46 protein-coding genes (2 of these 46 cut by a window edge) are annotated in these 57,671 nt (G+C 60.0%); 29 read left to right on the forward strand and 17 right to left on the reverse strand.

Annotated features, from left to right (window positions below; translation table 11 throughout):
* Both H1B37_RS11450 and H1B37_RS11455 read right to left on the reverse strand, forming a co-directional pair.
* Nucleotides 1-405, reverse strand: partial view of a universal stress protein gene (locus H1B37_RS11450; protein ID WP_182866794.1) — the beginning only. The gene continues 558 nt to the left of window position 1, outside the view; the window shows 405 of its 963 coding nt (coding positions 1-405); its start codon is at nt 403-405; its stop codon lies beyond the left edge, outside the window.
* A 28-nt stretch (nt 406-433) separates the two neighbouring features.
* Nucleotides 434-1,327, reverse strand: coding sequence for a universal stress protein (locus H1B37_RS11455; RefSeq protein ID WP_182866795.1), 894 nt, complete (start codon nt 1,325-1,327; stop codon nt 434-436).
* 297 nt (nt 1,328-1,624) lie between these two features.
* Between H1B37_RS11455 and H1B37_RS11460 the strand changes: the two genes are divergently transcribed.
* Nucleotides 1,625-2,200: a hypothetical protein gene (locus tag H1B37_RS11460; protein WP_182866796.1), complete on the forward strand. Its 576-nt coding sequence runs from the start codon at nt 1,625-1,627 to the stop codon at nt 2,198-2,200.
* Between the two features lie 1,169 nt (nt 2,201-3,369).
* On the opposite strand, the gene H1B37_RS11465 is transcribed toward H1B37_RS11460, so the two are convergent.
* Nucleotides 3,370-3,873, reverse strand: a complete 504-nt coding sequence (locus tag H1B37_RS11465; protein WP_182866797.1) for a hypothetical protein — start codon at nt 3,871-3,873, stop codon at nt 3,370-3,372.
* 13 nt (nt 3,874-3,886) lie between these two features.
* Here H1B37_RS11465 and H1B37_RS11470 point away from each other — a divergent pair, with 13 nt between their 5' ends.
* Nucleotides 3,887-4,393, forward strand: a complete 507-nt coding sequence (locus H1B37_RS11470) for a hypothetical protein (RefSeq protein ID WP_182866798.1) — start codon at nt 3,887-3,889, stop codon at nt 4,391-4,393.
* 210 nt (nt 4,394-4,603) lie between these two features.
* Entirely contained in the window at nt 4,604-5,749 is a 1,146-nt protein-coding gene (locus tag H1B37_RS11475) for a serine hydrolase domain-containing protein (RefSeq protein WP_353620820.1), read from the forward strand.
* 430 nt (nt 5,750-6,179) lie between these two features.
* Here the strand turns inward: H1B37_RS11475 and H1B37_RS11480 are convergent, their stop codons facing one another.
* The 3 genes from H1B37_RS11480 to pdxA all read right to left on the reverse strand — a co-directional run bounded on the left by H1B37_RS11480 (nt 6,180) and on the right by pdxA (nt 10,361).
* Nucleotides 6,180-7,379, reverse strand: a complete 1,200-nt coding sequence (locus tag H1B37_RS11480) for a hypothetical protein (protein WP_182866799.1) — start codon at nt 7,377-7,379, stop codon at nt 6,180-6,182.
* 171 nt (nt 7,380-7,550) lie between these two features.
* A complete protein-coding gene (locus H1B37_RS11485; protein WP_286177640.1) occupies nt 7,551-9,194 on the reverse strand; it encodes a DUF6798 domain-containing protein in 1,644 nt (547 codons plus the stop codon).
* A 123-nt stretch (nt 9,195-9,317) separates the two neighbouring features.
* A complete protein-coding gene (gene pdxA, locus H1B37_RS11490; protein ID WP_182866800.1) occupies nt 9,318-10,361 on the reverse strand; it encodes a 4-hydroxythreonine-4-phosphate dehydrogenase PdxA in 1,044 nt (347 codons plus the stop codon).
* A gap of 149 nt (nt 10,362-10,510) precedes the next feature.
* Between pdxA and H1B37_RS11495 the strand changes: the two genes are divergently transcribed.
* Nucleotides 10,511-12,229 (forward strand): C25 family cysteine peptidase, encoded by a 1,719-nt coding sequence (locus H1B37_RS11495; RefSeq protein WP_182866801.1) that lies wholly within the window; start codon nt 10,511-10,513, stop codon nt 12,227-12,229.
* A gap of 234 nt (nt 12,230-12,463) precedes the next feature.
* Entirely contained in the window at nt 12,464-13,021 is a 558-nt protein-coding gene (locus H1B37_RS11500) for a hypothetical protein (protein ID WP_182866802.1), read from the forward strand.
* A gap of 163 nt (nt 13,022-13,184) precedes the next feature.
* Here the strand turns inward: H1B37_RS11500 and H1B37_RS11505 are convergent, their stop codons facing one another.
* From H1B37_RS11505 to H1B37_RS11525, 5 genes are all read right to left on the reverse strand, one after another.
* Nucleotides 13,185-13,580 carry a hypothetical protein gene (locus tag H1B37_RS11505; protein ID WP_182866803.1) on the reverse strand — a complete coding sequence of 132 codons (396 nt, stop codon included), beginning with the start codon at nt 13,578-13,580 and terminating at the stop codon, nt 13,185-13,187.
* A gap of 18 nt (nt 13,581-13,598) precedes the next feature.
* Nucleotides 13,599-16,721 (reverse strand): protein kinase domain-containing protein, encoded by a 3,123-nt coding sequence (locus H1B37_RS11510; protein WP_182866804.1) that lies wholly within the window; start codon nt 16,719-16,721, stop codon nt 13,599-13,601.
* A gap of 96 nt (nt 16,722-16,817) precedes the next feature.
* Entirely contained in the window at nt 16,818-17,546 is a 729-nt protein-coding gene (locus tag H1B37_RS11515; RefSeq protein WP_182866805.1) for an RNA polymerase sigma factor, read from the reverse strand.
* Entirely contained in the window at nt 17,543-18,349 is an 807-nt protein-coding gene (locus H1B37_RS11520; RefSeq protein ID WP_182866806.1) for an ABC transporter permease, read from the reverse strand. The genes H1B37_RS11515 and H1B37_RS11520 overlap by 4 nt, the downstream gene beginning before the upstream one ends.
* A gap of 13 nt (nt 18,350-18,362) precedes the next feature.
* Nucleotides 18,363-19,049, reverse strand: coding sequence for an ABC transporter ATP-binding protein (locus H1B37_RS11525; RefSeq protein WP_182866807.1), 687 nt, complete (start codon nt 19,047-19,049; stop codon nt 18,363-18,365).
* A 445-nt stretch (nt 19,050-19,494) separates the two neighbouring features.
* Between H1B37_RS11525 and H1B37_RS11530 the strand changes: the two genes are divergently transcribed.
* A complete protein-coding gene (locus H1B37_RS11530; RefSeq protein ID WP_182866808.1) occupies nt 19,495-20,268 on the forward strand; it encodes a hypothetical protein in 774 nt (257 codons plus the stop codon).
* A gap of 84 nt (nt 20,269-20,352) precedes the next feature.
* Entirely contained in the window at nt 20,353-20,760 is a 408-nt protein-coding gene (locus H1B37_RS11535; protein WP_182866892.1) for a hypothetical protein, read from the forward strand.
* A 178-nt stretch (nt 20,761-20,938) separates the two neighbouring features.
* On the opposite strand, the gene H1B37_RS11540 is transcribed toward H1B37_RS11535, so the two are convergent.
* Entirely contained in the window at nt 20,939-22,120 is a 1,182-nt protein-coding gene (locus H1B37_RS11540) for a S1 family peptidase (protein WP_182866809.1), read from the reverse strand.
* Between the two features lie 543 nt (nt 22,121-22,663).
* Complete coding sequence (proB, locus tag H1B37_RS11545) at nt 22,664-23,815, reverse strand: glutamate 5-kinase (protein WP_182866810.1); 1,152 nt, start codon at nt 23,813-23,815, stop codon at nt 22,664-22,666.
* A gap of 308 nt (nt 23,816-24,123) precedes the next feature.
* Between proB and H1B37_RS11550 the strand changes: the two genes are divergently transcribed.
* Nucleotides 24,124-25,737, forward strand: a complete 1,614-nt coding sequence (locus H1B37_RS11550) for an amidophosphoribosyltransferase (protein WP_182866811.1) — start codon at nt 24,124-24,126, stop codon at nt 25,735-25,737.
* Nucleotides 25,738-25,819: 82 nt separating this feature from the next.
* Here the strand turns inward: H1B37_RS11550 and H1B37_RS11555 are convergent, their stop codons facing one another.
* The 3 genes from H1B37_RS11555 to H1B37_RS11565 form a co-directional block, all read right to left on the reverse strand.
* The gene (locus tag H1B37_RS11555) at nt 25,820-26,920 is read right to left on the reverse strand and encodes an acyltransferase family protein (RefSeq protein ID WP_286177642.1); all 1,101 of its coding nucleotides are present in this window, start codon (nt 26,918-26,920) and stop codon (nt 25,820-25,822) included.
* 288 nt (nt 26,921-27,208) lie between these two features.
* Nucleotides 27,209-28,159 carry a ribose-phosphate diphosphokinase gene (locus tag H1B37_RS11560; RefSeq protein WP_182866813.1) on the reverse strand — a complete coding sequence of 317 codons (951 nt, stop codon included), beginning with the start codon at nt 28,157-28,159 and terminating at the stop codon, nt 27,209-27,211.
* Nucleotides 28,152-28,952, reverse strand: coding sequence for a sugar phosphate nucleotidyltransferase (locus H1B37_RS11565; protein WP_182866814.1), 801 nt, complete (start codon nt 28,950-28,952; stop codon nt 28,152-28,154). The genes H1B37_RS11560 and H1B37_RS11565 overlap by 8 nt, the downstream gene beginning before the upstream one ends.
* Before the next feature lie 888 nt (nt 28,953-29,840).
* On the opposite strand from H1B37_RS11565, the gene H1B37_RS11570 reads away from it, so the two are divergent.
* The 4 genes from H1B37_RS11570 (at nt 29,841) to H1B37_RS11585 (ending at nt 35,362) form a co-directional block, all read left to right on the forward strand.
* Nucleotides 29,841-30,824: a lysophospholipid acyltransferase family protein gene (locus H1B37_RS11570; RefSeq protein WP_182866815.1), complete on the forward strand. Its 984-nt coding sequence runs from the start codon at nt 29,841-29,843 to the stop codon at nt 30,822-30,824.
* Between the two features lie 185 nt (nt 30,825-31,009).
* Nucleotides 31,010-33,544, forward strand: coding sequence for an excinuclease ABC subunit UvrA (gene uvrA, locus H1B37_RS11575; protein ID WP_182866816.1), 2,535 nt, complete (start codon nt 31,010-31,012; stop codon nt 33,542-33,544).
* 250 nt (nt 33,545-33,794) lie between these two features.
* On the forward strand, nt 33,795-34,058 hold the full coding sequence (locus H1B37_RS11580) for a hypothetical protein (protein WP_182866817.1): 264 nt from the start codon (nt 33,795-33,797) through the stop codon (nt 34,056-34,058).
* A 35-nt stretch (nt 34,059-34,093) separates the two neighbouring features.
* Entirely contained in the window at nt 34,094-35,362 is a 1,269-nt protein-coding gene (locus H1B37_RS11585) for a DUF1559 domain-containing protein (RefSeq protein ID WP_182866818.1), read from the forward strand.
* A gap of 152 nt (nt 35,363-35,514) precedes the next feature.
* On the opposite strand, the gene H1B37_RS11590 is transcribed toward H1B37_RS11585, so the two are convergent.
* A complete protein-coding gene (locus tag H1B37_RS11590; RefSeq protein WP_220498164.1) occupies nt 35,515-35,994 on the reverse strand; it encodes an acyl-CoA thioesterase in 480 nt (159 codons plus the stop codon).
* Between the two features lie 109 nt (nt 35,995-36,103).
* Here H1B37_RS11590 and msrA point away from each other — a divergent pair, with 109 nt between their 5' ends.
* The 17 genes from msrA to H1B37_RS11675 all read left to right on the forward strand — a co-directional run.
* Nucleotides 36,104-36,796 (forward strand): peptide-methionine (S)-S-oxide reductase MsrA, encoded by a 693-nt coding sequence (gene msrA, locus H1B37_RS11595; RefSeq protein WP_182866819.1) that lies wholly within the window; start codon nt 36,104-36,106, stop codon nt 36,794-36,796.
* 31 nt (nt 36,797-36,827) lie between these two features.
* On the forward strand, nt 36,828-37,454 hold the full coding sequence (locus H1B37_RS11600) for a hypothetical protein (protein ID WP_182866820.1): 627 nt from the start codon (nt 36,828-36,830) through the stop codon (nt 37,452-37,454).
* Nucleotides 37,455-37,972: 518 nt separating this feature from the next.
* On the forward strand, nt 37,973-38,929 hold the full coding sequence (locus H1B37_RS11605; RefSeq protein ID WP_182866821.1) for a sugar phosphate isomerase/epimerase family protein: 957 nt from the start codon (nt 37,973-37,975) through the stop codon (nt 38,927-38,929).
* On the forward strand, nt 38,926-39,645 hold the full coding sequence (locus H1B37_RS11610; protein ID WP_286177643.1) for a hypothetical protein: 720 nt from the start codon (nt 38,926-38,928) through the stop codon (nt 39,643-39,645). The genes H1B37_RS11605 and H1B37_RS11610 overlap by 4 nt, the downstream gene beginning before the upstream one ends.
* Nucleotides 39,646-39,873: 228 nt before the next feature.
* Entirely contained in the window at nt 39,874-41,307 is a 1,434-nt protein-coding gene (locus H1B37_RS11615) for a phytoene desaturase family protein (RefSeq protein ID WP_182866822.1), read from the forward strand.
* Nucleotides 41,308-41,930: 623 nt separating this feature from the next.
* Nucleotides 41,931-43,904 carry a YXWGXW repeat-containing protein gene (locus H1B37_RS11620; RefSeq protein WP_182866823.1) on the forward strand — a complete coding sequence of 658 codons (1,974 nt, stop codon included), beginning with the start codon at nt 41,931-41,933 and terminating at the stop codon, nt 43,902-43,904.
* 78 nt (nt 43,905-43,982) lie between these two features.
* Nucleotides 43,983-46,184 (forward strand): propionyl-CoA synthetase, encoded by a 2,202-nt coding sequence (locus H1B37_RS11625; RefSeq protein ID WP_286177644.1) that lies wholly within the window; start codon nt 43,983-43,985, stop codon nt 46,182-46,184.
* 176 nt (nt 46,185-46,360) lie between these two features.
* Nucleotides 46,361-47,647: a V-type ATP synthase subunit B gene (locus H1B37_RS11630; RefSeq protein ID WP_182866824.1), complete on the forward strand. Its 1,287-nt coding sequence runs from the start codon at nt 46,361-46,363 to the stop codon at nt 47,645-47,647.
* On the forward strand, nt 47,644-48,234 hold the full coding sequence (locus tag H1B37_RS11635; protein WP_182866825.1) for a V-type ATP synthase subunit D: 591 nt from the start codon (nt 47,644-47,646) through the stop codon (nt 48,232-48,234). Before H1B37_RS11630 ends, H1B37_RS11635 begins: the two co-directional genes overlap by 4 nt.
* 17 nt (nt 48,235-48,251) lie before the next feature.
* Nucleotides 48,252-50,150, forward strand: coding sequence for a V-type ATP synthase subunit I (locus tag H1B37_RS11640; protein ID WP_182866826.1), 1,899 nt, complete (start codon nt 48,252-48,254; stop codon nt 50,148-50,150).
* A complete protein-coding gene (locus H1B37_RS11645) occupies nt 50,150-50,614 on the forward strand; it encodes an ATP synthase subunit C (RefSeq protein ID WP_182866827.1) in 465 nt (154 codons plus the stop codon). The genes H1B37_RS11640 and H1B37_RS11645 overlap by 1 nt, the downstream gene beginning before the upstream one ends.
* A 4-nt stretch (nt 50,615-50,618) precedes the next feature.
* Nucleotides 50,619-51,341, forward strand: coding sequence for a hypothetical protein (locus H1B37_RS11650; protein ID WP_182866828.1), 723 nt, complete (start codon nt 50,619-50,621; stop codon nt 51,339-51,341).
* A 6-nt stretch (nt 51,342-51,347) separates the two neighbouring features.
* Nucleotides 51,348-51,998, forward strand: coding sequence for a DUF2764 family protein (locus H1B37_RS11655; protein WP_182866829.1), 651 nt, complete (start codon nt 51,348-51,350; stop codon nt 51,996-51,998).
* A gap of 26 nt (nt 51,999-52,024) precedes the next feature.
* On the forward strand, nt 52,025-53,836 hold the full coding sequence (locus tag H1B37_RS11660) for a V-type ATP synthase subunit A (RefSeq protein WP_182866830.1): 1,812 nt from the start codon (nt 52,025-52,027) through the stop codon (nt 53,834-53,836).
* 548 nt (nt 53,837-54,384) lie between these two features.
* Nucleotides 54,385-55,998, forward strand: coding sequence for an outer membrane protein assembly factor BamB family protein (locus tag H1B37_RS11665; protein WP_182866831.1), 1,614 nt, complete (start codon nt 54,385-54,387; stop codon nt 55,996-55,998).
* 74 nt (nt 55,999-56,072) lie between these two features.
* Entirely contained in the window at nt 56,073-57,008 is a 936-nt protein-coding gene (locus H1B37_RS11670; protein ID WP_182866832.1) for a hypothetical protein, read from the forward strand.
* Between the two features lie 521 nt (nt 57,009-57,529).
* Nucleotides 57,530-57,671, forward strand: the 5' end (the start) of a protein-coding gene (locus H1B37_RS11675) for a CAP domain-containing protein (protein ID WP_182866833.1). The gene runs 410 nt beyond the window's last position; the window shows 142 of its 552 coding nt (coding positions 1-142); the start codon lies at nt 57,530-57,532; its stop codon lies off the right edge, out of view.

Consider the following 57,671-nt stretch of genomic DNA (forward strand, 5'->3'; position numbering starts at 1 on the left):
CGAGCACTTGGCATGCGTGGCAATGCTGTCGCTCACACTGCCGATCAACAAGCGTCCCAGGAAGGAGTGCCCGCGGGCGCCGATCACGATCAGGTCACAATCCAGATCGGCGGCTTCGCCCAAGACGATCTTGACCGGATGCCCCGGACGACAGATCGTGTCGATGCGCGTGCAACGGTCCCGCAACTGCTTGGCCAGATCCGCCTGATGCGTTTCGGCACGGGCACGCTCCTGACGCAGCAGTTCCGGGAACCAATGCTGCGTCGACTCGGGGCTGGAACCATACGGATCACCGAGTGCGGTGATGATCGTCAAACTGATCGGCGCGGTGAATTTCAGCGATCGCAGAAACCCCGCCGCGGCATCGGCCTGCTGCGAACAATCGGTCGCGAGTAAAACTTTCATCGTCGCACGCTCCAGAAAAAAATTGTGATTAGGAATCCATGTTGCGGACCGCTCGATTCCGTGTGACCCAAACGCTGCAAGGGGCGTGTCGCAAGACGTACCGGGACGTGCTGCCGAGCAAAAAACGGTTCACCGCACTGCGCGGCGTTTCACCCACGATCAACAAATCGATGGCGTTGTCTTCGGCGAACGTGACGATGCTTTCCCCCACATGATCCCCTTTGACCAAATGCGTCTTCGCATGCGGCGCCACGTCGGCCAAACCGGCCTTTGCCTGGGCCAGCCCCTCTTGGTAATGCGACGAAATCTCAATGCCTTCGTCGGCAATCCGCTGGCCGATGAAATCCGACAGGTATGTCTCAACGGTCAGCAGATGGAAATCCGTTCCCGTCTTCCACGGGACCTCGGCGATTTCTTCCAACGCCGCCACCGCCGATTCGCTGCTCTCATAGGCCAAGCAGACTCGGATCGGACGCACCGTGTCATGGAGTCCCGTCGGCCGGACCACCAATGTGCTGCAAGGCGCGTGGGTTGCAACGTGATCGCTGACGCTGCCCAACAACAGACGCGTGATTTGTGAGTGGCCTTTTGCACCGACAACCACCAGATCCCGCTTCAGCGATTCGGCGACTTCGACCACCGATTCTCCGACCGGCCCTTCTCGCATCACGTGTTTGATCTTCACGTTCGCGCCGTCGAACATTTCCGCCACACGCCGAAACGTTTCGTTGGCAAACGCCTTGTCACGCTCAAACGCTTTTTCCAACAACTCCCCCGTCGCGTAACTGCTGTGAATGAACGGTCGCTGAACCACACTCAACACCGCCAGATCCAAACTGTCCGGATGCGGCAGGTGGGCCAGCAACTTCGCTGCTTCGATGGAGGGATTCGATCCGTCGACGGCAAGTAAAACATTGTGCATAGCAAGAATTCTCCAGGGTGGTGATGGACATCAAGTCAAGCAAATCAAGTGCCAGATGCCGCGGCCTGAATCAGATCGCAGCTCTCTTTCTGATTGCGGGATGTGGGCGCGCGTAATCGCCCACGGTGTGCTGATTGTCTCAAATGATAGTGTGCAACAGTGTGACACTGTGACGTCCCATCCGGACGGACCGGGATGAAGTGGATTTGCGTTCGGCTTTGGCCCTTCAGTTGCACTTTGGGTCAGGTTCCGGTCAGAGTGTCCGTTTCTTCATCGCGAATCGATCTCGGAGTGACCATGACTGACGATCCATCCACACCGACGCATGAAACCGCGCGGTACTTTGCCGAACTGGAAGCCCGAATCGTTCAGCGGCTGCACGCCGAAGCCGGCTCGGCGGAAGCACGTGCCGCGTTGGTTCGCAGCACCGGCGTCGAAGATCCCCGGTTGATCGACGAGCTTTGCAAATTGGGAATCACGGCCGACGAATTGATCTGCTTGCGATTCATTCCGTTGGTGTTGGTGGCCTGGGCGGAGGACAGCGCGGACGCCGAGGAGCGGGAGGCGATTCACGCCGAGGCAAAAAAGCTGGGGATCGGCGAAGATTCCACGGCCTGGCTGGTGCTGGAAACATGGTTGCAAAAGCGTCCGCCGGGTCTGGGGGTGGACGCCTGGAAACGTTACACCCGCGGGATCATGAAAAAGTTGACCCTCAACGCCGCCAATCGCCTGATCCACTTGACCGAGAAACAGATGATCGCCGTGGCCAAAGCCTCCGGCGAGGGGGCGGACCTGGGCAAGGTGTCCCACAAAGAGAGCCTGATGATCGACCGCTTGTTGACGATCATGCACGAACAAGCCGAACGACCGTAGGTTCGTTGATTGCGCAATCGACGTGAGTGGATTCGCAGTCGGCTGGAGTGATATCGAGGTCGGTCGGCGTCGTAAACAAAGTGGATGGATGTGTCCAGTCGCTGGTGTTGTTTGATGCGCAGACGGTGGCCCCATTTGCCCAGAAGTAACGGACCACGCAGCATGAGCCGAGCGTGATTGGGTCAGGAGCCTCTTGGGCAGTTTGGGAGGGACCTGAGTGGTCGGCCGCGTTCGCGCAGGGGCGACTTGAGGCGGTGTTGCCGGGCAAACGGGAGTCGTATCAATTGAGCCGGTTGATTCGGCCTCAACGCATGGTCGGCCCGGAGCGATCATTCGACAAGGACTTGCTGTTCGGGGTCATCCGAATGGATCGGCGGATTGGATTCACCCTGTTTGCCGAGGTGTAGGGAGGGGATGAATGTGCAGTGCTTCTGAATGTCCGTTTTCCCCACACCGCGGCAAGCTCGCTGTCCGATCACCTTGTCTTAGACGAGGAGCCTTCGCTCGAACGCATCGTTGCCATCACCTCTTTCAGCTCACAACGCGGGTTTCGCAGGTGACTGTCAGAATGATGAGCCGATCGCGCCGAACGAAGCACCTCACCGGTCACGCGAGTCAACTTGGATCTCCCCGACTCCTCTCACCAGACGTGACCGTGGCATTTCGTTGTTTCCGAAACCTCCCAAAGGAATTCAAGGATGAATCGTTCCCTGTGTTTTGTCGTTGCTGGATTGCTACTCAGTTCACAAGTCGGATGCCTACACCGCAGCACGCGGAATCGGTCGGCACACAGCCACTGCCATTGCGCGAATCAATATCGTTTGGCAAGCAACCGAATGACCCGATTGCCGACCCCTCCACCGCCAATCGATGCCGCCGTCGATCACCACGATCAGCAAGATCAGCAAGATCAGCACGATCAATCGGAGGTCAAAGTCCGCACGTTCGATTCCATTCTGGTGCCAACGGACCTCAGCACTCTCGTGCCAACGGACCGTAGCGTTCGGATCGCTGAACGGCTCCCGGATCCTGTGACGCTAGGCCGCTCGATCGACCTTCCGGTGATCAACGCGCCGAAGAACAAGCGTTAGACCAGAACGGGATCAAGCTGCCAGGCAACTGATACGGTCGTCTGATTCAACGACCTGATCGATGTGACGTGATGCGGTTCATTCCGACCGGGCCAGTTCCACCGTCCGCTCCCAACGCGACCGCAGCACATCCATTTGATCGCGACTCCAGCCCTGGCCGATCAGACTGGCCCCGTGCAATCCGGCGATCACCAACAGCGAAATCGGTACGGCGACCAGCGACCATGGCGGGTTGCCCATCGACCACTGCACGAACCCGAAGATCAACGCGGCGAAGAAGCAGCATGCGGCGACCATGTAAATGGCCATCACCATCGTCCAAATCTCAGGACGCGGCGAAAATCGACAAAACGCCTCGGTAGACGTCGGTTCGTCCATGCGGTTCAATTGGACGGACAGGTGGGGGGACCAAAACCGTTGGTCCGCCGATTCGATTCGGTAGTCGATCACCCAGCCGGCCGAAGCGGCGTGGGACGCGAGTTCGTCGGATTGGATCGCGCGTCGTAGGCGGCCCTTGGCTTCTTCACGTTCCCAGGGAAGCTGAACACGAAACGTCGGCTGCATCTGAATCTGATTCGTCATTCTCTCGCTCCTGATGGCAAAGCAAACCGAAGACCGTGAAGACCTACTCCGCGACGGCACCGCCATGACCGTGCGTGGCCGGTTGTCGGTGGGTGACGCCGAAGTCGTGATCGGATTCCGCTCGCGTGGTCAGTTGAGCCTGTACTGGAATCAAGATCCGGTGTTCCAATTTGATGAGTCGGGTCGACTGCGGCGAGTGTTTTTCGATGCCTGCCGTTTGAAAGCCCAAAACGGACGGCTGGTTCGATTGCGGCAACCGCGCCCATCGGAGGATCCGCCCGTCAGCCGTTTGCAATTGGTGACCGAGCCGGTTTCCGATGCCGACCAGGCGGCCATTCTACAGCGGCTCGCTGAAGCGTTGCAACAAATCGATGCGGTGTTGGAACAGGCGGAGAGCGGGGACGGCAGGATTGATTTGCGAATCGTCGGGACGTCCGCCGCTGACTTCGCCGGGCGTGTGCGGCAGTGGATTGAACAGTGGAAGGAGGCCGGGGGCGTGGCGGGGGATCCGTCGGCGTAAGGGGGCGGATGGAGAGGAGGCAGAATGATACGGGGCAGAATGATACGGGGCAGAATGATGGACGGGGGCAAGACGATGGGGGCAAAACGATAGAGGCGGAGAGAGAGCGGGATGATGGGAGGGCTGGATGATGGTGATGGGTGGGCGGTTGGACTAAATTGGTCGGCTTGACGTCGGATTGTTACTTTCCCCCTGCCCCATGGATGCCTTGTGATACGTCTTGATTACTGGCTGTTGTTTGTCTGCGTGTTGCTCGCGCCCTCGGTCGCCCCTGCCGACGACACGGCACCACCGCTGGAGCATCATGCTCAGATCACTCGGTGGATCGATGCCGCGATCAAGGACGGCGACCTTCCCGGTGCGGTGGTTTGTCTCGCCGATGGGAAACAGATTCGGTATCTCGAGACGTTCGGGAACCGTCAGGTCGAACCGGTCGAATTGCCGATGACGACCGACACCGTGTTTGACCTCGCGTCGATCACCAAACCGGTGGCGACGGCAACCTCCATCGCGTTATTGGCCCAGCGTGGCCAGATCGATCTGGACGCGCTGGTTTCCAAATACCTGCCCGAGTTTACCGGGCACCAAAAGGAAACGATCACCGTCAAACAGTGCCTGTTGCACGTCAGTGGTTTGACGCCGGACAATGCGTTGTCGGATTATCAAGACGGTGCGCAGACCGCGTGGCGGCGGATCTGTGACTTGAAACTGCGTTCGGACCCGGGAACGAAGTTCGCCTATAGCGACGTCGGGTTCATCGTGCTGGGTAAACTGGTCGAAGCGGTCAGCGGCAAGCCGTTGGACGTGTTTGCCAAGGAAGAAATCTTCCAGCCAATGGGGATGCACGAGACGATGTTCAACCCGCCGGAAGAACTGAAACCTCGCGCCGCACCGACCGAAAAGCAGGCCGACGGTTGGCTGAAAGGGGACGTGCACGATCCGCGGGCGTCTCGTCTGGGCGGTGTCGCCGGGCATGCGGGACTGTTTTCGACCGTAAAAGATTTGGTGCTCTATGGCCAGAATCTGTTGGCCGCGGCCAAGGGAAACTCGACCGTTATCGGGCAAGCGACCTTTCGGCGCATGACCGCGCCCCACAATGTCCCTCAAGAATCTCCCCGCGGAACACGGACCTTGGGCTGGGACCACCAATCACCGTATTCCAGCAACCGCGGCACGGCGTTGTCCGACCAGGCGTTCGGGCACGGCGGGTTCACCGGAACGGTGCTTTGGATTGACCCGGAAAAGGACCTGATCTTCATCTTCCTCAGCTCACGATTGCATCCCGACGGCAAAGGCAGCGTGAACCGCTTGGCCGGCAAGATCATCACGTTGCTTGCCGACACCACAAGCCTCTAGCAATGCCAGCCCGACGCGTGAGCGAGGGGCATCGGCACCAAGTTAAGGACTTCACCCTTCCTGCCAGCGAGGGGAGGGGCGGGTGGGTTAGGCGTCTGGGAGTCTAACGCCACTGCAATTGCGGACTCGTCTCGTAGCGGAAGCCGCCAAGGCTTTCGGCTCCCCCAGCGGCGTCGCCGCGTCAGTGCGAAACTCCTGGCGAGTTCCGCTACCCGAAACGAGCGTCAGTGCGAAACTCTTGGCGAGTTCCGCTACCCGAAACGAGCGCCAGTGCGAAACTCTTGGCGAGTTCCGCTACCCGAAACGAGCGCCAGTGCGAAACTCTTGGCGAGTTCCGCTACCCGAAACGAGTCGGCGGTAGACGTCTAGCCGGTCTTTGCGGTGATGAGGATAACCAGGGCTGGTGCTGTCCCACTTGGCAACCGCACGATCACTGCGATCCCGCCAGCCACTGTTGATAGACCGGTGAGGCGGCAAAGCTTTTAAAATCTTCGACCGTCGTCAGGTCGGTGAATTCATAGCCGTATTGATCACGGAGCGCCGTCAAATGATGCAGCGTCGATTGGTGATCGTCGCGGGCCAGGGAGACGGTCAAGGCGAAATCGTGAGCACCGGCAAGCTCCAATGCGTCGACGTCAACGGTCTCCAGCATCTCGGCCGCTTGTTCGGCCGCCCCGAACGTCGCCCGCACGCCGGCCACAAGCGTTGTCAGGTAGGGATCGCCGCCGGTCCATTTTTGGATCGAATCGTACGACTTCATCAACAACGCCTCGTCTTGGTTGATGCCCGCCGCGTCCAACGTGATCAGTCCCAAACAGGCATCGTTGGGAAACCGCTGGGAGTATTCATTGATCGCTTCGACATACGCGTCATAATCCCCTTCGGCCAGCGACATCACGCGAAACAGCATCGGCAACTTCATCTGTTTCGTCTTGGCGGGCAGCGCTTCGTAAATTTCTAACGCCCGCGGGTAGTTCCCCTGCTGGACCGCGGTCGACATCTCTTGTTGCTTGTTCAGGTTATCCATTTCGGTCTTCGCCGTTCCCGATAACCGGGCGAGCACCGAGTTCTGGCTTTGAATCACCGCGGCGACGTTGGTCCGCAGTGAATCGCCAAAGGACTCCCCCGTCATCGCGATAAACAGGTGATCGCCGACGACCTTGCCGTCCTTGCGTGTCAATTGAATGTCGTGGTAATTGGTACCGCCATCGCTGGTCAGCAATCGCATCACAACGTGCTGCGATTGACCTCGCTGAACCGTGTGGACCAAGCGGTACGATCCACTCTGTTGAATTCCCTGGTGGATCACGCCGACCAGATTTTTTACCGCTTGCGATGCGCCCTGATGAAACCCGGATCGAAAGCGGGGGTCCACATCGAATCCGACCAACGCGCGATCAAAAATCGCTTTCCAATCGATCATTTCTCGGGCCGTGGCGGCATCGTTTTGCTCAATCGCTTGCTGCCACCGCACGGCAAACTCATTCGCTTCATCGGTACTGACATCGGAAACCACCGAATCGTCGCCCGTCGTGATCTCCTCCAGTCGCGTCGGTTCGATTTCGGCGGGCGTTTGTGTCGTCGATTGATTGCATCCGACAAACAGGGCCAGCAACAACACGGTCGGCATGAACTGTAATGGACCTTTCGCGCACACGGCGAACTCCTAAAAGACTTGATCGATGGATTGCAATCGTCAGCGTGACCGGGCTCTGACGGGAACGTCATCGGTGACGGCACACAGCATACCCGATCGCGATCGCGCGGGAGGGGCGACGTCTAAAAATGGGCCGGCCGCCCGCTAGTCGTAGGGCAGTTCGTAGACGCTGTAGGTTTCGTTCTGCTGTCCGGCGGCCGGATAGACTTTGACAAGCGGCACGCGTTTGGTCGCGATGCGATTGTCAACGATCATGAAACGCACACCGTAACGTTCGCGGTACTCCCGCAGCCGCGAGTAACGGATCGGGACCCGCATCGAATTGAATGACACGACGCCCATCCGTTTGGGAAAGATGTCATCAAACCGCTTCTGCCATCGCAGCAACGACGTTGCGTCTTGGGGCACGTCTTTCCAATTGGCAACCTCGGCGCGCGACGAATACCATTTGAAGGTTTGTTGGTGTCGCGGCGTCAAAAAGATCTCTTCAGGGGGCATCGCGATGCGCACCCAATCACAGACCGCCACCCAGTCGCGGTGCGAGCGCTGCTGTTGTTCGGCATCGGCATCCAACGCAACGCCCAACAGACGGTGGCTGGTCGAAGGCGGGACGCCGATCCGGTTTCGCTGCGTCGCCGAATGAATGAACATGCCGGCGGCGGCCAGCAGCGTCACAGTCGCCAGGACGCGACCGACGCCGGCACGTCCGGCGGGTTGCGTTGTCACGACCAGCCGCATCAACCACAGTGCCAACACCAGGGGGACGATCGCATCGCTGAGCCGGAACCAATAGTAACGCAGCAGTTTGGCCGCCAGATCGGGCATCACCGCGGGCAGTGCGCCGACGATCAGTCCGCATCCGGCGATCATCAACGCTCCCGCACCGATCCAAATCACCCGCCGCTCGTTGGCTGTCGGTCGGCCACGCCACACCAACATCACCAACGCACCGGCCAACACCCCATGTCGAACGAACCAGTGAAGCGGAAAATCACCGGGCAGCAAATGATGCCGGATTCTCATGTAGCTGTAGATCTTGGCCGCCAGCACGCTCTCTTCCGCCGTCGCCCCCAGCGTTAATTGGATCGCCGGCAGCAAACCGAACAAGGCGAGCGCGCCGCCGATGAATAGCCCGACGCTGAAAAACCGTGCCGGTGGCTGATCGGGGCTGCGGAACCACTTTTCGGTCACGCCAAAGGCGATGGCCCCGGCGACCACCGCCCAGCCACCGGTCAACACATGAAACGCCGATGCCCCGCCGAACCAGATCCAGCCGCGCGACCAATTTCGACGGGCGATCTCCGCAATGCCCATCAACACCATCGCATAGGCCGGCACTTTGGCTTCAATCCCGCCGACCACCCATTCGCCGGCCAAGTTCCCGTGTTCGATCCCGACCAGCCACAGCGTCGCGACGCCCAGTGATGAAAACGCGGGCAACGACAGGCTGCGGCAACACCGGACCAAGCCGATCGCCAGCATCGACCAGCCGATCAAACGCCCGACCCATGCGGTCGCTTCCAGCGAGACGACTTGGGTCAGCGCACCGAACGTCCAGTAAAACGTCGTGTGAGCCTTTCCCGAGGACGCAAACAGATCCTGCGAGCAGAACGTGGGGTCCCAAAAGTTCTTTGCCTTGACCAAATAATGCGCTTCGTTGACCGCCGGCGGAGGGTCCGCGGCATAGACGAAAAACAACGCCAACAGCGCAATGATCTCCACCCCCGTGATCCAAACGGAACGGCGGTCGCGCGACGGCGATTCGCTGATCGATGTCTCTGCAGTCAACGGTTCCTACGATGCTTCAAATGTGGGATAGGCTTCCAGCCTGTCGGATTTTGATTGTGGGATAGGCTTCCAGCCTGTCAATTCAGCAATCACAACGAAGGTTAACGTCGCGAATCAACCGCACTACCGACACAACTCGATCGCGCGGTCGATCGCCGAACGCATGCTATTGGCACTGGCCGTCCCTTTCCAGGCGAGATCCATCGCCGTTCCGTGGTCGACGCTGGTGCGAACGATCGGCAACCCGAGGGTGATGTTGACTGCATCGTCGAACGAAAGTGCCTTCAGCGGAATCAGCCCCTGATCATGATACATGCAGATGTGCACGTCGGTTTGGTCACGCATCGCCGGTGTGAATGCGGTGTCGGGAGGAACGGGACCGACCAGATGCCAATCGCGGTTTTCCGCTTCGCATTCCTGCTCGATCAGGTCCATCGCCGGGCGGATCAAGTTTTCTTCTTCGCCATGGCTGAGCAATCCGTTTTCACCGGCGTGTGGATTCAACCCCAGTACGGTGATCCGTGGCGGTCGGCCGAATCGTTTCTCCATCGCCGATCCGCCCAACCGGATCGCACGCGCGATTTGGTCGACCGAGAGCGACGCGATCACATCGGCAAGCGGCACGTGGATGGTCGCCAGCACGGTCGAGCAGGCTTGGCCGGAAAGCATCATGCAAAAGTCCCTGGTCTGCGTCCGATCGGCCAACAATTCGGTGTGTCCCAAGTACCCCGTGCCGGCAGCGTGCCAGGCTTCTTTCTGAATCGGGCCGGTCACGATGGCGTCGAAGTTTCCCGATATCGTTTCGGCGATCGCCAAGTCGACCGCCGAAAATGAGGCTTGGCCGGTCGCGGCCGAGAACTTGCCGGGGGTGAAGGTGTCCAACGCGACGTCACCACAATCGATCAAACCCGCCGGCGGCTGATTTGGTCCCGCAGGCCGAGCGATCGTGGTCGTCGGGGGAATTGCCAGACCGAGCGATGCGGCGGCCTTGCGCAGGATCGCGGCCGGACCGACTAGAATGGGTTGGCAACGGCGGAGGACCGATTCGTCTGCCGCACAGACCAACGCTAATTCGGGTCCGACCCCGGCAGCGTCACCGACGGTGATCGCCAAGCGGGGTTTGTCGCGATAGGCCGGGGCGACATCGGAGGCTGGCGGGACAGACATTGGACTGGCGTTTTCCAGGTGAATCGGTTGAGATAGGGAATCGGCGAGCTCGTGGGATAGGCTTCCAGCCTGTCGTAGTCGAACCGCGCTGATTTGACAGGCTGGAAGCCTAGCCCACCCGCGTTTCGGAAGGAATGGCAGGACCCTTAATGCAACGAACCGTTCAATCAGCCGGCGCGATCATGACCGACATGAAGGTAGCGACACTCACCAGTGCGTGGAAGGCACGGGGACTGCGCTACCTGGCGATGATCATGCCCCCGGGCAGTTCTACCATGGCATTGCGTTTGTTCCTGTCAATTGTCGCCGCCTGCATGACGATCATCCCTGCCACGGCGGAGGAAAACGCCCCGGCCGTGAACGTTCCCCAACCGACGGCGTTGGTGGTTTGCCCGAGCGAGTTTCGCGCGACTCTTGGGGACTGGATCGACTATCGCCGCAAGCAAGGCATCGCGGTTCGCGTGATCGATTCCTCCGCCACGGCTGGTGAGCTGTCGACTGCGATTCGAAAAAATGCCCTCCCATCGGACCGATTCTTATTGCTGGTCGGCGACGCCCCGGTGATCGGTGCGGCGGCCGACACCCGCACGCAGGTGCCGATGCACTACTTGGCCACAACCGTCACCGCGAAATTCGGCAGCACGCCGACGATGGCGACCGATTATCCCTACAGCGACATCGATTCGGACGGGCGATCCGATCTGGCGGTCGGGCGATTGCCGGTCGATTCGGCGGACCAATTGCGTGACCTGATTCGGCGGATCAAAGCGTATGAAACCAGCCGCAATTTTTCGCTGTGGCGCGAGCGTGTTCAACTGGTCGGCGGAGTCGGCGGGTTCGGGATGCTGGCCGATTCTGCGATCGAATCGGTCACGCGGATGATGGTGACCGCCTCGTTGCCGATGTCCGTCCGCACCAGTGTCGCCTACGGCAGCCCCGGCCATCTGTTTTACCCCAGCAAACGATTCACCGAGTCGGTTTCCGAACGTTACACCCAGGGCTGTCGGTTCTGGGTTTACGCCGGTCACGGGATGGTCGATCGGCTGGACAGTGTCCCACGCGGTCCGACCGGCGTGCCGGTGCTGGATGGTGATACGATCAGCAATCTGAAATGTGATCCGGCCAACGCCCCGATCGCCGTGTTGCTGTGTTGTTTCACCGGGGCCATCGACGCGGGCGTTGACAGTTTTGCCGAACGTTTGCTGTTGCACGAATGTGGCCCGATTGCGGTGATCGCCGGAAATCGAGTGACAATGCCCTACGGCAACGCGTCTTTGACACTGGGGTTGATCGATTCCATTTACGGACAGGGCGCCGATGAAGCTCCGGCCGATCGCTTGGGGACCGCATGGTTGTCGTCGATCCGGCGGCTGGAATCCGAAGACGAATCGACCGAGAAAGGACAATTGCGGATGATGGTCGATGCCGTCGCAACCTTGGTCAGCCCGGCAGGGACGAAACTTGCCGATGAACGCAGCGAGCACGCGGCGCTGTACGGTTTGCTGGGTGACCCGATGTTGAAACTGCACCCACCGGCGGCGGTGAAAATCGAAACGGCGACGGGCTTTGATTTCGGTGCTCCGATCAAAGTCACCGTGACCAGTCCGATCGACGGTGAGTGCGTAGTGATGCTTGATCATCCGCTGGGGGAAACTCGCAAGACACAGCCCGGCCGGCCCAAACCGGATCCGAATGAAATCACGCTGGCCCGAGCGGCCGAACCCATTTCGGCCGGCCAGCCCAAGACGTTTGTCATCAATCTGGACGATCAACGCAGCGGGTTGATCGCGATTCGGGTGCACGTCGCCGGCACCGACACCTGGGCCGCCGGCGGCGGAAAAACGATCGTCCGCCCGGCGGGGCGCTAAATCCATGTCACCGTGGGGGTGACGTAGCTACGCTCGCCAGAGCGTGGAAAGCGTCGGGATCCACCTTCTGGCGAAGGTAGCTACGTTCGCACAGTCGCCGTCCTCTCCGAGGTCGGCTCCGGGCGAAGCTTCGCTTTTCGAGGCGCCGAGTTCGGAGAACACGGCGACTCTAACGACACACTGTCAGGCGGGATTTCGTAGAATGTTTCGACACCAATCTCATATGAATGCTCCATGAAAGTCATCTCGCTCAATTGCAATCACTGCGGCGCTCCGTTGGACGTTCCGGCGAAGGCTCGTTTCGCGACCTGCGGGTTCTGCCAGGCGAAGCTGGCGGTTGAACACGTCGGCAACAGCTACTCGACGTCGGTCTTGAACGAGCTGAAGGAAACGACTGAAAGAATCGCCCGCGACGTGGCGGAGATGAAATCCTCCAGCGAGATCAAGGATTTGGATGACCGCTGGCAGCGAGAGCGGTTGTCCCACATGGTGACCGGCAAACACGGCCAGCAGAGTCTGCCGACCAAGAGCGGAGCGGTTGTCGGTGGCATCATGATTGCCGCGTTCGGTCTGTTTTGGACGATCATGGCGACCGGCATCACCAGTGCGGGGGCCCGCGTCGGTGCGCCGGGCGTGGTTCGCATCTTTCCCCTGTTCGGTGTCCTGTTCATCGGTTTCGGCATCTTCATCGCCTTTCGGATCTACTCCCGCGCCGATGCCTATGAACAAGCCAACAAGAAGTATCTCGACCAGCGGAGGAAACTCGCGAGGGAACAGTCACGGCGTGATTGATGCACCGCGCGTCTCTCTATGGCGTTGATTGCGGAGCCAGCCAGATTTCGAACATGTCACACAGCTTGTCATCCTTTGATGGTAGCGGTATCCCAAAAATCGTCCAAGATGCTCAACGGGTTCGTTTCGTCATCAAATCAGCCCACGTTTGTTTGTTCCCTTCTCAATCATCCAGTGTCACCAAATAGGCGATCAAGTCGCGAAACTCGTCGACCGACATCAATTGCTCCAATCCATCGGGCATCAGTGATGTTGGCAGTGCCTGATACGCTTCCACCTCGTCGCCCTTGAAATAGCGGTCGTCGATCGCCATTCCGATCGGAGTCACGATCTGGGGATCTTCAGCGAACAGAGTCAACTGCAGGCGGTCGTCGGTCAGGATCGGCTCGGCCGCAACCGTTTTCATGCAGGCGCTGACCACTGCAATGACAAAAAAAACAGAGGCGAATCTGGTGAATCGAAATGGCAAGTGATTGAATCGATCGGGATTGATGGACGGCATTTCGTTGGTGAACCGGATGCGTGTTACGTCGGTCAGGCTGGCAGGATGACGAAGCATTGTACCGGTTTGCCCGGCCTATCTGACCATAAAATAGGTCCCTGAAAAACGATCGCTGAAGCATTGGTTGCCGCGAACAAACGGGACAACGACCATCGTTACGGCGACCAGACAAAGACCAGCGACAACAGCGGACAGCAGAAACGATTGACTCCAATAGCCCCCGTACGTTTTGCTGATCACCAGCGGTGTGCCGAAGACGACGATCACCAGCACGGGAATCCCGCCGATCAACATGCGGATGAAAACGCGCAGCCCTGACGCCCGCTTCCCACGACGGTTGACCAGCACCAGACCGAACAGCCGCATCAACAATCCGCCCCGAAACAGCAAACCGGTCAATAGACTCGGCAGCCAGATGAATTCCAGCCACGTGTAGGCCGGCCCAAGTGGCGTCCAAAACGAAAATTGGATTTCGACCCGATTCCCCGGGTTCTCGATCCAGTTTTGCCGCAAGCCGTCATACCGCGCGGTTGCGACACGCAGTTCCTCTGCCGTGGGCTGCTGGGCATCGATCGCCTGGCGAAGCGCAATTCGATCTGCGATTGAAAGCCGCACCGTGGCGTAGATCGAATTCATCACGTCCTTGTCGTCGAACACCTGTTCGAAGTTTCCCGCGACGTAACGCTGCACCGCCACCAAACGATCGACTCGCTCGGCGGTCAATCGTTCCTCCTCACGTCGCAGGACCTGGACGACTTCGTGAAGTTGGTCGACTTCCGGATACCGCTGTTTCTGAATCTCGTACAGGAACGCTGCGAACAGCCCGAACAACACGGTCAGCAGGGGAATGCTGAGTGAGACGGCCACCATGGCAAGAACGCGAGCCCGCAATTTGATCGCTCGATCGATGTCCACGCCGTGAAGGATCTGCATCGCTTCGGCAGGACTTTGGGCTACTGAGACTTGGGTCATCGCATCACGTTGTTCGAGCGACCACGATTGACTGTGATTCGTCGGCGCGAGTTCTTCCCGCAACGCAAACGACGCGGCGCGACGGACCATTGAAAGCGATGGATTTTCCGATGGTGGATTGGCCGTTGCTTCATCCCCGTCTGCTGCGCCGACGTCCGCGTTGTCATCGACGAAATCAAACGGCAACCATTTAAGATCATCCCGGTCGGTGGCCCACCAGCGTTCCAGTCGGAAGCGTATCGAATCTTTTTCACCACCGGAAATGTTTTCGCCCGAATCGACTGACAAATCGATCAGACGTCGCATGAGCCGGATCGCGTGTGCACCGCTGATGGACGTCAGCCGTCTGATCAAGGGACGTCCGGGCGGAGCTTCATAGCAATCCCAGCACTCCGTCTCGCTTCGTCGCCCACCGAGCCAACGAAGTGTCTCACGGCTCGTCGAATCCCGCCTCTCTAGTGGGACCCTTGGCGTGCCGACCGGTTGCAGATGCAACCAAACTCGACGCAATAGTTTGGCATCGTAGCCGAGCACCAGCTGTTCGCCGTCCCTCTCGAACCGCGTTCGCAGTCGAATGTAGGGGCCAACCTTTTCCGAATCCGATTCAGAATCGAACGCGTCGTTGTCTAGCTCGGCGAGTCGCCGATGCGGTTCGGCGGTGATTTCCAGGACACGCGTCGAAGTGATCCGGTCATGAATCGCGGCATAACCGTTATTCGCTCGCGCCGTCACGAACAAGCCGAATTTCAATGCGAAATAGCACCAGCCCACGATCATCGCCAAAATGACCGAAGGACCGAATGAGAAGTCCGTGGGGTCTCGCCCCAGGTTCACCAAATTAAATACCGTCGACGGCAATACGGGGACACCGAGGTACAGAAATGCTCGACCGATGGTTTGTGACAATGTGGGGCGGTTGTCCCCACTGGTGACACGAAGACCGAATATTCTTTTGCCGATTGTGTACCCGTACTTCCATTCGGCAAACGCGTAATATGCGATCGTCGCGGCCACCACGGCCCATTGCAACAAGATCGTTCCCAGACTGCGTGTCGCCCCAAAGTCCGACGCCATGTCGGCTCGATACTGACTGAAAAAACTGACGGGCATCAGCACGACGAAACAGATTGCAGTGTCGACGATTCCGGCCAACGTCCGATCGCCCAATGAAGCTGCGACGGGAGAGCGGGAACTGAAGGGACGGAGTGCTTGACGAAGCGATTCGTAGCTGTCGAATCGCTGGCCGGCGGGTTTCTGCAAGCACCGCAGGATCACAGCATCCAATTCATCGGGGATGTCGCTGCGAAACGTCGCCGCGGCGGGAGCGGGTTTGTCGAGCACCGTCGCCAACAAGTGGATCATGTTGTCGGCGTCGAAGGGGACCTTACCGGTCAGCAAATAATACAACGTGATGCCGACAGAATAGATGTCGCTGCGTCGATCGAGCGGTTCACCACGAAGCTGTTCCGGTGACGCAAAGGCGGGTGTTCCCAAGAACGTCCCTTCGATCGTCACCTCCGACATCGTCTTGAGATGGTCCCCGGCGGTCGAAATGGACAAACCGAAATCGCCGATCTTGACCGCGCCGTCGGACGTGATGAAGCAGTTGGAGGGCTTGACGTCACGGTGCAGGACGCCGCGCTCGTCGGCGGCTTCCAGCCCATCGATGATTTGGATCACCGCGTCGACGGCGTCGCGGATCGACATCGGACCGGCCTGCTTGACACGCTGGGCAAGGGTCCCGCCGTCGACCAATTCCATCGAGATCGTCGGCACGCCATCGATTTCTTCCGTGCCATAGACGTACACGCTGTTGGGATGATTGATCGCGGCGGCCAAGCGGCCTTCACGCATAAACCTTGCCCTGGCTTCGCCCTGATCGAGCGACTGGGCCAAAACCTTCAGCGCGACCCGCCGAGAGGTCGTCATTTGTTCTGCTTCGTACACAACGCCCATCCCGCCATGGCCGAGTCGGCGCACGATCCGGTAATCCCCGAATTGTGTGCCCGGCGGCAGATCCGCGAGCGCCGTGCTCGCGCCGATCGATCGCATCGAGTCGAAACTTCTGTCACTCGAAACCGAACGTGTTTCAGACAGAAACGGATCGTCGTGTTCCGAGTCGGACCGCTGCAGAACGCCGCGCAACAAGCAAACCGGGCACATCGGTTGGCCCGTCGTCGGGGCAAGCGGAGTGTTGCAGTGGGGGCATCGGTCGGGCAAATTCATTGTTCTTTCCGGTACGAATCGTGGTGACAAGGATGGGGTAACGGAAAGAGTCCCGGGGGTTACAAGAAAAACGGAAAAAACATCTCTCGAACGCGTTCAGCCTCCCAGTGCCTGGAACAATTGCCGGATCTCGTCCTCGACTTGTTCAGGCGATTCAACCGTTGACGCGATCTCGAGTTCCAATTGCTTGCGATACCGCCTACGCAATCGGTGCACGGCGACTTTGACGTGAGACGGAGACATCCCCAACGAATCGGCGACTTGGGCGTACGGCTTGCGATCGCCTGCGATTGATAAGTAGGGGGACAGGGCGTCAAACAACGCCGCGTTTCCCTCTTGCTGGTATCGCTGCCGGACGGATTCCAAGACCTCGTTGAGAACGGTGATCGCCCATTGGCGGTTGAACTCGTCCTGAGGCAAGCTGTCGGTGGCGATCACATTCATCGGTTTCCCATGGGCGTCCGTTCGATCCAAGCTGACGATGCTTTTTCCGCCCCCACGGCGCAGTGCGCTCGCCTTCGCTTTTTCGTTGGCCATAAAGTTTTCCAGCGAGGTCAACAAAAACGTGCGAAATCGCCCGCGGCTACGATCGGCTATCGCAAAGACGTTTTTTTCCACGACGCGTGCAAAAAACGCCTGCACCAAGTCCTCCGCATCGGATTCGTCATAGCCTCGACGTCGAATGAAGGCGAACAATGGGAACCAGTATTGTTGACAGAGATGCTCCATCGCATCCCGCGCTGATCTGGAATCGTCCTTTCCGGTGGAAATGACCACGCTCCACCGCGTCGTTTCAAAACTCGGATTCCTGGCAGAGTCACTCATTTGGCATCAGCGTTTCGAATGATCTCGAACTTGAACCGATGGTTCGCGTCGAATAGCCGCCGGACCGACAACAACACGACCGACACGGTGCCCAGGGCCGTCGCGCCGGCGATCAGAAACATGATCACGATCTGGTAGCGGACCGCCTGGACCGGGTCCATGCCCGAGATCACTTGGCCGGTCATCATCCCCGGCAAACTGACCACGCCGACGACCATCATCGAGTTGACGATCGGGATCATCCCCGTCCGCACCGCTTCACGGATCGGTTCCCCCGCCGCTTCCCAACGCGTCGCCCCCAGTGCGATTAATGTCTCCACTTGCCCACGCGATCGAACCAATGTTTCGGTCAGCGTGCTCAGCCCGACCGAGATCCCGTTGAGCGTGTTGCCCAGCACCATGCCCAACAGCGGGATCGCGTATTGCGGTTCGTACCACTTGGGCAAGTCCCGAAACACGAACAACAGCACGTATCCGGTCAGCATCCATGCGCAGGCCCAAACCGACGTGATGGCGATCAGGCGGATCCCGGGGAACTTGCGTTTGCTGCGATCGGCGGCGGACAATCCGGCGACCAGTGTCATCACCGCCGCGATCGCGATCACCACGTACCAGCGATCGACGCGAAAGACCCAGGACAAGACCGCACCGACCAAAGCCAGTTGGACCACGGTGCGGACACTCGCGATCGCCAGGGTCTTTTCCAATCGCAGCCGCAGCACGACCGAGACGACTCCGTTGATGACGATCAACAACGCGGCCAGAGCGACTTGCCAGTTCGTCAGTTCGATGTAGGGCGCCATTTGCCGTGTCACTTCACGAAGTGTGTTGTTGCAAACGTTGGATTTGGCCGGCGTCCATCGTGATCAGCGAATCACAAACGCGATCGGCTTGACTGGGATCGTGCGACACCCAAATGAATGCCCGAGCATCTGGTTTTTCCTCGTACCAACGCATCACGATCGATTCGACGTGGCGGGCCGATTGCCGATCGAGCGCCGACGTGGGTTCGTCCAGCAACAGGACCGACGGCGACAGTTGGATCGCGCGCAACAGGGCGACGATCTGCGATTCTCCTCCGGAGAGTTGTTCGTGGGGCTGGTCCAAGAACCTCGCCTCGCGCGAGACCGTTGCCAGTTGTTCGATGATCCAGCCGCGATCGAAGGAGTGACCGCGATGGACCTTCAATTGAAACGGTTGCTGCAAGATCGATTCTACCGACCCTTCGAATCCGGCCGCCCGCTGATGGACGTAGACGACTTGGCTGCGGTAACCCGTCGCTTGGTCGCTGGAGACCACCGCGTTCCGCCAAAACAACTGCCCCGAATCGATCGGTTCCAGCATTGCCAAACTTCGCAACAGCAACGATTTTCCGCTGCCGGTCGGTCCGACCAACCCGAGTCGCATCCCGGCGTCCAACTCCAACGCCACATGGTCCAACAGCGTTCGCCCGGCGATTCGGCGGGTCAGGTCGACGGCTCGCAGCAGTACGTCTTGGCTCACGTAACGGGACTCTCGTTTGGCAACACGACACGCTTTCGGGTGAATCGTCGGATCGAACAATGCAAGCGTAACGGAAATCGCCAACGGATTGTTGATTCAACGGAAGTTGCGTTTGTGCTCGTGTGAGTTGAACCGACCGGATTCAAAAACGATGCGTTGCGAATGTCGCCGTGTTCTCCGAACTCGGCGTGCGCGAAAATGTGAAGCTATGCCCCGCGCCGACCTCGGAGAGGACGGCGACTGTTCAGCCAAATCGAAAACGAAGCTGCGGCAGACCGTTAGGGAGTCGGCGATTGGAACATCGTCGCGCGGCGTTTTGGTGAAGAAGGAAGAACAGTCGACCGACCGGGGGAAAAACACTTGCAATGCGGTTGACATCATGCGACGATCCGCTCTGGGGTAGGTCACCCCCTCCTGTCTCTCCTCTCCAATTCCAGGTGTTTGAATGCGTGTTTTTCCGGCGACGTTGGCGGCGTTGTTGTTTGTCCTGTCCGGTCCGATCGCGTGGTCGCAGACCGCCGATCCATTCGCTCCGTCTTCGGGGACGTCGGCTGATCCGTTTGCACCCCAGCCGGTGCGGCGACCGGCCAAGCCACCGAAAGTGACACCGACCCAAAACGCTCAAAATGCTGTGGTTCAGCAAGCCAAGAAGGTGCTCGCCGAAGGCCGCAAGCCGCGGACGCCCAAGCTGGTCATGCACAATGCGGCCGAGCAGCGAATCAACGCAGCGCTGGACGACCAGACCACGATCCAGTTCATCGAAACGCCGCTTGCCGAAGCCATGCAAACGCTCTCCGCTCAACATGATATCCCGATCGTCATCGACCGCCGGGCGTTGGAAGAAATCGGTCTTGATGCCGACGTCGGAACCACGATCGGATTGACGAACGTCTCGCTGCGGTCGGCGTTGCGATTGATGCTGCGTGATCTGGATTTGACGTACATGATCAAGGACGAAGTGATGCAGATCACGACCGTCGAAGCGGCAGAAGACAACTTGATTGTCGAAATGTATGTGCTGCCGGCCAACCTGGCCGCGAAGTCAAACGATGTGATCAAAGTCCTGACCGCGACCGTCGTTCCGGACACTTGGGAAACCCTCGGCGGTAATTCCACTGCGATGGCGATCGATCATGTCCTGATCCTGTCGACAACCAGTGACGTGCACGAGCGCTCCGAGCGGTTCTTGGCGATGTTGATTGACAAGTACGGCAAGTAACCGTTGGCTGATCCCGCATCGCAGCGATCGGTTGGTCGTCGTAGCGTCCTGTTCGTTGCACTGTTGATCCTGTCGTGGGTCGTGATGACGTTCACCCACGAACTGGGGCATGTGATCGGCGGCTGGGTCGTGGGCGCGAAGCTTGTCGACGTGGACTTGGCACCGTGGCGGATGCCCTACAGCGTGCACGCCCCGGATCCACATCCGCGAGTCACCTTGTGGTGCGGTCCGGTCCTGGGCGTGCTGATCCCGTTGGCCCTGGCGGCCTTGATCCGCCGTCGGCCCGCGTGGCTGGTGGCGGATTTCTGTCTGCTGGCCAACGGCAGCTACCTGGCGCTCGCTTGGCTGTCCGGCGGTCCCTTTCTGGACACCCCGCGTCTGTTGGACGCAGGCGCCCATCCGCTGTCGATCGCCATTTTTTGTTTACTGACCATCGCCGTCGGCTACGTCCGTTTCCGCAACGATTGCATCGAGTGGTTTAAAACGTCATGAATCCTCTGGTATCGCGTGTTCGGGACTGGAACACCAAGAAGCTGTACCAGGGCCCGCACCATACGGCTGATTGAATTACCAAGCCCTGGGAAACCGGCGGACATTGCGCCGGTCTCTAGGAGCTCACCGCAAACCTCTCAACTCCCAACTCCCAACTCCCAACTCCCAACTTGACCCCTCACTCCGCCAACCAGGCTTGCAGGGTCGCTTGGGCGGTTTGTTGGTTTTGTTTCGGTTTGAGGTCTTGTTGCATCGCGGCGGCCAGACGGGCGACGTAGTCGATGGTGCTCTCGAAGGTTTCGTCGCTGGCGGTGGCGTCGAGTTTGGCGACGTAGAAGACAACGTAGCCGGAGGCGGTTTTTTCGACCGCCCACGCGCCCAGTTTTGTCGCTGCGTTTTGACGCATCAGACGCATCAACAGCGTTTCATCGGGAGCCTGATCGGTCGTCTGGACCGTCGACCAGATGCGGCGAATGTCGGCTCGGCCGTGGTACTCGGTGTTCTTGGCCACGAACACGGCTTGAGTGGTTGATCCGACGGTGCGGTCGATCTGGTAGTGGCCGCTGGAATGTCGGCTGTACTCGATCCCGGCCTCGTCCAGCAGGACCTTGGCCGGCAGCGGGGCACTCTTCCAGGGGCTGAGCAGCATTTGGCGGATCTCGGTGATGTCGACGCAGAAGCTGACCAAGGGGCTTTGCGGAGAAAACGACTGAGCCAATCCGACCAGCTTGCCGGCTTCATCGACGATCGGGCCGCCGCTGTCGCCCGGCTTGATCGGACTTTGCGTTTCCAACGCCATGAAGTCGTGTTCGCCGTGGGTGGATTTGAATTTCTTTTGGTACACCGATCGGACGGTGCCGGCGGTGTACACCCACAGGATCGCGCTGTCACCGGGGTTGCCCACCAGAGCGACTTTGGCACCCGGAGTGGTGCTGTCGTCGGCCATCGCGATCGCCTCGATCCCGGCCGGCACGCGGGGCAACTGGATCAGAGCCAGATCGCGTTTGCGGTCGACCGCGACGACGTCGCCTTGGATGCCCAGTTTCAGGATGTTGTCGAGGTAGAATTTTCGGCGAACGGCCAGCTTGCCGCCCGATTGGGTCGGAAAAAACACCACGGCTTTGCGGCTTTCGCCGATCACGTGGGCGTTGGTCAACAGCAGCTTTTTGTCGGCGTCGACGTAGACACCGGTCCCGGCGGAGGTTTCGTTTTCGGCGTTGCTGGTGATCACCCACGCGGTGCTTTTGAGTGTTTGCTGGTAGCCGGATGAATCGGCCCAGAGGGTGGTGGCGGGCAGGGCGATCATGCCCAGCAAGATCAACAGCGGAGAAAACAGCGTGTTTCGGGTCAAACGGGACATGGCGGCACCTGGAGACAGAAAGGGCGCGGCGGAATCATTCGCCGGCAAGGGTTGGGTCTGTCAAACCAAGCGGAAACACGCTGCCGTTGTTACCGGGTCGATGGACGGCGATTCCGGTTCGAGGTCGTGCGGTTTCTGGAAATTTACCCTCCCTCGGGGTATTGGTGTCGACACAACGTACCATGGCTCCCTTCTCCCCAAAACAGATCGCGGTCATCTTTAATCCGTGACCCAAGTCTTTGGCGCGATCTGTTTTAGGGAGAGGGGAGCCATGTCCTCATTTGCGAGCTGACTTGTGTAGACACCAACGTCCCCTGGGAGGGTCGCGGAGGAGTCTAGGACGACGCGGGGAGGGTTGATCCGCGATTCGATGCGACCGGAGGACGAAAGTTTGTTCGGCAATTCACCGTTCGCTCCTCCCCTCGCTGCGCTCGACCCTCCTGCCAGGAGGGTGAATTCCCAAAAACCGCACGGCCTCTTCCAGGGAGGGCGAATTCCTAAACGCCGCCCGACCGCGTTGAGCCAACCTTCGCGGAGTCCTATTCAGATCCGCAGCGTCATGTTGTCGCGATGGACGACCGAATCGTACGGCCGATGCCCCAGGATGCCGGTGATCATTTCGCTGATCTTGCCCTTGATCCGCTCGACTTCCTTGGAGGGATAATTGCACAAACCCCGTGCGACCTCGTTGCCGTGTTGGTCCTTGATCGCCACCACGGCGCCGGCGGCGAAGTTGCCTTGGACCGCTTGGATTCCGATTGCCAGCAGGCTGCGGCCGTTTTCTCGCAAGGCCTTCGCCGCCCCGGCATCGACGATCAACTCGCCTTCGACCTCGGCCGAGCCGCTGATCCAACGCCGTCGCCCCCGCAGCGACCTTTCGGTGGGCAGGAACAGGGTGCCGACGGGATCGCCGCGGAGAATTCTTTCTAGCACCGCGTCTTCGCGCCCGGGACCGATGATCACCGAGTGTCCATGAGACGTTGCCAGTTTTGCGGCGGATAATTTACTGGACATGCCGCCCTTGCTGAGCGTGCTGCGGTGATCCTGGGCGAGGCCGAGGATGTCACCATCGAGCGATTTGACCAGGTCGATCCGTTGGCTGTCCGGGGCGTCGGGGGGGCCGTCGTAAAGGCCATCGACGTCGGACAGGATGACCAGCAGGGCTTGATCCAACAGGCCGGCGACTTGGGCGGCCAGTCGATCGTTGTCGCCGAAGGTCGTCATCAATTCCGCGACGGCGACGGAGTCGTTTTCGTTGACGATCGCGACGGCGCCGAGTTCATGAATGCTGGCCAACGCGTTTCGCACGTGCAGGTACCCGTCGCGGCGGCGGAGGTCGTTGCGGGTCAGCAGGACTTGTGCGGCGTGCCGGCCGCGGGCGGCCAGGGCGCGTTCATAGGCCTGGATCAGATCGGCTTGGCCCACCGCGGCGACCGCTTGCAACGTGGACAGATCGGTCGGGCGTTGGTCCAGGCCCAGTTTGCCCATCCCGGCCCCGACGGCACCGCTGCTGACCATCACGGTCTGACGCCCCGTCTCGGCGATCTGGCACAAACCGGCCGCCAGCGACTCGATGCGCCCGCGGTCCAATTTGCCTTGAGCGTCGGTCAGGACGCGCGTGCCGACCTTGACGACGACGCAACGGGCTCCCTCGATCGCGCTGTGGCGGAGACGGCTGGAATCCGATTCAGACACAACGGCAACAAGCGGCGAGGAGAGAGTCGAAAATACGAGGGGAACACAAAAAAACACGCCTGCGAGCTGTCGCCGGCGGGCGGGGCGGTGACCACAATAACTTGCGACCGGTCAATCGCCTATCCGGCAAAAGACGAGTGATCGGGCAAAGCAGGTCAAATTTTTTAAAATCGGATCCTCCCCGCGACAGGGCGGTTCGACAAATCGGTCTGCATTTGGACAATAGAGACAGACTTTCGGTGATCGGCACTTCCGTCGCTTTGATCCCAACGCCCCTCCCCCAGAACGTTTGACGAGCAAACCCCGGCATGAGCGAGTTGCATCACGAATGCGGTGTCGCGGCGATTTACCACCTTTCCGGCCGCGGACGCAGCCCGATGTGCACCGACGAGGGGCCCCGCCAGATCTCTCGCCTGCTGCCGCGGATGTTGCTGGACATCCAAAACCGAGGCCAGTTGGCCGCCGGGATGTCGACCTACGACCCCGATCGGCCCCGATTGCTGCACACGCGGAAAGACGTCGGCACCGTCACCGAAGTGTTTCGGCTGAATCACCGCGCCAAATGCGAATCGTTGATGCGAGGCTTGGCCGGACGTGCGGCGATCGGGCACGTCCGCTATGCCACCTGCGGCCAAGATGATCGCAGTTACGCCCAGCCCTTCGAACGCGACCACATCCACAAACGAAAGTGGTTCAGTTTCTGTTTCAACGGTCAACTGGCCAATTACGGCCTGTTGAAAGAACGCTTGTTGGCCGACGGCGATCATCACCTGACACTGGACACCGACACCGAGATCATTTTGCACGAGATCGGACGCGTGCTCAGCCATTCGACCGAGCGGATCGAATGGATTGACGTCTTGCGTCAGGTCGCCGGCGATTTCGACGGCGCCTACTCGTTGGCGTTGTTGACGGCCGAAGGCGAGATGATCGTCGCACGCGATCCGTTGGGCATCAAACCGATGTGTTACGTCCAAGAAGGCCCCCTGTTTGCCGCGGCCAGCGAAAGCGTCGCGCTGTTGAATCTGGGCTTTGAAACCGATCAAATCAAATCGCTGCCGCCCGGGCATGCGTTGATCGTCAACCCCGAGACCGGATTCCGAATCGAGCAGTTTGCCGAGACCAAAGAACCGGCCCACTGCTTTTTTGAATGGATCTATTTCGCCAACGTGGCCAGCACGTTGGATGACCGCAGTGTTTATCTAAGCCGGACACGATTGGGGGAAGAGCTTGCCGTCGCCGAACGCGAACTCGGCCGCGTCCCGCTGGATGATCCCGACACGATCATCGTCCCCGTGCCGGACACCAGCAAAGCCGCCGCTGATGCGATGGCGTACAAGTTGTCCATCCCGTGTCGTGAAGGTCTGATCCGAAACCGATACGCCGGCCGAACCTTTATCGAAGGCGGTCGGGCGCGGAAGGTGAAAGCCGCGACGAAGTACACGCCGCTGCGGGAAGTGATGGAAGGCAAACGCGTCATCTTGGTAGAGGATTCGATCGTCCGCAGCACCACGATGAACGTGTTGTTGGACCGGATTCGCGAAGTCGGCGGCGCTAAAGAAATCCACGTCCGCGTGGCTTGCCCGCCCATCGTCGCGCCGTGTTTCTATGGGATCGACATGAGCACGATTGATCAATTGATCGGCCCCAAGTACTTCGGCGTCGAGGGTGAATTGTCCGACGAAGCCCAGCAACGTCTCGCCGATGACTTGGGCGCCGACTCGCTGCGGTACCTGCCGGTCGAAGCGTTGGCGCGGGCCATCGATCTGCCGGCCGAACACCTGTGCCGAGCCTGCGTGACCGGGGACTACCCGACCACCTGCGGCCAGCACCTGTACCAGATCGCGCTGGACAATCGTGGCAGCAAGATGGATGCCGGCCGCACCTACGAACAGCTCGCCGCCGCATTGGGTGACCAGTGACGTTGGTGTTTAGCCTTTAGGCGATTCCCCCGTCGCTGCGAAGCAGCGACGAGCGACCGCCCGGAAGGGCCGTCGTACTTGGTTACTGCGGGGCCACCGCGGGACTCGTCTCTTCGCCGCTGCGGTAGCCTTCCCAGCGGGTTCGCAACCACGTCGTGATCGGGCCTTCAATCCGCGTGGTGACCAGCGTTGCCAGGCAAAACGCGAACACGACCGCCAACGCAAAACACACCATCGGCGGATAGCCGCTGTGGTCCAAGCGGTGGATCAGCACGCATCCCAAGTTGTTGTGGCACAGGTACAGTGCATACGAAATCGTGCTGACAAATATCAGCGGGCGGAACCGTAGCAGCGGCACCTTGCCGTACGCACAGGCGGTCACCAGCCCCAGGATCAATGCCGTCGCCGCCGGGTTGTGTTTGCCATGATCGATGCTGTGAAAGACGAACGCGGCGATCGCGATGCCCAGCACATTCTGCCACATCCGTCCCGATTTCGTCTTGATCATGTACAGCAGGAATCCCATCGCGAATAAGGGAACGAAGTCCAGCAGCATCAATCGACGCACGGCCGTCGCGATCGAAAACCACCAGCTGCCCGCCGCGGTCGCTTCGGCCGCGTCGAGCGCCGGACAGACGAAGTATGACAAAACCAACAGCGGTCCCCAGCCCAGGAAGTAACGTCGCAGACCGCCGGACCGATACAGCGCGACCAGCGTGAAGTAGAACATCATCTCGACTTGCAACGTCCACATCACCGGGTCCAGGCATTCCTGGCCAAAGATCCGCGGCAGCAGCGTCAGGTTGGCCGCAAACTGAGCCGTCGTGATGCCGATCTGATCAAGCGGCGCGAAGCTCATGATCCACACGTTGGCAACGATCACCATCAGGAAGATCGGCAGGATGCGGATCAGCCGTGCAGCGACGAAGTCGACCGGTTTGCCGCGTCGCAAGAGCGACATGCTGTTGACGAAGCCGGACAGGATAAAGAACAGTTCGACACCGTACGCTCCGTAGGGCCATTCGAAACCCAGCGGCGACGTGTAGCCGAATTTGACGCTGTACACGTGCGTGAAATGGAACAGCAGCAAGTTGATTGCCGCTAGCGCCCGCAGGGAATCCAATTCCAGAATTCGGCGATGGGGCTGTAAAACGTGTTCGGCGTTTTGGGAAGGCTGGGCCATGGAGGAACCGAGAGGACCGACGAAGGGCGTGCGAGATGGGTCCAGCAAATGTGCGGTGCCCGTTTGCATCCATCGGTGGGTTTCCGCCCGACCCGGGGGCCGCGGCGTGAAAACCGGTCAAGAAATTCCGGCTGTACCGGATGCGCCGCCGTCCCGCCTTTTCGGCAGCAACATTTTTTGACCACTCCATTTTTTGACCTAGCGACCCTCCCCTCGCTTCGCTCGACCCTCCCTGACAGGGAGGGGACTCCAGGAGGTAACGCCGACGTCCGATTGACCCTTGGACCGCTACCGTTCGCGGAACAGTTCGCTGATCGATTGATCGTGGTGGATGCGTTTGATCGCTTCGGCCAACAACGGCGCGACGGTCAGTTGCGACATCTTGGGCAGCATCTTGTCGGCCGGGACGGGAATCGTGTCGGTCACGGTGATCGAATCGACGGGGGCTTCTCGCAGTCGTTCGATGGCCGGGCCGCACAGCACGCCGTGGGTGCAGGCGATGTGGATTTCCGCGGCGCCGGCTTCGTGGACCAGCTTGGCGGCACCACAAATGGATCCGGCGGTGCTGATCATGTCGTCAAACATCAGTGCGATCTTGCCTTCGACGGGGCCACCGATGATCGTACTTTGCCGGACTTCCATCGCGCTGGTGCGTCGTTTGTCGACGATCGCCAGCGGTCCGCCCAGACGTTTTCCGTGACCGACGGCGCGTTTGATGCTGCCTTCGTCCGGGCTGACGACGACGATCTTGTCATCGGTCAATCCGCGGTTGCTGAAGTGTTCGTTCAGCACCGGGGCGGCGTACAGGTGATCGACGGGGACGTCAAAGAAGCCTTGGATTTGGGCGGCGTGCAAGTCCATCGTCAACACGCGGTCGGCCCCGGCGCGGGCGATCAGGTTGGCGACCATCTTAGCCGTGATCGGCACGCGGCCTTCGTCCTTGCGGTCCTGGCGCGCGTAGCCGTAATAGGGAATCACGGCGGTGACGCGTTCGGCGCTGGCACGTTTGCAGCAATCGATCATCACCAACAACTCGAACAAGTTGTCGTTGACCGGCGGGCAAGTCGACTGGACCAGAAACACGTCGCGTCCCCGAACGTCTTCGTCCAGTTTGCAATAGTTCTCCCCGTCGGGGAATTTACCCAGCGAGATCGCGGCCGGTTCCAGGTGCAGGTGGCGACAGATCTTCATCGCCAGATCAGGGTTCGCCCTGCCGCTGAAAATCTTGAGTTCACGCATAGCCCATCGTCCGCATTTGTTGGTCGACCAGTTGAAGTTCGTCGGGGTTGTTGATCGACAGCGATTCGCAGGGTTTGAGTGCCGGCAAGGCCGCGACCGGGCGTCCGGATTCTCGCAACAGTCGGGCGCAATCGGTCAGGTAGTATTCGCCCTGGGCGTTGTCGTTGTTCAGCATCGAGAGCGACTCGAGCAGATCCGGGGTGCGGAACAGGTACGTGCTCATGTTGACTTCGTCGATCGCCAACTGTTCGGGCGTGGCGTCCTTGTGTTCGACGATGCCGATGAATTCGCCGGCGTCGTTCCGCACGATCCGGCCCAAACCGGTGGGGTCGTCTTTTTTCAGCGTGCCCAACAGCAACGCGGGCTGGGTTTGGTGGAAGTGTTCCAGCAGCGTTTTCAGACTGTCCGATTGGATCAGCGGGGAATCCCCGGCGACGACGATCGTCGGCCCGGTTTGCTCGCTTAGCAGGTCGCGACAGCACTGCACGGCGTGCCCGGTGCCCAGTTGTTCGGCTTGGAGTGCGAATTGGATGTTCGCTTGGTCGCGCGTCGCCAATTCTCGTTTGACCGCGTCGGCCTCGTAGCCCACGACGACGATTTGGCGGTGGATGCCGGCCGCCTCCAGGGCGTCGATCACGAAATGGATCATCGCGCGTCCGACGACCGGGCACAGGACTTTGGGCAATTCACTGTTCATGCGAGTCCCCTTGCCGGCAGCCAAGACGACCGCACAGGCCCCCTCGGGGGCCGGGCTGGCTGGGGGAGATGAACGGGAGGGTTCGGGGGAATTCATCGGTCTGGGGAGTGAAGGGACAAACGAAAACCAAGTGCTTGGGATCGGCATGTTCGCTTTCGAGCCCCGATCCAACAACCACCACCCCTACGGACGGAATCGACGAAAGCGAAAAAAGTGCCCTTGGCCCCGGTTTTATCGCGTCGATCAATCCACGTCCCACACTCCGGAGGTCGTGCGGTGTTTGGAAGAAACCCTCCCTGGCAGAGGTCGTGCGGTTTACAAGTCCTTCATCCTATGGGGTTTTTGCAAATTTCTCCGGCTGCCCTGAACCACATGGAGGTCGATTGCCCACGGATAGCAGCGCGAACCCACGGATCCCAAGCCGAATTACATCCGTGGGTTCGCGCTGCTATCCGTGGGCCTTTTCGATTCTTCAGACCGCTTGCCTGAACTCACCACCTCAAAGCAATCTTCCTGCCCAGGGGGGGGAAACGTGTAAACGCCTAGTATCTCTAAGGTTAAAAACCGCACGACCTCGGAAGGGAGGGTGACGAAAACCCTTTACGATCAACGACTTAAAAACCGAATGACCTCTCCAGGGACGGCGGGGAGCGACAAACCAACCGGCGGCGGGCGCGAATCGCTCTGGAGTTGGAGGCCGCCGATCTGGGACACTTGGCGGGTCTGGGCCGGAACCATCACTTCTTCAGGAAATGCTTGGACGCCGGCGCGATCAGGCTGATGTCATACGAGATCAGCCGTATGCCGCGAGCCTACGGGCACGGGAGCGTTTGCGTTCTGGTTGACACGTACGCTTGCGCGTGACGTCAAATCCCTCGTGTGATCGGATTAAGTCAACAGGCCGGTACGCTTGCGCGATGGCGTCAGCCTGATTGAATTCACAGCCGATGGAAAACCCCCCTTCTCCGCGAAAACCTGCTCCCGATGGCCATTCCGATCCCACGCTTCATCCCCCGCGACGCCGCCGCTTGGAAAAGGGCCGGGCAGCGGTGTGCCGATTTCGCCAGTTACCTGGTGGTGCGGTTGATCGTCGCCGTCATCCAGACCCTGCCGCTGGATCTGGGGGACGCCCTGTGTCGCGGCTTGGCCACCCTGATTTGCCGCCTGGGGCCGCTCCGAAAGCGGACCACGGCCGGCAACCTGCAGCAGGTGTTTCCCGATGCCAGTGAGCGGCAACGTCAGGCGATCGAGGCGGCGATGTGGCATTCGCTGATGCTGATGGTTTGTGAAATCGCCTGGGCTCAGCGGCGGCTGCACCTGACCAACTGGTCCCAGTACGTTCGCTTCCGCAACAGCCGCGACATCCTGCGGAATTGTCTGTCCAAACGCCCGGCCGTGATGGTGACCGGCCACTTCGGCAACTTTGAAGTCGGCGGTTACACCGCCGGACTGATGGGGTGCGAATCGACCACCATCGCGCGGCGGCTGGACAACCCGTTTTTGAACGACTGGGTCCAGCGGTTTCGCAGTGCCAAGGGGCAAACGATGTTGGACAAGGACGGCTGTGCGATCGAGGTCGACCAGCATTTGGCCGCCGGCGGCACGTTGGCGATCCTGGCCGACCAACACGCCGGTCCCAAAGGTTGTTGGACGAACTTTCTGGGGGTGCCCGCGTCCTGCCACAAGGCGCTGGCACTGTTTTCACTCGGCAGCGGCGCGCCGATGATCGCCGGTGCGACGCGACGCATCGACGGGCAACCGATGAAATTCGAATCCGCTTGCATCGCCGTGGCCGACCCCCAAGACGACCCCGAGGGCCATTGCCAAAGCGTCCAGTCGCTGACGAAGTGGTACAACCGCCAGCTGGCGATCAGCGTCTCCGAGGCGGTCGAGCAGTATTGGTGGCTGCACCGTCGCTGGCGCGAGCCGCCACCCCGCGTCGCAAAGAGACTCGCCAAGGCGGCTTGACAGGGAGGGATGGCAGAATGATTCGGGACAGAATGATGAAAGACTTCGCCGTTGGAAACGAAAGGCAGCTTCCTCTTGGCGGTGCATAGGGTTCGCTTGCCAGATCGCGTAAACTATCCCGCAGCCATCTCCCATCTCCCCGTCTCCCATCTCCCCATCCCCCCATCCCCCCATCCCCCCGACCGTTGCCGAAGTCTCGTTCCGCCAACTCGATTCGAATCCGCGGCGCGCGGGTTCACAACTTGCAATCGGTCGACGTGGATCTGCCCCGTGATGCGATCACCGTGATCACCGGCGTGTCGGGCAGCGGCAAGAGTTCGCTGGCGTTCGACACGTTGTTCGCCGAGGGGCAGCGGCAATACATCGACAGTTTGTCGGCCTACGCACGTCAGTTCTTGGATTCGCTGCCGCGACCGGATGTGGATTTGATCGACGGTTTGGCGCCGACGATGGCGATCGATCAAAAGCCGGGATCGACGACCGCGCGAAGCACCGTCGCGACGGTCACGGAGATCTACGACTACTTGCGATTGTTGTTTGCCCGCGTGGGGTTACCGCATTGCGGCAATTGTGGTTCGGCGATCGCGCGGCAATCGGCCGACGCGATCCGCGATTCGTTGTTGGATCACCCCGAAGGCACCAAGTTGGTGTTGATGGCTCCGATGGTCCGCGGCCGCAAGGGCGCCCACCGCGACGTCTTGCAATCGATCCAGGCAGCCGGCTTGGTCCGCGTCCGTGTCGACGGGCAGATGATGTTGTTGGAGGACGTTCCCGAGTTGGCGGTCCGCAAGAATCACACGATCGAAGCGGTCGTGGATCGTCTGGTCTTGCGCGATGGCGTCCAGTCGCGTCTGGCCGATTCGCTGACGTTGGCGTTGCGTTTGGGCAATGGGCTGGCCGCCGCCGCGGTCGAAGATGAAAGCGGAAGCTGGACCGATTCGATCTACAACACCGCGATGGCGTGTATCGAGTGCGGGGCCAGCGTCGAAGAGATCGAACCGCGGACGTTTTCGTTCAACAGTCCCTACGGTGCCTGTCCCGATTGCGACGGGTTGGGGCGAATCGATTCGGCAGAGTCCAAGGTGACTTGTCCGACCTGCAACGGCGGTCGGTTACGATCCGAAGCGATGGGCGTGACGATCGACGGCGTTTCGATCACCCAGCTTGTGGCGATGAATTTGACCGACGCGGCCGATTGGATCCGGGGACTCGGTCCCACGCTTTCCCAGCTTCATCGTGCGGTTGCCAAACCGATTCAGACCGAGGTCGCCAAGCGATTGGAGTTTCTCGATCGCGTCGGCGTTTCGTACCTCACGCTCGACCGCAGTGCCGAAACGCTTTCCGGCGGTGAACTGCAACGCGTCCGGCTGGCGACCAGCATCGGCAGCGGCCTGGTCGGCGTGTGTTACATTCTGGATGAACCGTCGATCGGACTGCATCCGGCCGACCATGGTCGATTGATCGAGTGTCTGCGGCAGTTGCAACAAAACGGCAACACCGTCGTGGTGGTCGAGCATGACGAAGCCACGATGCGGGCGGCCGATCGATTGATCGACGTCGGTCCCGGTGCCGGAGCCCAGGGCGGCAAGATTGTTGCGGCGGGAACTCCCAAACGCATCCAGGCCAACAAGAACAGTTTGACGGGGCGTTATCTGGCGGGCGTCGATACGGTGCCGGTCCCGCAATCGCGCCGCGCCGCCGAACGCTTCGTAACACTTTCGGACGTCAGCACACACAATCTGAAAAACATCACCGCGCGTTTTCCGCTGGGCTGTTTGATCGGAATCAGTGGCGTTTCCGGTAGCGGCAAAAGCTCGTTGGTCGTCGACACGTTGTTGCCGGCCCTCACGCACCAGTTGAACCACGGCACCCCGCTGCCGACGACGGCCGACAGCATCGCCCAGTTCGGCAGGCTGACCGGGGCGGAGGCGTTGGACAAATTGGTGCCGATCGACCAGGCCCCGATCGGACGCAGCCCGCGCTCCTGTCCGGCGACGTACAGCGGGGTGTTGGACGAGATCCGCAAGGTGTTTGCGGCGACGCGGGAGGCGAAAACGCGGGGGTTCACGACCAGCCGATTCAGTTTCAATTCCGCCGCCGGACGCTGCGAACTTTGCAAGGGACATGGCGTCCAACGGATTGAGATGAATTTCCTGAGCGATTTATTCGTGACCTGCCCACGCTGTGGCGGAAAACGTTTCAACCGCCAAACGTTGCAGGTCCGTTTTAAAGGCGCCAGTGTGGCAGATGTCTTGGCGATGACGATCGACCAGGCCGCATCGTTCTTTGAAAACATGCCCGCCGCCCATCGGTTGCTTTCGTCACTACAAGCCGTCGGGCTGGGTTACATGCATCTGGGCCAAAGCAGTACGACGCTCAGCGGCGGTGAAGCACAACGTATCAAACTGGGCACGGAACTGGCCCGCACGTCGACCGGCAGCACCTTGTACGTGTTGGACGAGCCGACCACGGGGTTGCACTTCGACGACGTCAAACGGCTGGTCGGCGTGCTGCAGCGGCTGGTCGATGCGGGCAACACGGTGATCGTGATCGAGCACGACTTTGATCTGTTGGCTTGCTGTGACTGGATCATCGATCTGGGACCCAGCGGCGGCAGTGGCGGCGGCAGCTTGTTGGCCGAAGGGACGCCCGAGCAGATTGCTGAGCAGGCCGACAACGCGACGGCTGGCTTTCTCGCCCAGAAACTGCGGCGGCTCTAAAGGATCGATCTGACCGGCACGGTAACGACCTTCGCCAGAAGGTGGTTGCCCCGCGACGACCACGCTCTGGCGAGCGTCGCTACGTCAAGGGTCAATCGCGGGAGGACGGTTTTTTGCCGGACCACGATTGCGGCGGCACGTCGGCTACAATACGTTCGTTCACGTTCGGGTTTGAGCCGGCAATTCAGCGTTGTGGCCGTGCGAAAGGTGTACCATGGGCCGCCAATCACGTTCTACTGGAGTCAACGAAATGAAATGCATCCTTCGCTCAGGCGGCTTGGCCTGTGGTTTTTTGGTCCTGTTGGCCGGTTGCGGCGGTCACGAAGGGGGCGTGGTCGATGTCCCGTTGAACGAAAATCCCTACCAGATCAGCGAACAAGAGCAACGGGCGATGAATGCCAAGATCGATGAGACGTCGGGATTAACCGAAGAAGAAATTGAACAGCTGGAACAGGCCAAGCTGGAGGCGTTGGAACAAGAATCGATCGAACAACAAACCACGCCGACGCCCTAGCCCGTCCCCCACTTTTCATGCATGAGGAGCCGTTTATGTCTCGGCGAAACGTTGCCGGTTTTACACTGGTGGAACTACTGGTCGTCATCGCAATCATCGGGATTTTGGTGGGGTTGCTGTTGCCGGCCGTCCAAGCGGCGCGCGAGGCGGCGCGGCGGATGAGCTGCAGCAATAACTTCAAACAAGTCGGACTGGCGCTTCACAACTATCACTCGGCCTACAAGCGACTGCCGATGCACGGCGGCGGGACGGGAATCGATTACACGGCCGGCAACACGTTGGCGTTTTACTCGCCGCGGACGAATCAAAAGAGTTTGAGCTTTCTGGTCGGGTTGATGCCGTTCATGGAGCAGCAGGCATTGTGGACACAGATCTCCAACCGACTGGCGACCGACCCGGCAGGCAACCCGGTCAGTCCGCCCTGGCAACCGATGGGGCCCAAGCCACAAGGCGGGCAGTATGGTTACCGGCCCTGGGTCACCGAAATCCCGACGCTGCGATGCCCCAGCGACCCCGGTGTGGGGTTGCCGGCGCTGGGACGAACCAACTACGCGGCCTGCATCGGCGACAGCGCCATGGCCTCGCGGATCGGTTTGACCAACTTTCTCCATGGCGATTACCAACCGCCCTCGGTGATCCAGGCCAGTGCGATCGCCCGTTGGGGACGTGGAACCTTTGTCTCCCGCAAGTTTTCTCGATTCCGCGACATCTTGGACGGTTTGTCCAACACCATGTGTTGCGGCGAAATCATGACCGACTTGTTGGACCGCGACACGCGATCGCACGGCTTGTTTGACGTCAGCAATGTCGACGGGCGTCAAGTCACGATGACGGCTGACGGAGGGACGATGGCGTGCCAAGACATGGGCACGCTGATCGACCCCGAGCGACCTTCGTTTTGGGTCTCCACGGCCTTTCCCGCCCATAACCCGAAGAACGATGACGGCTCGGCCTACCTGGTGGCGGTCGAATTGGGGACGCGGCGCGGATTCAGCTGGGCCAACTTCGGTCACATCCATTCCAGTGTGACCACCAACCGGGCACCCAACACCGAGTTGTGCTTGCACGGTCCGCACGAATTGACCGAAGGCAACTGGTCGATCAGCAGTCGTCACCAAGGCGGCGCGCACATTTTGATGAGCGACGGGGCGGTGGTCTTTCTGACCGATTCGATCAGCTCCGGGGACTCACGCGCCGGTCAAAACGACGGCATTCAAGCCGGCGACGCCAGCCCCTACGGCATCATCGGCGCCCTCGGCACGCGGGCCAGCCGAGAAATCATCGACGAAGCGCTCAACCAGTAGCGCCGGAAGGGCGAACCAGTGGGACAGGCTTCCAGCCTGTCGTTTCCCCGTCGCTTCGTTCACAGGCTCGGCCTGGGCACGGATGGTGCATTTCGTCATTTTCTTGCCGCCCAAATTTTCTTACCCGACTTCCGCAGCCGGCCAAGAAGTTGCTATCCCAGCTCCTCCCAGGGCAACGGTGGCGGCTCGGGACAAAGCACTAAATTCTGCTTGGCGAGATCGGGAATCGCCAGCGCCTTGTGCTGGCGCAGATCGACGAACACCCAGCGGGTTTCCACTTTCGCCAGCACTTTCTGGTCCGCCGGGCGACAGATCACGGACTTTCGCCGCGAGGCAAACCGTTGCAGGTCGTGCACCCAGGTCCGCACGATGATCTGGTCTCCGGCCAGTGCGGCACCGCGGTACTGGATCGAGTGTTCTCGAACCACCCAGCCGAGCCCGCGATCCAGGGCGGCCTTGGCATCCCACCCGATCGACTCGGTGTGCCGCCCGGCGGCCCAGAGAGTCCACTGCAGGTAGCGCAAATTGTGCACGTGTTGCTGGGCGTCGATTTCGTCCTCGGCCACGGTGTGGGCAAGGTCAAAATGGGGCTGGACCGCCACCGAGGCCCCTTGATGGATTGATTGTGTCAAGCTTTCTTCCTTTGTTCGGTCTGATCACGACTTCCCGGCTGTCCGAGAGCGTATAATCGAGTCCAGTCCAGACGCACACGCAGATCCAGACCCGATAGGTATTCGATTGATGATGTCAAACACCAAAGTTGCCGTTCGAGTGGCCGAGCCGCCTCGGAGCAAGACGCTGAAAACGCTGTGGATCTGCTTTCTGACTTTGGCCGCGTTGGCCACCCTCTGCCTCAATGTGTCCGCCGCCGACGTTCAAGACAAGGACCAACCGCAGCCGGAAGAACTTGTCGCCACCTTTGCCGGCGGCTGCTTCTGGTGCACCGAGGCCGTGTTCGAGCGGATGGAGGGGGTCAACGATGTGATCAGCGGTTACATCGGCGGTACGGTGCGGAATCCCACCTACGAACAGGTCTGCAGCAAAAAAACAGGGCACGCCGAAGCCGTCGAAATCTACTACGACCCCTCCAAAGTCAGCTTCGATGAGTTATTGGAAGTCTTCTTCAAAACGCACGACCCGACGACGCTGAATCGACAGGGACCCGACTCGGGACCCCAGTACCGCAGCAGCGTGTTTTATCACAACGAAGAGCAGCGGGCGGCGACGGAGGCGTACATCAAAAAACTGGACGAATCGGGCGAATTTGACCGCAAGATCGTCACGCAGCTCGAAAAGGCGGTGACGTTTTATCCGGCCGAAGAGTACCACCAGGACTTCTACCGCAAGAATCCCAACTACGGCTACTGCCAAGCCATCGTTAAAGACAAGGTGCGGAAGTTCAATCGCACCTTCAGCGACAAGATCAAGAAGTGATGCTTCGCCCCGCTCTACGCGACTCCGTCCCATGCTTGTTCCCCGTCTCTCCATCCCAGCCGCCGCCACGTTGCTGACGCTGGGGGTGATGGCGTGGGGGCCAAATCGCATCGCGTCGGCCCAATCGACGGTTCAATTGCCGTCGTTTTCTCGGTTCAGCTATTCCGGCAGCGTGCTGGTCCCGGTCGGCGGATCGGCGTCCCTGGGCGGTGTGTCGCGGTCCGCCAGCGGCATCTCGCGACGCGGCAGCCGAGCGATCGGAGCCGGAGTGGGACGTGCCGGGGCGTTGGGGCATGCCGGGGCCAGCGCCCACGTCACGATCATCGACCACGACGCGATCGATCGACAGTTGCGGGGGCTGCCACCGAAGTCGCAGGGGCGATCTTCAGCCTCGGCTCGACCGCCTCGAACGACAGCCGTGCCCCCAGACGCGCTGAACCCCGATCCCGACGCCGAAGGCAAAGCGCTCGTCCGATTTGCCCGCAAGCAGTACCTTGCCGGCAAGCACAGCTCGGCGTTTGACGCCTACCGGATCGCGATCGAAACGCTTACTCCGAGGCTGGCGACATTGGCGAAGGCCGAATTCAAACGCGTTTTCCCGTCCGAGAAACGCCCCGTCGACATCCAGCCGAGACAATTAGCGGCCGACGATCGTTAGTGGGCGCGTGTGGCCGGGCCCTTGCCAGTGGCACGGGAGCGGATACGAGCACACAGCGCGAGCGTGTGTGTCTTGGCGTATGTGGGGCCTTGCTAGCCCGGATTATTCACGGCATTGAAGCGAAACGACGCAAAGCCATGCAACAGAAGACCTTAGGTTTACCCTTGCAAAAACACACAGCGCAAATCAGCCGCCACGCGCTAGCGTGCGGTTCCTTCGCCAATCGCCGTGGAAGCACATGAACCGTGAGCTAGCGCTCATCGGCTAATGAATAATCCGGCACTAGCGCTTCGGGCTTGTATTGATTGAAAGTTGGTGCTGTTTATTCAGGAGGCAGCCGTTTGGCGTCCCACCCACGCACACCCCATCATTCTGCCCCGTATCATTCTGCCATCCCGCTCCCGATCCGTTGACAGGGATTCAGCCGCGCTGGTGGCCTGCACCGCCTTGGGTGACAATGCGGTGTCGCAAGCGACTAAACTACGTCGCTTTCCCTTCCTTGATTTTCAACGATCCACATGACCAACCGACGTTCATTTTTGGGGGCCGTCGCCGCGGCGGCTGCCACTGCCTCCTACGGTCCAGTGCCGGTCGCGGCCGCAGAATCCGACAGCGGCAGCCTTCCCGTTCGATTTGCGCTCAACACCAGCACGATTCGCGGCCAGAAACTTTCGATCCAACAACAGATCGAAGTCACTGCGGCGGCCGGTTACGACGGGATCGAGCCTTGGATGCGAGACATCGAGACGTACCTATCCGGCGGCGGCAAGCTGGCCGACTTGCGGAAGCAGATCGAGGACGCGGGGTTGTTTGTCGCCAGCGCGATCGGGTTTGCCAACTGGATCTCCGACGACGCCGAGGAACGCCGGGCCGGGCTGGAAGCGGCGCGTCACGACATGGATCTGGTCGCGGGCTTGGGCGGCAAGCTGATCGCCGCGCCGCCGGTCGGTGCGCATCGCGGCGGCAGTGTTCCGCCGCCGTTGGAACTGGTCGCCCAGCGTTACCGGGCCTTGTGCGAGGTCGGCGCGGCCGTCGGTGTGCAGCCCCAATTGGAATTGTGGGGGTTTTCGCCCACGCTAAGCAAGCTGGGGGAATTGGCCTACGTGGCCACCGCCGCCGCCCATCCGTCGGCCTGCGTCTTGCCGGACTTCTATCACATCTACAAAGGCGGCAATGACTTCAACGGATTGGCGATGATCGAGGCGTCCAAAATGCTGTGCTTCCATATCAACGATTACCCGGCCGATCCGCCGCTGGAAAAGATTGCCGACAAGGACCGCGTGTTTCCCGGCGACGGCGTTTGCCCGCTGCCGCAGATCATTCGCGGATTGATCGACAACGGTTTTAACGGAACGTTTTCGTTGGAATTGTTCAATCCGGAGTACTGGAAACGCGACGCGTTGGCGGTCGCGACCGAGGGATTGGAAAAATCAAAGGCCGTCGTCGCTCAAGCCATGGCGCTGTCGGTCGGATGAGCGACGAAGTGGCAGCAATGCCGGTCGGGCAGCAAGAGTCGGCCGATGGAACGCAAACGCCCGTGCGACGTTTGCCCGTCCAGTTCTCGCTGACTTGGTTGTTGATGCTGCTGTTGGTGATCGCGCTGGCGTCGGCTTATTTGGTGACGGTGGCCCGATTGCGAACCGCCGAAGCCGAGTTGTCGCGTCTGCGTGAAGAAACCGGTTATTTGCCGCCCAGTGCGGAGGACGAAATCGCCGCCGCACGATTGACCAGCGACCAGCCGATGACATACCGGATTCGGGTGCGTGTCCCCGCGTCACCCCCGTATCGGATCGCGTACAGTTCGGTGTGGCCGGAGGCGAAGGCGGCGCCGGTTTGGTTCGGCGCGGTGGATGTGCCGCCGGGGGAGTCGGTGGTGACCGTGCGGATCCTGAAAGATCCCCGTGATGACCGCTGGAAAATCACGACACTTCGTCGCAGTGTCGACGGAACCCGCCGGATGGCGACGGTTTTGCCGCAAAACCACGTCGAAATCTTTCGCGGATCCCACGATTGGCTAAGCGCCGGTGTGTCGCGGCAAAGCTCCACCCGGCCGGTCGGCCAGTCGTTGCGGCTGTTGGACGAACGCGTGTTGGTTGGCGAGGGGGCAATGATGTTGTACGGTGACAGACCGCCGGCGGAGGAAATGGTGGGCGTGTTCGCCGAACTGCAACCCGATTCGGGCGCCATTTAGGCTCTGTCTGAAAAGTCGCCGCGAGTGAAAAGGGGACGGGGGTCAATAGCCGGAACGGCCCGCCGGGTGCTTCGCACTATTGACCCCCGTCCCCTTTTCACGCCGAATCGCCCACGGGGTTTTCGTTTTCAAACAGAGCCTAGTGGGATAGGCTTCCAGCCTGTCATCGCGCACATTATCCCCCAATTCCCGCTTCCAATCCCGTTCCCCCACTGCCGTTCCCGTTCCATGCCGCGTGATTTTCTGAAAGGTGCCAAAGACGAATACGATGTCGTGGTGATCGGCAGCGGCTTGGCGGGGCTGACCAGTGCCAACATTCTCGGACGGGCCGGACACCGCGTGCTGTTGCTGGAACAGCACTACAAACTTGGCGGGCTGGCGACGTGGTTTCTGCGGCCCGGCAGCCACACCTTTGACATCTCGCTGCACGGGTTTCCCCACGGGATGATCAAATCCTGTCGGCGGTATTGGAGCCGTGACATTTCCGACCGCATCGTCCAACTGAAAAACATCCGGTTCGACAATCCCCAGTTCTCGCTGACCACGACCTTCGATCGGGAAGACTTTTCACGGTTGTTGGTCGAGCAATTTGGTCAAGACCCGGAGACGGTCAAGTCGTTCTTTGACACCGCGCGGGGGATGAATTTTTACGACGACCAGACCACCACGACCGGCGAGTTGTTCGAGCGGTTCTTTCCCGGTCGCAACGACATCGTGCGTCTGTTGATGGAACCGATCACCTATGCCAACGGTTCCACGCTGGAAGACCCCGCGATCACCTACGGCATCGTCTTCAGCAACTTCATGAGCAAAGGCGTGTATATCTATGAAGGTGGAACCGACGACCTGATCAAGCGGATGAAACGCGAGTTGGAATCCAACGGCGTCGACATTCGGATTAATTGTCCGGTTGACCAGATCGAAGTCAAAGACGGTCGGGTCCGCGCGGTCAAGGTCGGTGATCGCAGCATCCGTTGTCGCGCCGTCGTCAGCAACGCCAACCTGCGGACGACGATTCTGAAGATGATCGGCGAAGAAAAGCTTGATGCCGATTACGTCCAGCGGACCAACGAAGTGCGGCTCAATAACAGCAGTACCCAGGTCTACATGGCGCTTAAAGAAGGCGAGACGATCGACGAAAGCAGCGGCGACCTGTTCTTCACCAGCACCGCCGACGAATTCAAAACCGAATCGTTGCTCAGTCGAGACATCACCAGTCGAACGTTCAGTTTCTATTATCCGCGGACCCGCCCCTGGAAGAAAAAGGAACGCTACGCGATCGTCAGCAGCACCAACGCCAATTGGTCCGACTGGAACGATTTGAGTGAAGCCGATTACAACGCCAGCAAACAGGATTTGGTCGAAACCACGATCGACGCGCTGGAGCGTTACATTCCGGGAGTGCGTGAAAAAATCGATCACGCCGAAGCCGCGACGCCGCGAACGTTCCAGCACTACACCCGGCACGAAATGGGCGCCAGCTTCGGCACCAAATTCGAAGGCCTGGGGGTCAGCCGCGATCTGCCGGGTCAGATCGGCGGCATGTACCACGCCGGCAGCGTGGGGATCATCATGAGTGGCTGGCTGGGCGCGATCAACTATGGCGTGATCGTCAGCAACGAAGTCGACCAATTGCTGACCAGCGAATCGTCACCGGTGTGACGCACGGTCCCCGGGCTGGCATTGGTGTCGACTCCCGTCTCGTTGCCCGAAGGGCATGTAAATCCGTAGCCTGGGGCAAGCGGACCGAGCGTCAGCGAGGCCGCGCCGCCCCAGGAAAAAACACGTGCAACGTTCTCCGAATTGGCCAACGGCCATAGACATAATCAGCATTGGGCCGATGGTTTGTTTATGGCCGTTGGCCAATCGAGCTCGGTGTTCCTGACGGGGACCTTGGGCGATGCCCAAGGCTAGGGGTGTGAACGGCCTTTGGCCGAATTCTCTCGATATGAGTTGGTTGCTGCAGACGCTCTCCGGGCCGCTTCACACGTCGCAAAATCGAGCGAGGTGTCGTCAAATCGATCTGGGGGAAGGATTCATTCACTCGGCCGGGACTGCCCCGGTTGCGTGTAGAGCGATTTGCTGACGCGTGTTTTCATTGGTTTTCGACGTCAAACGACGCGAACGATGCCTCACCCGCGCCAAACAGCGTTCCGGCGGTACATGGATTGCACTACTGCAACCGTTGGTGTCTGGCCGGACACCAATGAATGCTGAATGCCTTTCTACGATTATCCGGGAAAGTGGTCTTTGGCATCGTTCTCACTCGATTCTAAACCATCCCAATGACCTGCCTTCCACGTCGTCTGATCCGATCTTCCGTCCTGGCCGCAACTGTGGTTCTGGTTTCCAGCCCGCTCTTCGCCCAGGCTCTGCAGAACGAGCGGTCGGTCCTTCCGCCGCCGGTGGTTCCGCCTCCGATCGATGAAACATCAAACGCCGATCTTCCACAGGACCATACGTCGGAAGAGGAGTCCGACGTGGAATTCATGGCGGCCGGGCCGCTGCACGAGTCGTATGCCGAACCGTACACGGCCGATCCGCAGCCGGCCCCGACGGTGCCGCGAGAGCCTCCGCCGCTGGTCAAGGAACTGCCGCCGACGCTGCGCCCGGACAGCGAGAAATCGACCTGGGTGTCGGGCTATTGGGATTGGGATCCGCAACGCAACGACTTCGTCTGGGTCAGCGGTGTTTGGCGCGAGGTGCCGCCGGATCGACGTTGGGTCCCCGGTTATTGGGAAGCAGAAGGCGACGGGTACCGGCGCGTCGTGGGCTTTTGGGCACACGATGAATCGGCGACCGTCGACTACTTGCCGCCGCCACCGGAGTCACTCGATCAAGGCCCCGTTTCCCCGGCACCAAGTGACGACCACTTTTATGTCCCCGGAAACTGGACCTATCAATCAAACGAATACCAGTGGACGCCGGGGTTCTGGGCGAGGTGCCAACCCGATTGGGTCTGGGTTCCCAATCAATACGTTTGGACGCCGCGGGGATGTGTCTTCCGATCCGGGTATTGGGATTACCGGTTTCATCGGCGAGGCGTGTTGTTTACGCCGGTGTATTATCGGTCACCGATCTATCTGCGCCCCGGCTACTGGTATCGGCCCCGCTATGTCGTCAACACCGGTATCAACCTGTTGGCAAACTTGTTCATCAATCCCCTTCACCGCAACTACTACTTTGGCAACTACTACGGCGCCGGGTATGGCAGCCAGTTCTATCCGTGGATCAACTACTACCGGGGTCCGCGCCGTTACGATCCGCTGTATTCGTACTACGGAATTCGATCGTTGCACGATCGCGGGCCGTCGTTGGATCACATCGCAAGGCAACATCAACAATTCAAGCGGCACGAAGAACTGAGGCCGCCGCGCCGCTATGACGAGCGACGTGGATCTGGAAACGGAAAAGGAAAAGGCAACGTCAACGAAGCGATCGGCGATCGGGCGGCACTGGCCAGTCGGATCGAAGACTTTGCCCGGCAGAATCCCGACGACATTCGATTTCGGCGGCTGAGCGAGACGCAAGCCGAATCGATCGGGCGGTCGGCGGGGCAGTCGTTTGACCGGATGCAAAAGGCCAGAAAAGACTTCGAGCGTCTCTCGCCGGGCAAGCAAACGCTAGAAGCCGCGGTTGCAGGGCGTTCCGACAGGTCATCCAACCGCGGTCGCATCTCCAGCTTTCGCCTGCCGACCGACGCGCCCACTTTGCGAGGCCTGCCGCGCGGATTGGGAAATGAGGGGCAGCAGCCAAGCGGGCGAACAGGAATTCCGTTTGATCGTGGGCTCAAAGCGTATGATCGTGGCGGACGAGTTGAACGGGATCGAATCCAAACGCCTGGGCAATCACCCGGGCAAACGTTCGACCCGGTTCGTCAGTTCGGATCACCGCGCGGTAACAAATCAAACCCGTCCTCGGGGATCGACCGGTCGGCCTTCCGCGACCTGCCTACGATCCGCTCGACGCCCAGTTTAAGATCCTCCAGCACCAATCGCTTGAGTCCCGGCCGAGTTAGCCCCGGCCGAGTTAGCCCCAGCCGAGTTAGCCCCAGCCTCTCACAGCCACCTGGACGTTCCTCTTCGCCGCGGCAATTCTCGCCGCCGTCGATCGATCGCGGCAGCCGTCGTGACTTCGGCGGGCTAAAGGCGCGTGGCGGTGGATTCGACGGACCGAGCAGCTTTGGCAGCCGAGGTGGCAATCGGGGCGGTGGAAAGGGCGGCCCCGGTAGTGGCAGGGCGAAAGGTCGCGGCAAATAGAACGGCGTGGTTGGAATCCGATCCCATCTCGTACTTACGGCGTCGTTGCGATTGAATCACCGATGCCGGTCTTCACCGATGCCGGTCTTCATCGATGCCGGTCTTCATCGATTCCAGGGCGGACTCGGCGGCGCGAACGACATGGGTCGCCAAGCGAACGTTACCGGCGGCTTCGACGTAGTCCTGGCCGCTGATCAGAGCAGCGATCGCAATGATCCTGCCGACATCCCGAGTGTTTTTTCACTTCGGCTTCATCTTCTGGCCCATCGTTTGCTCTCTCCTTGGTGGCTGTGCGTTGGCGTCTCCTGCCGATCGTCGCCCCAAATTGTGCCCTCGGCGTCCAGAGAACGTGTCAAGATGACTTACCAGCGGCAATACCGTCACAGCATCGAACAGCCCGAGGCGTTTTGGCGGGAGCAGGCGCGGCAGATCGCGTGGTTTCGCGAGCCCAAACAGATTTTGTCCCGGGACGAAGAGGGATTTGATCGCTGGTTTCCCGACGGGCAGTTGAACACCGCCTACTTGGCGTTGGACTGGCATCTGGACCAGGGACGTGGTGAGCAAACGGCGCTGATCTACGATTCGCCGGTAACGCAGACATCACGCCGTTACACGTTTCGTCAACTGCGAGACGAAGTCGCTCGGCTGGCCGGTGCGTTGCGTCAGCTGGGCGTCGACCGGGGCGATGCGGTGATCATCTACATGCCGATGATCCCGCAAATTGTCGTGGCGATGCTGGCCTGTGCCCGTTTGGGGGCGATCCACTCGGTCGTGTTCGGAGGATTCGCGGCGCACGAGTTGGCTGTCCGTATCGACGACCTGCAACCCAAGGTGATTCTGGCTGCCAGCGCCGGCAAGGAAGTCGACCGTGTGGTCGACTATGGCACGATGATCGACGCCGCATTGGCCGAATCCGCACACTCGCCGGCGTATTGTGTGATGTATCAGCGCGATTTTCATCGAGTCGATCTGCATCCCGGGCGAGATTTCGATTGGGAGGCACTGGTCGCGTCGGCGGATCCGATCGACTGTGTGCCGGTTTTGGCCACCGATCCGCTGTATGTGCTGTACACCTCCGGCACGACGGGACGTCCCAAGGGGATCTTGCGCGATCATGGTGGTCACGCCGTGGCGATGAAGTACAGCATGCAATACGTCTACGGTGTTCAGCCGGGTGAGGTGTTTTGGGCCGCATCGGATGTCGGTTGGGTGGTGGGACATTCGTGTATCGTGTACGGGCCGTTGGTTCAGGGTTGCACCACGGTGCTGTTTGAAGGCAAGCCGATTCGGACTCCCGACGCTGGTGCGTTTTGGCGTGTCGTCGCCGAGCACCGTGTGCGGTCGATGTTTGCCGCCCCGACGGCCATCCGCGCCATCAAACGCGAAGATCCCGAGGGGCAAAAGGCGCGCGGATATGACACAAGTTGTCTCCGCTATTTGTTCGTTGCCGGGGAACGCTGTGACGTCGCAACGCTCGATTGGGCCGAACGTACCTTGCATGTCCCTGTCATCGATCACTGGTGGCAGACCGAATCCGGTTGGCCGATGATTGCCAACATGGCCGGATTGAAACTGATGCCGATCCGTCCTGGTTCGGCGACGAAACCGGTGTGCGGATATGACATACGCATTCTCGATCGACAGGGGCACGAGCTGTCGGCGGGCAAGGAAGGCGCGGTGGCGGTTCGGCTACCTTTGCCGCCAGGTTGTCTGCCCAACCTGTGGCGCAACACCGCGCGATTCAAGAACGCCTATCTGGTCGAATACCCCGGATACTATGCATCGGGTGACGGCGGTTATCGCGACAAGGATGGCTACTTCTACATCACCGGCCGGATGGACGATGTGATCAATGTTGCCGGCCACCGGCTCTCGACCGCGACGATGGAAGAAGCGTTGGCCGGGCATCCCGCGGTCGCCGAATGCGCGGTGATCGGTGTTGCCGACGCGATCAAGGGCCAAGTCCCGTTGGGGTTCGTCGTGCTCAAATCCAACGTGACGTTGGAACCGTCGGCGTTGGAAGCGGAACTGATCCATCGGGTGCGTGAACAAGTCGGCCCGGTCGCGGCGTTGAAACACGTGATCGTCGCGGAGCGTTTGCCCAAGACCCGTTCCGGAAAGATCTTGCGGCGAACGATGCGACAGATGTCTGAAGGACAACCCTGGCAGCCCCCGTCGACGATCGAAGATCCCGTTGTGCTCGACGAGCTGTCGACATTGCTCGATGGCAAAGGGGTGACGGTGTCAGAAGGAACGTGTTTGGAGGGTGAGATGAGGTGACGAATTGAACCGGTCGAAGGCGTGTGCGGTCTTTCGTCTCGAATGATTGGACGGTCGTCGCGCTGACTAAAAGTGGCATTGATTCATCATCGCGATGCCGTGATGATGTCGTGAAATCAAACTCCAGTGCGGGGCGCATCGTTGTGTCATTTCCAGATTTATTCTCGCATACCCGGGTGCTCTCGATCGTCGGAGACATCCTGACGATTCATGCCAGTGGAGTCGCGCTCGGCGAGTTGGCTTGGGTGAAAAACAGCGACGGCACGACATCGCTGGCCCAGGTCACCGAGATCGATTGTGAGCGTGTGTCGCTGCAAGTGTTCTCCGGCGGCAAGGGGCTGCGATCGGATGCGCGGGTCAGCTTTCTGGGGCACGCGGCACAGGTATTGTTTTGCGATGACATCCTGGGACGAATCTTCAACGGCGTCGGCCAGCCGATCGACGGCGGACCGGAGTTGTTGGGCCAACGCCGCGTCGACGTCGGCGGCCCTTCGGTCAATCCGATGCGGCGGGTCGTGCCGTCGAAGATGATCGAGACCCAGGTCCCCATGATCGACATCTTCAATTGTCTGGTCGAAAGCCAAAAGATCCCAATCTTTTCGATCGCGGGCGAACCGTACAACGAATTGCTGGCCCGGATCGCGATTCAAGCCGACGCCGACGTGGTCGTGTTTTGCGGGTTGGGATTGATCTTTGACGAGTTTCATTTCTTCCGCGACACGTTCGAAAACGAAGGCGTGTTTCCCCGCACGGTGATGTTCGCCAACCGGGCGTCGGATCCGATCGTGGAACGCTTGTTGGCGCCGGATTTGGCGTTGAAAGTCGCCGAGCGGTTTGCCGTGGAGCAGAACAAACGGGTGCTGGTGTTGATGACGGACATGACCGCCTTTGCCGACGCGCTCAAAGAAATCGGCGTCGCGATGGAACGCATCCCTTCCAACCGCGGCTACATGGGCGACTTGTACAGCCAGTTGGCGCTGCGCTACGAGCGGGCCTGTGATTACCGCGGCGCCGGTTCGGTGACGTTGTTGGCCGTGACCACCATGCCCGGAAACGATGTGACGCACCCGGTGCCCGACAACACCGGTTACATCACCGAAGGTCAATTCTATTTGCACGACGGCATGATCGACCCCTTCGGTTCGCTGTCCCGTTTGAAGCAGCAGGTGATCGGCAAAGTCACTCGCGAAGACCACTCGGCGGTGATGAACACGATGATCCGTTTGTACTCCGGCGCACGCCAAGCCGAACAGAAACAGCAGATGGCGTTCGAATTATCGGCGATGGACCACAAACTGCTCAAGTTCGGCGAACTGTTCACCCAGCGTTTCATGCGGTTCGATGTCGCCGTGCCACTGGAACAAGCTCTGGACCTGGGCTGGAAAACGATGGCGGAGTGCTTTGAGCCGCAAGAGTTGTTGATCCGCGAAAAACTGTTGAACAAGTATTACCCCGCATCATGACGCTGGCCCTGAACAAGACGACGCTGAAACGACAACGCGATCAAGCAAAACTTTACCGCCGTTTCTTGCCCTCGTTGGAACTGAAACGCCAGCAGTTGCAGGCCGCTTGGCGAACATCCAAGCAGGAGCTGGCGGGGATCCAGGCCGAGGTCAGCCGCGTCGGCGATGATCTGCAAACACTGTACGCCCTGATCGGCGGATCGACGATCGACATCGCCGAAATGGCCCAGTGGGTCCGCGTCACCAAGATCGACGTGACCACGGAAAATGTCGTCGGCACCGCCGTCCCGAAGTTCGGCGAACTGCATTTGCAAGTCGACCCGTACTCGCGTTTGGCAATGCCGTTCTGGGTCGATTCACTCGTCAACGCACTCAAGCAAATGGTTCGGCTCCGCGTCCAAATGGACGTCGCCCGACAGCGCACCGAGGCACTCGGCGCGGCGCTGCGGCGTGTGACGCAACGGGTGAATTTGTTTGACAAGGTTCTGATTCCGAAAGCCGAGGAGAACATTCGACGCATCGTGATCTTTTTGTCCGACCAAGAGCGTGCGGCGGTCGTGCGCTCGAAAATTGCCAAGAGCCGGTAGAAGCGGAGGAGCAGCACATGGCCATCGTTCCACTCCGCCGCGTGACGTTGATCGGTGAATTGAAACACCGCGACCGAGTCTTGGCGGACTTGCAGCGATTGGGCTGTGTGCATGTGGTCGATCTGGTCAACGACGGCGGCAAACCGCACGGAACAGGGATCCGCGCCGAGGACTTAAAAGCGGCGATCGTCTATCTGGAGAACTGTCCGGAAAAGCGGCCCGGATCGTCACCGTCAAAGAGTACGACGACTCTCGCCGCGATCCGTCCGGGGGACGTCCAGCGAATCGCCGGCGAAGTGTTGCAAATCGAATCCGAATCGCGAGCCTTGGCCGAAGAACAGGAGTTGGTGGCCGAGAGGATCGAGCAAACTCGGCCCTGGGGTGATTTTCAGTTGTCCACCGCGGATGAACTGCGGGGACGCCGGTTCTTTTTTTACCGGCTGCTGCACCGCGAAGCCCGTCAGGTGTCGGCGTCGGTTTTCGCCGACGGCTACGTCAACGTCGTCAACACCGATCCTCAATACGAATACTGGGTGATCGTCGCCAAAGATCCACCTGCCGGGATGCCCATCGAACCGGAAGAGCTGGACCCGCGCTCGTTGTCTCAATTGCAGTCGCGGTTGACGGAAATCGGGGAACAGCGAGAACAGCTTCAAGTGCGGCGGATCGCCCTGACACGCTGGCTGGGTTGCTTGCGAGACGCACTGGCGGCCACCGAGGACGAGACGGCGCGGATGAATGCCAAGCAACGTTCGTTGGTCGATGGTCCGGTGTTTGCCTTGCAGGGCTGGGCACCGCGTCGTCAATTGCCGGCCCTGGAAACCTTCGCCCGGCAAAACACGTTGGCGTTGCACCACAGCCCACCTGAAAACGATGAATTGCCGCCGACGCTGCTGAGCAACCCCGCGCCGATCGCCGGTGCCGAAGGTGCCGTGACGTTCTTCATGACGCCGGGCTATCGCGCCTGGGACCCGACGTGGGTGATGTTCTTTTCCTTTGCCGCGTTCTTCGCCATGATCCTGGCCGATGCCGGCTATGGCGTCGTGCTGGGGTTCCTGGTGGCCCTGTCCGCCCGGCGACTGGGCCAAACCGCCGCGGGGCGCAAGTTTCGGCAATTGGCCGTATTCATGGTCGTGATCACGATCGTGTATGGAGTGTTGATCGGAAGCTTCTTCGGTGTCGTCCCGGCTCCGGGAAGCTGGCTGGACGCCCTGGTGATCAAAAGTGGTGGCGTCGGGATCATGCGAGATCAAGAAGCGATGATGTTGATCTCGGGCACGATCGGCGTCTTTCATCTGGTCCTGGCCAACGCGGTGGTCGCCTGGCGCTGGCTGGGCAGCGGGCATGCGCTCTCGGCCGTCGGCTGGGTGATCGCACTGGTCGGGGGATGGTTGTTGACGCTGACCTTGTTACCAAAACCCGACATGATGGGGCTGATGGCCGAGCGGTTCGGAGGCGATGCGGCACGATGGTCGGAGACGACATCAAGCACCGGGTGGTGGATGTTGGGCGGCGGGCTGTTGCTGGTGTTCCTGTTTTCCAGCACACGACCGGTGTTTTCGTTCCGACCACGCGACCTGCTGGGGCGATGTCTTGATGGCGTGTTGGGGCTGACCGGTGTGACCAAGGCGTTTGGCGACGCACTCAGTTACTTGCGTCTGTTCGCCCTCGGGTTGGCGAGTGCTCAACTGGCACTGTTATTCAACCAAATGGCGTCCGATGCGGCGGAGGTCAAAGGGGTGGGGATCCTGTTGGGCATCCTGGTGTTTCTCTTGGGGCACACGTTGAACTTTGTCTTGGCGGTCGTCAGCGGCGTGGTCCACGGATTGCGATTGAACTGCATTGAATTTTTTAGCTGGTCCCTGACTGACGAGGGGCAACCGTTCCAGGCCTTTGAAATGAGAGCGAACAAGTGATGGACGAGTCGATGATAGAAATGATGGGCAGGGTCGGCGTCTATGCCCCGCTGTTTTTAGGCGCGATCGGCAGCATTCTGGGCTGTGCCGCCGGCGGGCAAGCCGCTTGCGGTGCGATGCTGGACGTCGAAGGCGGCTACGGGCGACTGATCGGCGTCTCCGCGCTGCCGTCCTCGCAAACCATCTACGGCATTGTCGTGATGTTGTCGATGAACGGCAGTTTCCAAATCCAGGCCGCCCCGGGGATGTTTGCGATCGGGGTGCTGTGCGGATTGGCGTTGTTGTTCAGCGGCTGGTTCCAAGGAAAATGTTGTGCGTCGGCGATTCACGCCACCAAGAGCAAACCCGAGGTGTTCGGGCTGTCGGTCGCACCGGCGGCGATTGTCGAAGGCTTTGCCGTGTTTGCGTTTGTTTTCGCTTTGATCCTCGCAGGCGGTTTGCCCGCTGCGGCCGGAGGTTCCTGATTCCATGTCATCTTCATCTCCCGTCCAATCGGGGCAGCCTGACGAACCCCAAGCGGACGCTACCGCGAAACCGGATACCGGTGTCGGCGTTCAGGAATTGATCGACCGGTTGAAATCCGAAGGCGTTCAAGAAGGCCAACAACAGGCCGAGGCGTTGTTGGCCGAAGCCAAGAAGCAGGCGGCCAAGATCATCGATGCGGCCCGCGCCGAAGCCGACGGGATCGCCGCCGAGGCACAGAAACAGGCCCAGCGGACCGAAACCAACGGCAAACGCGCGCTCCAGCTGGCCAGCCGTGACACCAGTTTAAAACTGAAAGAACAACTCCAACACGAATTCCGCAGTTGGGTCGGCGGATTGGTTCGCGAGCGGTTTGACGATTCAAGTTTCTTGATCCAATTGATCAAAGATGTCACTGCCCAGGCGATCGCGGCGATCGATCGCGGACCCGGCAGCGCAGAAAACGAGCCGGCGGTCAAATTGAATCTTTTGGTCGCCGATGGGCAAGACAAGTCGGTCGATGCGTTCATCAAAGGCCAGGCGGCGGAGATGTTGCGTCGCGGTGTGGAATTGAAAGCCGATCGCACGTTGACCCACGGGTTTCGCGTCCAAATCGTTCAGGACGACGTCGAGATCAACTTTAGCGACGAAGCGGTCACCGCGGCGCTGATGCGTTTCTTGGCCCCCAAATTTCGACAGCGGATCAGTTCGCTCGACGGGGATGCCTGATTCGAAATGGAATCCTACTACACGCTGATCGCATCGCTTCCGCCGCTGCCGCGAGATTTTGACGACGGCCCGATTCCGATCACGGCGGCCACGTTGTGGCATCGGCTGTCGATGCTCGGCCAACGCGATCGGGAGATCATCCAGCAGGTGTCCGACTTTTTTCGCTGGGACCGGCAACCGCGCGACCGCAGTGATGCCGAAATTCGTGACACCCATCGCCGCTTGGTTTCTGAAATCCGTCATCCGCTGGTTGCTCGTCTGGTCAACCACCGGATCGAGATGCGAACCGTCGTGGCCGCACTCCGCTGCCAACGCGACGGATTGCCCCAGCCCGAATTCCCCGAGCTGCCGCTGTCGGTCTGGATCCGTCGGCACTGGGACGAACCCTGTTTTCGGCTGAACCACCGCTTCGATTGGCTGTCGCGTTTCTGTCAGGCGCTTGACGACGATCAACCCAAACGCGCCCAGTGGCATCTGTTCACGGAACTGTGGAATCTTTGGTGTCGCTTGGACGACCACTACAACTTTACGTTCGAATCCGTCGTATTGTACCTGGCCCGTTGGGAGATCCTGCATCGTTGGGCCAGCCAGGACGAGCAGCGGGGCCGGCAACGGTTCAACGACCTGGTCGAAGACATTTTGCAAACCTCGCGCTGACGATCTTTTAGACCATTGGAGATACGATGAACGCTACCGCCAAAGACCACGGCTCGGGCACCGCAACCGTATTGGGTGTCAATGGGAACATCGTCCGCATCAAGGTGTCCGGCATGCGGATCATGAAGAACGAGGTCGCTTACGTTTGTGTCGGTGACGAACGGTTGAAGGCCGAGGTGTTGCGGGTCAACGATGACCAAGCCGAGTTGCAGGTGTTTGAAGAGACCGACGGGGTTCGCTATGGGGACAATGTCGAATTGTCCGGCGAGATGTTGTCGGTGTCGCTCGGCCCGGGGCTGCTGGGCACGGTCTATGACGGCTTGCAAAACCCGCTGGGCGAATTGGCCGAGCTGGACGGTTTTTTTCTCAAACGTGGACGCGACGTTGCCGCCCTGGCCGCCGACACGACCTGGGATTTCACCCCGTTGTGCACGGTCGGCGATCAAGTTGTCGCCGGCGAGGTGCTGGGAACGACGCCGGAACGGAACATCGTTCACAAGATCATGGTTCCCTTCGATGCGGCCGGCACGATGACGGTCAAATCGATCGCCGAAGGTCGATTGCGGACCGATGCGAACGTCGCCACGCTGACCGATGCCAGAGGACGCGACGTCCAGATTCCGCTCGTGCAAACCTGGCCCGTTCGCCGCCCGATTTCGGCATTGATGCAGCAACAACGGTTGATCGAACGCGAATTTCCGTCGCAACCGTTGATCACCACGACGCGAATCATCGACACGTTTTTCCCAATCGCCCGTGGCGGGACGGCATGCATCCCGGGACCCTTCGGTGCCGGCAAGACCGTGCTGCAGGGATTGATCGCCCGCTACAGCACCGTCGACGTCGTGATCGTCGTCGCCTGCGGCGAACGCGCCGGCGAAGTCGTCGAGACGATTCATGATTTTGCCGAGATGCCCGATCCACGCACCGGCGGAAAGCTGATGGACCGCACGATCATCATCTGCAACACCTCGTCGATGCCCGTCGCGGCACGTGAAGCGTCCATTTACACCGGCATCACGTTGGGCGAGTACTACCGGCAAATGGGCTTGGACGTGTTGTTGTTGGCCGATTCAACGTCCCGCTGGGCTCAAGCGATGCGGGAAACCAGCGGACGGTTGGAAGAGATCCCCGGTGAAGAGGCGTTTCCGGCGTATTTGGACAGCGCCATCAAGGAGCTGTATGAGCGGGCCGGGGTGTTGCGGATGGCCGACGGCCAGACCGGCAGTTTGACCATGATCGGATCGGTCTCGCCCGCCGGTGGCAATTTCGAAGAACCTGTGACCCAGTCGACCTTGGGCACGGTCAAATGCTTTTTAGGATTGTCCTATGACCGCGCCTACAAACGGTTCTACCCGGCGATCGATCCGTTGATTTCGTGGTCGCGGTATCGAGATCAATTGGCGCCGTTTTTTAAATCCGAAGTCGATCCCCATTGGACCGCCGCCGTTTCAAAAATGCACCAGTTGTTGCGCGACGGCGAGAGTATCGACCAGATGATGCAGGTGACCGGCGAAGAAGGAATTTCGATCGAAGATTACGTGACGCACCAGAAAGCGTTTTTCCTGGACATGGTCTATCTGCAACAAGATGCGTTCGATCCGGTCGACGTCTCCGTGCCACTGGAGCGTCAAAAGGAGATGTTCTTGTTGTGTTTGAAACTGATCAATGACGAGTACGCGTTTGCAGACAAAGAGCAAGCACGTGTGTTCTTCACCGAGTTGATCGGGCTGTTCAAAAATCTCAACACCTCCGAAAGCGACTCGGAGGATTTCAAACGATTCCGAACACGGATCTCCGAACTGCAAGCCACCGCATTGGTCGTCGACGCAAGCTGACACCGCCTCCGATCGCGATCAGCCTCCACTTCCCTACCCACCCATCATTCTGCCCTCTCTCCCCGACTCCCACGGATGGCAGCGCGTCCCCACGGATCCCAGGCTGCTTCTCATCCGTGGGCTAATTCGAATCCGTCGCGACACTGCGCTCAGCCCCCGCGTTGTGGCGAATGCATCAAGGACGGCCAGCCAAGCTCATCGCTCGTTCCTTTCAAGTTCCACGGCCAGTGGACCAATGAACCCTTTCCGCTGCCACGATTCGCCAAACAGCAATCGCACCGGCTCAAGCCAGTTATTCGCTTGAGCATCAATCAGTTTGCGATTCACTTACCGGCACAAGCGATGGTGTGCAGGATTAAACCGCCCCGGTCGCTGCATCGCAGCGACCGGGAATCGCCTAAAGGCTAAACACCAACCGTTGCTCCGACGGTGCGCCGGGTCGATTACACTGAGGCAGAATCGGATTCTGCCGGCGGCTATCTGTTTCAAATCTCAGGGCATCCTGCCCGTGAATCCCCGTCACAATAATCCCTGCGGAACAAGCACGAATGAAGTTTTTGTCTGTCACAATTGCGCTGGTGTTGTGTTTTGCCGGCATCGAGTTGTCCGCCGGTGACACGTGGCATCAGCCGTCCGGACCCAACGGCAACTGGCAGGTGGACGGCGATCCGCCGCTGCGTTGGAGTGCCACGCGGAACGAGAACATTCGTTGGCGGACGCCGATGCCGGAAGCCGGGATGAGCGGCGTGACGGTCTGGCGCGATCGTGTTTTTGTCACGACGCATGTGCCGATCGAGACGATCGAGGAAAAGGAGGCGGTGACCGACATCATCGGATTCTGCCTTGACGCGAACACCGGAAAGAGACTGTGGCAGGTCACGCTGCCGGGCACCGCCTTCATTTCCTTGGCGGGCGGATTCACCGATGGAACCGTCTTCGCGCCGATCACCGACGGCGAACACGTTTGGTTTTTCAATCGCTGTGGTTCGATGGGCTGTTACGACATGGCGGGCAACCAGGTCTGGACGCGGACATGGAAACCGCGATTCAAGCACAACAACCGCCAAGCCGAACCCTACCTGGTCGGGGACGTGATCTTGTACGTCGAAGTGGCCGACAAGGAACACGGGGAGAAAATCCAAAAGTGGGCGGCCCCGGGGAAGAAGTCGGCCGGTACCGATGTGCCGGAGGGTGTCGACGAGAAACAAGTTTGGACCTATCTGCATGGGATCGACAAGCGGACCGGGAAAGTCCTGTGGCGGGAAAACGTTGGAACGGTCGTCCACAACACACCGGTGGTCGGTCGAACGGCCGACGGCAAGTTGGCCGTGTCGCATGCCCGTGGCGGTCCGCATCGGCCGCTCGAAACACCCGCCGGGCACAGTCTGACCCGACTTGCCCCCGGCGAAGCGGGCAAGACGATTTGGAGCACGTCGCTGGAGCGTTACGACCCTTCGTTCGCATCGCATTGGAACCAGAAGTACGTGTTCGGTTTTCGCGGCGGCAAACATGTTGTGCTCGATGCGGTTTCCGGAAAACTGTTGCGCGAACAACCGCTGTACACCGACGCAACGCTTTGGAAGTTTGATTCCGACAACGGTGATTGGACGAAGCAGACCCATGTCGCGGTGAAAGCCGGCAAGGGCCATCCGAATACAAATCAGGCCAACCTTGTGATCGGCGACTGGCATTGGTTTCTCTCCCACAACGTCCACTACCTGGGCCGAGTCAACGTGGAAAGCGGCGTTGTCGAATACCTTGAGCTGCCGGCCCAGTTGATGGCCGACACGGAGACACGCGACAAGGATGTTTGGCTTTGGGGCAAGGGCAACCCGAGCAACCGTCCGACCAACGCGTCCGGATTCGCCGTGGGAGACAAGGGCCAAACGGGCACGGGATGGGGACACATCTCCGCGGCGAGTCCGACACGCGTCGGCCGCTACCTGTTTCTGCCGGTCGTGACCGGAACGGTTTACGTGATCGATACGGACATCGATGCGTTGACGCCCGAAGCACTGGTCAGCGTCAATGATCTCGGCACCGGCGGAGAAACTTGGACGCTGGCGACCGTGACCTATGCGAACGAGCGTCTGTACGCGCACACGATGAAAGAGATCCTGTGTATCGAAGCGGAGGGCGACAATGAGTTACGAAGCGAATAAACTGACGACGGCCGACGCATTGCTATGACTCTGAAATGCCGCGGTATCAACCACTTGAACGGAAGAGAGACCCAATGAGACGATGTCTGCTGGTAGCCGCGATTTTCCTGGTCGGCGTTTGCAATCACGTGCATGCGGAAGAAACGACGCATCGCTTTCTCGCATGCGGAAAGAACACCTACATCATGGAGGCCGACGGGAAACCGAGCTGGACCTATCCCGCGGCCACACGCGACGGTTACGTGCTTGAGGACGGCACGATCATCCTGACGCTCAGCAAATCGAAACGCCATCGTGGTGGAGCCGTCGTCAGTATCGCTCCCGGTGGAAAGGAGACTGTGATTTGGGAAGGCACCCAAAGCGAAGTCAATAGTGCCCAGCCGACCGGCGACGGCACGTTTGTCATCACCGAGGCGGGAGACAATCCCCGGTTGTTGGAGATCAGCTCCAGCGGCGACGTCATCCTGGAGTTCCCGTTGGCGTGTCAAAAGAAGAATCACCATATGCAGACGCGGATGGCGCGTAAGATCGCCGATGGAACGTATCTCGCGCCGCACCTGTTCGACTTTGCCGTGTATCACTATTCGCCCGAGGGGAAGGTGTTGGGCAAACTGGACACCACGGTCCCGGGCGATCGGGATCATGAAATCCATACCTGGCCGTTCACCGCGATCCGACACGGCGATGGTCGCACCCTGGTTTGTTGCACTCATGGAAACCGCGTCGTGGATTTTGACGCGTCCGGCAAGATCGTTTGGACGCTGACCAACGAGGATCTTCCCGGTAACTGGTTGCAAGACCCGTGCGGCGCTCAAGTGCTGCCCAGTGGAAACATCGTCATCACCAGCTACGCCGCCGGACGGACGGATCCCAAAGCGCCAAAGATGTTCGAAGTCACACCGGACAAGAAGGTCGTGTGGCAATACGCCGACGGGCAAAAGGTCGGCATCCATCACTTTCAGATCCTGACCGCCGACGGTGAACGGTTAGCTGGGCCGATTCTAAAGTAGCGGAAGTCGCCAAGACTTTCGGGATCATGCCGCCGCGTCGATGAAACCGTCGGCTGACAAATCTTGAATCAGCCCACGGACAAATCAGCCCACGGATAGCAGCGCGAACCCACGGATGGAAAGCGGTTAGGGATCCCTGGGTTCGCGCTGCCATCCGTGGGTTTTCTTCCTGTCGGTGTTCACGTTATCTCTCGCTGATTCCGATCGGTCCCCTGGCCTGGTGTCCGTCGGACCACGTCGCCACGATCTGTTCGTCTGTCACTCGCTCACCCTGCTGGTGCGGTTCGGCCCGCCGGTCGGGTTGTCGGTTTTGGCCCGCGGGCATAGGTTTCTGCCAGCCCGTCATTTCGCGTCGGGCTGTGAAAAGGGCAGGAACCGCTGGTGTGCAGGCTTCAGCCGCCCGCTGTCGCTGCGAAACAGCGACCGGGAATCGCCTAAAGGCTAGAACACCAGCGCCGATACCCGTGCCATGTGTTCCTGACCCGTTTTCGCGAATTCACAGATGAAAAGGGATTGTTTTGATGAAATCACGTTGGATGCTTCTCGTCGCGTTTGCATTGACCTCCGCCGCTATCGCCCAAGGGGGCGCGTTCGACGAAGTCAACGCGTGGCGCCGCGGGGCGGGATTGCCGGAATTGATCGAAGACCCCGAGATGACCAAGT

The organism is Stieleria mannarensis (assembly GCF_014154935.1).
GTDB classification, from domain to species: Bacteria; Planctomycetota; Planctomycetia; order Pirellulales; family Pirellulaceae; genus Stieleria; species Stieleria mannarensis.

What these genes read in the sequence shown, in the direction of transcription:
- H1B37_RS11495 (WP_182866801.1), top strand. Translation starts at nt 10,511, where the DNA reads ATGCAACGAACCGTTCAATCAGCCGGCGCGATCATGACCGACATGAAG.
- H1B37_RS11580 (WP_182866817.1), top strand. Translation starts at nt 33,795, where the DNA reads ATGAAATGCATCCTTCGCTCAGGCGGCTTGGCCTGTGGTTTTTTGGTC.
- H1B37_RS11660 (WP_182866830.1), top strand. Translation starts at nt 52,025, where the DNA reads ATGAACGCTACCGCCAAAGACCACGGCTCGGGCACCGCAACCGTATTG.
- H1B37_RS11520 (WP_182866806.1), bottom strand. Translation starts at nt 18,349, where the DNA reads ATGGCGCCCTACATCGAACTGACGAACTGGCAAGTCGCTCTGGCCGCG.
- H1B37_RS11505 (WP_182866803.1), bottom strand. Translation starts at nt 13,580, where the DNA reads ATGCTTCGTCATCCTGCCAGCCTGACCGACGTAACACGCATCCGGTTC.
- H1B37_RS11620 (WP_182866823.1), top strand. Translation starts at nt 41,931, where the DNA reads ATGACCTGCCTTCCACGTCGTCTGATCCGATCTTCCGTCCTGGCCGCA.
- H1B37_RS11550 (WP_182866811.1), top strand. Translation starts at nt 24,124, where the DNA reads ATGAGCGAGTTGCATCACGAATGCGGTGTCGCGGCGATTTACCACCTT.
- H1B37_RS11650 (WP_182866828.1), top strand. Translation starts at nt 50,619, where the DNA reads ATGTCATCTTCATCTCCCGTCCAATCGGGGCAGCCTGACGAACCCCAA.
- H1B37_RS11465 (WP_182866797.1), bottom strand. Translation starts at nt 3,873, where the DNA reads ATGACGAATCAGATTCAGATGCAGCCGACGTTTCGTGTTCAGCTTCCC.
- H1B37_RS11605 (WP_182866821.1), top strand. Translation starts at nt 37,973, where the DNA reads ATGACCAACCGACGTTCATTTTTGGGGGCCGTCGCCGCGGCGGCTGCC.
- H1B37_RS11655 (WP_182866829.1), top strand. Translation starts at nt 51,348, where the DNA reads ATGGAATCCTACTACACGCTGATCGCATCGCTTCCGCCGCTGCCGCGA.
- H1B37_RS11640 (WP_182866826.1), top strand. Translation starts at nt 48,252, where the DNA reads ATGGCCATCGTTCCACTCCGCCGCGTGACGTTGATCGGTGAATTGAAA.
- H1B37_RS11510 (WP_182866804.1), bottom strand. Translation starts at nt 16,721, where the DNA reads ATGAATTTGCCCGACCGATGCCCCCACTGCAACACTCCGCTTGCCCCG.
- H1B37_RS11540 (WP_182866809.1), bottom strand. Translation starts at nt 22,120, where the DNA reads ATGTCCCGTTTGACCCGAAACACGCTGTTTTCTCCGCTGTTGATCTTG.
- H1B37_RS11665 (WP_182866831.1), top strand. Translation starts at nt 54,385, where the DNA reads ATGAAGTTTTTGTCTGTCACAATTGCGCTGGTGTTGTGTTTTGCCGGC.
- H1B37_RS11670 (WP_182866832.1), top strand. Translation starts at nt 56,073, where the DNA reads ATGAGACGATGTCTGCTGGTAGCCGCGATTTTCCTGGTCGGCGTTTGC.
- H1B37_RS11615 (WP_182866822.1), top strand. Translation starts at nt 39,874, where the DNA reads ATGCCGCGTGATTTTCTGAAAGGTGCCAAAGACGAATACGATGTCGTG.
- H1B37_RS11585 (WP_182866818.1), top strand. Translation starts at nt 34,094, where the DNA reads ATGTCTCGGCGAAACGTTGCCGGTTTTACACTGGTGGAACTACTGGTC.
- H1B37_RS11480 (WP_182866799.1), bottom strand. Translation starts at nt 7,379, where the DNA reads ATGCCGACCGTGTTGTTGCTGGCCCTGTTTGTCGGATGCAATCAATCG.
- H1B37_RS11610 (WP_286177643.1), top strand. Translation starts at nt 38,926, where the DNA reads ATGAGCGACGAAGTGGCAGCAATGCCGGTCGGGCAGCAAGAGTCGGCC.
- H1B37_RS11530 (WP_182866808.1), top strand. Translation starts at nt 19,495, where the DNA reads ATGCGTGTTTTTCCGGCGACGTTGGCGGCGTTGTTGTTTGTCCTGTCC.
- H1B37_RS11560 (WP_182866813.1), bottom strand. Translation starts at nt 28,159, where the DNA reads ATGCGTGAACTCAAGATTTTCAGCGGCAGGGCGAACCCTGATCTGGCG.
- H1B37_RS11570 (WP_182866815.1), top strand. Translation starts at nt 29,841, where the DNA reads ATGGCCATTCCGATCCCACGCTTCATCCCCCGCGACGCCGCCGCTTGG.
- H1B37_RS11515 (WP_182866805.1), bottom strand. Translation starts at nt 17,546, where the DNA reads ATGAGTGACTCTGCCAGGAATCCGAGTTTTGAAACGACGCGGTGGAGC.
- H1B37_RS11565 (WP_182866814.1), bottom strand. Translation starts at nt 28,952, where the DNA reads ATGAATTCCCCCGAACCCTCCCGTTCATCTCCCCCAGCCAGCCCGGCC.
- msrA (WP_182866819.1), top strand. Translation starts at nt 36,104, where the DNA reads ATGATGTCAAACACCAAAGTTGCCGTTCGAGTGGCCGAGCCGCCTCGG.
- H1B37_RS11470 (WP_182866798.1), top strand. Translation starts at nt 3,887, where the DNA reads ATGGCAAAGCAAACCGAAGACCGTGAAGACCTACTCCGCGACGGCACC.
- H1B37_RS11460 (WP_182866796.1), top strand. Translation starts at nt 1,625, where the DNA reads ATGACTGACGATCCATCCACACCGACGCATGAAACCGCGCGGTACTTT.
- H1B37_RS11555 (WP_286177642.1), bottom strand. Translation starts at nt 26,920, where the DNA reads ATGGCCCAGCCTTCCCAAAACGCCGAACACGTTTTACAGCCCCATCGC.
- H1B37_RS11455 (WP_182866795.1), bottom strand. Translation starts at nt 1,327, where the DNA reads ATGCACAATGTTTTACTTGCCGTCGACGGATCGAATCCCTCCATCGAA.
- pdxA (WP_182866800.1), bottom strand. Translation starts at nt 10,361, where the DNA reads ATGTCTGTCCCGCCAGCCTCCGATGTCGCCCCGGCCTATCGCGACAAA.
- H1B37_RS11635 (WP_182866825.1), top strand. Translation starts at nt 47,644, where the DNA reads ATGACGCTGGCCCTGAACAAGACGACGCTGAAACGACAACGCGATCAA.
- H1B37_RS11625 (WP_286177644.1), top strand. Translation starts at nt 43,983, where the DNA reads ATGCCGGTCTTCATCGATGCCGGTCTTCATCGATTCCAGGGCGGACTC.
- H1B37_RS11500 (WP_182866802.1), top strand. Translation starts at nt 12,464, where the DNA reads ATGAAAGTCATCTCGCTCAATTGCAATCACTGCGGCGCTCCGTTGGAC.
- H1B37_RS11600 (WP_182866820.1), top strand. Translation starts at nt 36,828, where the DNA reads ATGCTTGTTCCCCGTCTCTCCATCCCAGCCGCCGCCACGTTGCTGACG.
- H1B37_RS11645 (WP_182866827.1), top strand. Translation starts at nt 50,150, where the DNA reads ATGGACGAGTCGATGATAGAAATGATGGGCAGGGTCGGCGTCTATGCC.
- H1B37_RS11535 (WP_182866892.1), top strand. Translation starts at nt 20,353, where the DNA reads ATGACGTTCACCCACGAACTGGGGCATGTGATCGGCGGCTGGGTCGTG.